This window comes from Oceanobacillus sp. FSL K6-0251 (assembly GCF_038004725.1).
Lineage (GTDB): Bacteria > Bacillota > Bacilli > Bacillales > Amphibacillaceae > Oceanobacillus > Oceanobacillus oncorhynchi.
The window spans coordinates 3,251,386-3,309,056 of sequence record NZ_JBBORS010000001.1 but is presented as its reverse complement, the minus strand read 5'-3'; the positions used below and the strand labels follow the sequence as shown (position 1 = coordinate 3,309,056).

Sequence of the window (57,671 nt, the reverse complement as noted above, 5' to 3'; positions counted from 1 at the left end):
TTCTATGGCTGATAAGAGACAGTACTGGTTTGAAAAAGAAGAAATCTAACCTCCATTACAATCAAATAATCGCAGTATACTTAAGCATATCTTCTAACAGTAATTTGTTTTTCTCTGTGATTTCAGCCCTTCTAGGAATTACCGGATAAGAATCGGCTGCATCCTGCCAATTTGCCGGAAGGGCTACGGGAGCTTCCTTTTGCCATTTTTTCAGCCACTTTTCAGGAAGGGGACCTTTACAGCAGCTTCCTGTTTTCATCACATTCCACACCTGTCCCCACGCACGTGGCACAACACGCCACATGTCGTATCCGCCGCCGCTGACAGCAAGCCATCTTCCATCACAATACGTATCTGCAATTTCAGCGGCAAGCAAAGGGATTCTCTCATATATCTTCATGGTGCCGCACAAATGTGTTAAAGGATCAAGAAAATGGCTGTCCGCTCCATTTTGTGTCACAATAATATCTGGTTTGAAGAACGCAGCAATTTTCCGTAAAGCTGTTTCATATAATTCTAAGAAAGAATCATCCTCTGTAAAAGCATCAATAGGTAAATTAAAACTATAGCCGTGTCCGCCTTTGATTCCTCTTTCATTTACGTTTCCCGTACCTGGAAAAAGGTAACGGCCTGTTTCATGTATAGAAAAGGTGCATACATTCGGATCATCATAAAAACCAGCCTGCACGCCGTCCCCGTGATGTGCGTCTGTATCTACATAAAGCACTTTCAAATCCTCCTGTTCCCGCAAGTATTTAATAGCAATCGCGCAATCATTATAAATACAGAACCCGGAGGCTTTACGTGGAAATCCATGATGAAGTCCGCCGCCAATATTGGTTATTTTTTTATAATCTCCGTTTAATATTTTATCAATAGCAGTGAGACTGCCTCCAACTAATGCAGAAGAAGCTTGATGCATATTTGGAAAAATAGGTGTATCTTCTGTTCCTATGCCATACTCCTGTGCCCGATCTGCTATTAAATCTCCGCTGCCGGCTCTTTTAACCGCTTCAATATAGGTTGTATCATGAAAAAGAGCAATCTCTTCATCTGATGCAACCCGAGGTACAATGAAATCCTCTGCTGTTAAGGTAGCCTGCTCTTCCAGCAGTTCCTTCGTCAGTAAGGTCCTCTTGTGATTAAAAGGGTGATCTTCTGAGAATTGATAGTTTAAAAAATTAGAAGTATAAATAAAACCTGCCTGCTTCGTCATTTCTTTGGCTCCATAATATTATTTGGCCAGAGCAGGGTATAGCCGGCATCTCGAAGGTCATTGATAATAGGCATCGGATTTAACGTTTTAACACGGAAGACAAGTATTTTATAGTCAGGATCCTTATAAGGATAAAGCAATACGGAAACAATATTTACATTATGGTTGCCGAATACACTTGCCACCTTTGGCAGCTGTCCAGGCAGATCAGGTACTTTTACTTCAATAAGGGAGCTTTGTTCATGTGTTCCGGTCAATTGAATCAATTTATAGAGCATATCTTTTTCGGTTACGACACCAACCAGTTTGTTTTGGCTGACAACCGGTAAACAGGCAATCTCTTTGTCATAAAAAATATAAGCAATTTCTTCGACAAAATCCATGGGATGAATCGTTATCACCGGACTCGTCATAATGGTCTGAATCTCTTTGTTAAGAATATGAAAATCACTTGTATCCAAAAAAGTGGATGGGCTTGCATCTCTTACGTCGCGGTCAGAAACAATACCGAGCACCTGCATCGCTTCATCTACAATCGTGATATGTCTGATTTTATGCTTTTCTAACAGCTGCAATGCTTCATTAATTGTTGCTTTCGGTGGAAGCGTTATCATATTCCTGTTCATTAATTCTTCAACTAGCATAGTAGAATCCCCCTTCAGTTATATCTCTGTTAATAATGATTCGGACCTAAAAAACGCAATTTATCAAATCGTTCAATGGATTTTTGCGGCACATTACTTCCTATACGGACCATCAAACAGTTAGCCGGATGAGAGTTTATCTCCGGTTCATCTGTAGGAGCTGGAAGAAGCCCTCCCGCTGCCATCATCTTTTCCATCACTTTCCGATAATCCCAGATACTTAATTGACTGTAATCAAGATCCCAATGCCAATAATATTCTGTAGAAATGACAATATAATTTTCCATGTAAGGGTCCTTCATGGATTGCCGGAGCAGTGTAGACCCGACGCCTCCGCCCCGATATTTCCGGATAATCTCAATTGCGCCTAATTCAATTAAATCCTCCATATTGAACTTGGACCATCTTTCCAATGGATCAGGATGCAGGTAAGTCACATAGCCGATAATGGTATCTGTTGTACGTGCAATGATAATTCTAGACTCTTCCAGCTCTGCGATGTCTAAAAGTGCTTCAAATTGTTTGTCAGCTGGCCGGAATGCAGTTAATTCTTCATGAAAATGATATTGTTCTAACTGGGAGCGTGAAACAGGACCTTCGATTGTCAGCAGACCTGCCTCTGTTTCTAAAAGGATTGAATCAAATTCCTTTATGTGTTTCATCCATCCACCACCTTTATGAGATACAAAATGCTCTTACCATCCATTATACAGAAAATCGCAGCATTTTTTTAGTATTTTTTGATAATTGTTAGGAAGCTTATGGTATGTAATAAAAAACTTCACTCTATAAGCGGATATCCCTTGCTTGATAGAGTGAAGTTTTATTAAAAATATATATCATTTGTTAATCGTCATCATCACCGTCATCGTCTGAGCTGGATGAGGACATACTGACTGGTATGCCAATTCTCAGCCATTTATCTGTTTCTGTTCGAGGATAGAGCATGGAAAAGTCATCCATATCATCATAACCATTTTCTCTCAGCCAGTCAGGGTTGAACATAATCCCGTTGCTTCTGCTGAATGACCTGCCGTCGTCATCTGATTCTAAAACGCGTCTGCTGCCTCTGGTTAAGCTATTGTCCTCTTCTGTCGGCACATGACGGGAATCAAATAAGTCTGTTTTAACCAGACCTACATCTTCACATAAATCGGATGGAAGCATTCCTGAAACGGCGCAGTAGCTTCTTTCTACAATGCCGTCCGGACGTTCAAACGTTGATTCCGGTGTTACCAGGACAGGGTCTACCTGCGCGGCGGCATTAATAACCTCCGCCCACAACTTCATATTCCGCTGACTGTATGTCAGATGATACTCATGATTGATGGGAGCAGGCGTTTCATAGCCAATCCAAGTTCCAAAGGTAATATTTGGATTAGTTGCTACAAACCAGGCGTCATGATAATCCTGAGATGTTCCTGTTTTTCCAGCCCAGTCGACATTTGTGTTTTGAAGCTGGGAATTCACGAAATTACCTGTCCCGTTATCAATCACATCCCGCATCATATCGACTGTCAGGTAAGCTGTTTCAGGTGAAAATACTTCTACTGGATCCGTTTCATGCTCATAAATCACATCGCCTTCAGCGTTTGTGATTCTATCAATCATATAAGCATCTGCAAACTTCCCGTTATTGCCAAAGGTGGAGAAAGCATTGACGTTTTCTTCTACTGATATACCATGGTCCATTCCGCCAATAGAAAGAGATGGCTGAACATGATCACCAGGCGTTAATGAAGTGATGCCCATCTTTTCCAAATATTCAGCAGCAGGGTCATTATTGATTATTTCCATATACACGGCGGCAGCAGGAATATTATAGGAATTGGCCAGCGCTGTACGGGCAGAGACAAGGCCATAATTTCCTCCTCCATAGTTACGCGGAGGCCATCCACCAGCAAATGTCCTAGGATAGTCTGCAATCGGTGTTCCCGGCTGAATAACGCCTTCTTCCATCGCCGGCGCATAATCAAGCAAAGGCTTGATGGTACTGCCGATAGAGCGTCTTGTATCCGTAGCGAAATTTACCTGGTGATCTTCATCAAAACCGCGTCCGCCGATAAATGAAATTATTTTGCCGGTGTTATTTTCAACCATTATCGCACCAGTCTGGATTTCCTGTGTTACTTCATATTCTTCCCCATCACTGTTTGTAGCGGTAAACGTTCTGGCATATCCATAGTCTGAATAATTGTCTGCTGCTTCTTCCATGGCGTCGTACATTTCTTTATTAATCGTCGTATGGATTTGATAGCCGCCGTCACGTAATTCTCTTTCTGTACGCTCCGCATATTCAGCTCGTAAATCGTCATCTTCTGCCAAATCTTTCTCAGTCACGCCGTCTTCTTCCATTAATAAACCTTGAATAATATCCTTGGTTCTTTTCTCTACTTCATAAGTGACATATGGATATTCGTCTGTAGAAGAAGGGATCGCATCAATAAAATCGCTGGCAATATCATAATTGGCAGCTTCTTCGAGTTCTTCATCTGAAATAAAATTCATATCATGCATGCGATTTAAAACTGTTCTCATCCGGCTGATTCCAGCTTGCAATTCTTCTTCAGACTTTCGCGCACCTTCCGCTGTAAATGGTGTGTAGGAAGAAGGACCTTGCGGAAGGCCGGCCAGATATGCAGCCTGCGGAAGTGTTAATTCAGATGCCTCTACACCGAAAATACCTTTAGATGCTGTCTGTATACCTGCAATATTACGGCCGGATGAATTTCTGCCATAAGGAATAATATTTAAATAAGCTTCGATGATTTCATCTTTTGTAAAATAATTTTCCAGCCGCATTGCTAATAATATTTCTTTGGCTTTCCGGTCAAAGGACACTTCGTCTGTTAGAATTTGATTCTTAATCAGCTGCTGTGTCAGTGTGCTTCCTCCTGTTTGGACAGAGGAATTTAGAAATTCCTGTGCCGTCGCTCTTAAGATCGCTTTTGGCACCACACCGTTATGCTCGTGAAAATACTCGTCCTCTGTTGCGATAACCGCATCAATCAATGTAGGTGAGATATCGTCAAGTGCTACTTCTTCCCGATATAAATCACTTCGGATATCTCCCAGGTAGACATCGTTAGCGAAATAAATACTGGATGTCTCAGAATAATTGTAAATATCATCTGCCATAGATGCTTCACTTCGTAATGGTTCGTCATAAACCAGGGAGGCAAAGTACCCAAGTCCGATTCCGCCGGCAAAAATCCCGCCGATGCCGATAATCACAATGACAAATAATACAATATTCCAAACAACGTCGTATGTAACTCGTGATGTCTGCTGGAGAATACCTTTTTTCCACCAGTCTTTAACAGTATTAAAAAAACGTTGCAGTTTTTCTTTCATAATAGACATTAGACCTCCTATTTCAACATTTATTATAACATAGTGAAAATACAGTTTGGTAGTAAGACGGAAAAAGGCTTGCATAGAAGAACTATTTATGCTATGAATAGTATCATATGAATTTAATTTTTTATGAAAGAAACATGGAAGGATCGAAGTAGCAACGTGAATCCCTGTCTTAGAGAACTGACGGATGGTGCGAGTCAGTATATATTCACTTGCGAATTACAATCTGGAGTTTTTCTTTTTATTATTCGCGTCATGGAGGCTGATAATAAGAAGAACGGTGACAACCATCGTTAACAAACCTTAAGCGGCTATTTTATAATAGCAACAAGGGTGGTACCGCGAATCCAACTCGTCCCTTTCTTACCAGAGAGGAGGCGGGTTTTTTTATTTACCTTAAAAAGGATGTCCCAAAAGCGGGGAGCAGCTGGCATTGTCAGTAAAAAGAAAATACAAATAAGCAGGAGGAAATAATATGAATATTTTACAGGATTTAGAAAACAGAGGGTTAGTAAATCAAGTAACAGATCGGGATGGATTAGAAAAGCATCTTGAAAATAATCAGGTAACCTTATACTGCGGCTTTGACCCGACAGCGGACAGCTTGCATATCGGACATTTAGTCCCTTTAACGATGCTGCGCCGGTTTCAGCGGGCTGGTCATAAACCGATTGCCTTAGTCGGAGGGGGAACCGGGATGATTGGTGATCCAAGCGGCCGTTCAAGTGAACGCAGCTTGAATACCGAAGAGGTTGTTTTTGGTTTTACGGAAAGCATTCAAAAGCAAATTGCCAAAATTGTAGATATGGATGATACCTCCAGCGATAATCAAGTTGTCTCCCGCAACAACCACGATTGGCTGGGAAATATGACAATCATTGATTTCCTTCGCGGAGCAGGAAAGCATTTTGGGATTAATTACATGCTGTCTAAGGATTCGGTTGCTGCAAGACTTGCACAAGGAATTACCTTTACCGAATTCAGTTACATGATTCTGCAATCACTAGACTTTTTACGGTTATACGAAGAAGAAAATTGTACATTGCAAATTGGCGGAAGTGATCAGTGGGGGAATATCACAGCAGGGTTAGAGCTTATCCGCCGTTCCAGAGAGAACCAAGGGGAAACTGCTGAAGCATTTGGCTTAACTGTTCCTTTAATCACAACGGCAGATGGAACAAAATTCGGAAAAACCGCCGGGAACGCCGTGTGGTTAGATGCTGAAAAAACATCTCCATATGAATTTTACCAGTTTTGGATCAATGCTGATGATCGTGATGTGATTCGTTTTATCAAATACTTTACTTTCCTGTCAGATGAGGAAATTGCAGAGCTGGAAAAAGAAGTAGAAACACAGCCGGAAAAACGGGTGGCACAGCGCCGTCTGGCAGAAGAAATGACACGCAGCATCCATGACCAGGCTGCTTTGGATCAGGCGCAGCGAATTTCTGCAGCATTATTCAGCGGAGATATCAAACAATTAAAAGCAGATGAAGTAGAACAAGCGTTTAAGGATGTTCCCAATCATGATACGGGGAAAGAACCTTCCAGCTTAATCGATTTATTAGTGGATGCTTCTATCTCTTCATCGAAGCGGCAGGCAAGAGAAGATGTGAAAAATGGAGCTATCTACATTAACGGAGAACGTGTTCAGGATTTGGATTACGTGGTAGATGAAGCGGACCGTTTAGGGGATGCTTTCACGGTTATCCGCAGAGGAAAGAAAAAATATTTCTTGATTCGTTTTCAATAAAAAGAAGAAAAAATAGATTTGACGCTGTGATAACGTCAAATCTATTTTTTCCTCCAATACAGTATATACAGCGAAGTATATATTTTATTTGTTGTAGAAGAATAAAGCCAACGTGGCGGGACCTGAATGCGCGCCAATCACGGAACCAACCATTTCAATAATAATATTTTCTTCTTTGACATGAAACGTATCCTGAATCATTCTGGAAAGCTCCTGTGCACGAGGTAAATCATCACCATGGCTGATTCCAATGGTTTGATTTTGGAAATTGCTGCCCCGCTTTTCCATGACCTCTATCATGCGCTTCAGCACTTTCTTCGTTCCGCGAATTTTTTCTAAAGGAATAAGCTTTCCTCCGTCGACATGCAGAAGAGGTTTGATATTCAATAAGCCGCCGACAAAGGCAGCGGTTTTACTGACACGGCCGCCGCGATATAAATACTCTAAATTGTCCACAGTAAATATATGCTCCATCTGTGCGGCGTTTTTGGCGGTTTGCTGAATGATTTCATCAAAAGAGATATCCTTTTGAGCCATTTTAGCTGCTTCCAGTACGACTAGACCGAGGCCCAGTGAAGCACATTTGGAATCAATAATGTGCAGCTTTGCTTCAGGATATTTCTCTTTAATTTCTTGTTCAACCATTTTTGCAGCTTGGCAGGTTCCGGATAATTCCGATGAAAAAGCGATATAGAGTAGAGGCTTGCCTGCTTCCGCATAAGAAGTGAAGATTTCTTTAAATTGGTTTGCTGATGCCTGCGATGTTTTTGGTGTCTGTCCTTCCCGCATCGCATCATAGATTGTCTTCGGTTTAATATCGACACTGTCCCGATAATCTTTTGATTCAAGATGAACAGTTAAAGGTATCATTTCAATACTATATTCGTTATAATAATGTTCGGATAAATCACATGCGCTGTCTGCCAGAATGGTGATTGCCATTTTAATCACATCCGTTTCTATTTAAATAAGATTTAATTATAAGTTTACGTTTAATTGAATATTTAGTCAAAAATTTAATAAAGGAGGCTGTTTTGTGTTTTATATTGAAGCTAAGAGGATAAGTATAGTAATACTTGGAGCATTATTAAATGCTGCATCTTTAAACTTCTTTCTTATCGGTGCAAATGTCTATGCCAGTGGATTTACGGGAGCGGCTCAGCTATTATCCAGTATTTTTAATGATTTCTTAGGAATCGGCCTATCCACAGGTATTTTATTAGCTCTTTTAAATATTCCAGTTTTGATTTTAGGATGGTTAAAGGTAGGAAAGGGATTTACTGTTTATAGTGTGATATCTGTATTTTTCTCTACGTTATTTTTAGAGATATTACCGCTTATTTCTATTTCGAATGATATTATTTTAAATGCGGTATTTGGCGGTGTTATCGCTGGAGTCGGTGTAGGTATTACATTAAAAGCAGGTGCCTCTACAGGCGGTATGGATATTGTGGCAATGATATTATCCCGTCTGAAAGATAAACCGATTGGCAACTATTTTTTAATTATGAATTCCTTGATTATTGTTATTGCAGGTATTTTATATGAACCTGAAAATGCGTTATACACCATGCTGACACTTTATGTAACGACCCGTGTGATCGACACCATTCATACACGCTATGAAAAGGTTACCGCGTTTATTGTTACTAAGAAAACGGACGAGCTGCAGAAAGCCATCCATGATACGATGGTTCGCGGGATTACGATTTTGCCTGCAAAGGGAGCGTATACGAAAACAGATAAAAGTCTCATGTATCTTGTTGTGACAAGATATGAATTATATGATTTAGAAAGAATTATCAATGAAGTAGATCCAGAAGCATTTACAAATATTGTAGAAACTGCTGGAGTATATGGGTTCTTTAGAAAAGATTAAAAAGGTGTGTATATGTATGAAACGTTGGTATGCTGTTATTGCTGTGCTCGTACTATTGGCAGGCTGTGGGAATAGAGATGGGGAAGTCATTGAGCCGAGTGCTCCGGAGGAAAATAATGAAACGACAGGCACCGTAATGTTCCAGGAAATTGACATTACAGCAGATGGAGAACAATTCCATATCGTTGGTCAGGTAAGAACAGAAGGAAATGCTTTTTTCTATCGAATTGAACAGGATGGAGAAACCATTCAAGAGGAAACAACGGTAGACTTGGAAGAAGCAGATGCAGGTTCTTTTCAAAGCTTTCAAATCATGGAGACATTCTCCGAAGATACGCTTAGTCATGAGGAGCCTCCATTCGTCGTGATGTATGGAAAAGATGAAGATGATAATGAGATTAACGCAAATTATGTACCGATAGATACAGAAGAATAAGCTGTTTTTTGCCAGTATTATTTAAAATCCCCGGATTCGCTAGACCATAAGCGGTTCCGGGGATTTATAAGATAACAAGAAAGAGGCCGGGGAGCTCCCGGCCTCTTTCTTAATAGCCGAATTTAACAAATATTTCTTCCACCTTGGGATTAATATTCTCCCAGTCAGCGTCAAAATGTTTGTTGACCGTAATAAAATTTTGATAGCCAAATACGTTATCAACATCTTCCAGTTTCATTAATTCATTTAAAATTTCATGCTCGCTAACATCACCGGGCATAACAGAAATACTGTTTGTCCCAGAAAAAATAACACTATCTGATGTGTATTTCATTGCATTTGGATTTGGTGTCGGGGAAATATGTACTGCCATATGAGTACCTCCTCATTTAATTGTTCGTAAGTTTATATTAACAGAAAATCGAAAAGAGATAAAGAAAAGGAAGGCTGCATATGTTTTATCTGCAGACTCCCTTCTTAATAACCATTACACAAGGCTGTTATTCTTATTAAGATTTAAATATTCTTCTAAAAATATGCTGATACCGTCTTCTTCATTCGTTAAGGTCTGATGTTTGGATACAGAGACAAGGTCGTCAATCGCATTTCCCATAGAAACACCGACACCGGCATAATCAATCATTTCTAAATCATTGTCCTCGTCGCCAAAAGCAATAATATTTTCACGGGCAATGTGATATTCGTCAGCAATAGCTTTTAGCCCGACTGCTTTATTCATTCCTTTTTTGATAATTTCAATGATATTCCATGGAGCGCCCCATTTACGATGTTCAATGACTTCCGCATGATAATCATTTAAATGATTTCGCAGCTCCTCTACCTGCGAAGCGTTAGGATGAATAAGAACAGAAGTCGGATCATATTTTAATTTAGATTTAATGTCGCCGATAATATATGGTGATTGCTCGGGGAAATCTTGAAAGATAGTCATAATATCTTCACTGTATTGATCTAAATAAACCTGGTCTTGCACTTCAGCTAATATATTTTTTACTTCGACTTCGTTGGAAACATCAATAATCCGATGTGCGGTAGTCAGGGGCATTGGCGTGTGAATACCTTTCCAGCTGGTATCCAGAGGATGGTGTACAAGTGCTCCATTGAAGTTTACCATCGGTGTTTTTAATTGGAGTTCCTGATAGTATTGAATACTGGCACGGCCGGGTCTTCCGGTGGCAATAACAACCACGTGGCCATCTTCTATTGCTTGAGATATCGCCTGTTTATTTCGAATACTGATTTTCTTATCATCTGTCAATAACGTACCATCTAAATCCAATGCGATTAAGTGCCTGTTTTTATTTTCCATTCTGTCACCTCTCATTTGATTTTTATGTTACCATGATTTGAAAATATGTAAAGTAAAGAAAAATTAAACAAAAGTTGCATTGTTTGCGAAAGATATTACAAAAACTTTACAATAGAGATAGTACGTTGATAAGTGAAAGGAAGCGTGTCAGAAATGATAGGAATATATCAGGAACCAATCGAGGGAATACCTTGCTTGCATGTTGTCGATCAAAAGTATGCTGGCGGGGAACGGCCGACGGTTATTTATTACCATGGTTTTACAAGCGCGAAGGAGCAAAATTTGCCGATAGCCTACATGCTTGCTGAGAAAGGATTTCGGGTGCTTCTACCGGAAGCGCTGCACCATGGGGAAAGAAACAGCGGTTTATCAGATGATAAACGGCAGCTCGCTTTTTTTGAAATCGTGTTAAAAAATATTCGTGAATTGGATATTATCCGGAAATACTTATTAGAAAATAAGCTTTTAAAAGAAAATGCATTAGGTGTAGCTGGAACCAGCATGGGAGGAATTACAACAAGTGCTGCGCTTGTCAAATATTCCTGGGTCAATGCAGCGGCTGTTATGATGGGTACCCCTAAACTGCAAGCATATGCGCACCAATTACTGCAGTATGCTGAAAAGAATGGGAAGACACCATTTACACAAGAAGATTTGGATGATTTGTTTGAACAGCTGGCTGAATTAGATTTGTCTGCCCACGTGGAATCACTTCACGAACGTCCGTTAATGTTCTGGCATGGGGAAAATGATAAAGTAGTTCCTTATGAACAATCGCACTCCTTTTACCAAACAGTCAAGCAGGCTTATAAAAAGAAAGACCATCTGCAATTTATTGGCGAAAAAGGCAGGGAGCATAAAGTTAGTGTGCCGGCAATGCACCACGCTGCAGAGTGGTTTGAGCGGCATCTGTTGTAAAATGATTTAATTACATGTTAAAGTATGATTTAATAGAAACAAGGGAAAGGAGGATGACACGTATGGATGAAGCGATGAAAGAGAATCTAATGGGTGCATTAGAAAACGTTATTGATCCGGAACTAGGTATTGATATTGTCAATCTTGGTTTAATATATGATGTAGATTTGGATGATGATGGCTTGTGTGTAGTTACGATGACATTGACTGCAATGGGATGTCCTTTATCTGCGCATATTGAGGCAGATATCAAGCATGCTTTATCAGATATTCCAGAAGTAAAAGAAACAAAAACAAATATTGTTTGGGATCCGCCTTGGGGTAAAGATAAGATGTCCCGCTATGCGAAGATTGCCTTAGGTATTCCAGATTGATAAAAGAGAGCAGAATATAAACAAAGGCATCCGTCTAAAAAGAATGGATGCCTTTGTTTATATTTGGAGATTATTATAAGAAAATCAATACAAGAATACCGACGATGACACAGTAGTATGCGAAATACTCCAGTTTTCCGTGCCGCATCACGTTCATAAACCATTTAAGTGCAAAATAGCTGGCAATGAAGGACGTAATGAATGCTACCAGATAAGGTGCCCATAGATAACTCATTGCCGGGTCACTGGCGATTTCAGGTATTTCAAGAATACCTGTACCAAGACTTACCGGAATATAGAGCAGGAAAGAAAATCGTAAAGCTGTTTCCTTTTTCATGCCGACAAGCATCGAAGCAACGATAGTTGCACCGGATCTGCTGATTCCCGGCGTGACAGCAATCGATTGAACCAGGCCGACAATGATAGCATCTTTTGTTGATAAATCTCCATCCTGTTTGCGTCCTCTGAGATTACGGATAATCCAAAGAGCAAGAGCGGTGATTAATAAAGTTATCCCGACTACATTCGTTCCGCTCAGCGTTTCGCCAAGTGCATCTCCGAATAACACGCCGATAATCCCGACAGGAATGGTTGCGATGACGAGATAAACAACAAACATAAAGTCACTTTTGACCGTTTTATCTCCTTTGAATAAGAACTTCCATGTACTGACGATTAAACGTATAATATCTTTGCGGTAAATCAGCATTACAGCCAGTAGAGAAGCGAAGTTAACAAAGATTTCAAAAGAAAGCCCTCTTGCTTCAATATTAAACAGCTCTCTGACAATGATTAAGTGTCCGCTGGAGGATACCGGTATTGGTTCGGTAACTCCTTGTACGATACCAAGAACAAAATACTGGATCAGTGTCCATAAATTACTTAAAGCGTCCATGTTTTTATACCTTCCTTTATTTTTTCTTCTCTGATTGTACAGTTATTTCTTAAAATGAACAAAGCAGAACTACAATCAATTTTGTCCATTCCAATTTATTAGCCTGTCCTTATATGTAAATATGCTAAAAATGATAAGCATAGAACGTTTTCTTTAATAAAAGGCATTTTAGAAATATAGAAACCCCTTGCCGCATAGAATAAGACAAGGGGTTTTACCTACTTAGTGTCTTCTTTCAAAACCAGACCAGCTAAAGCAAAAACGAATATAGAAAAAATACCCGCTACAATCAGTGCATCACGAACAATAAATGGTGCTGCGCCCATGCTTGTCAATACATAAGAGACTGCTAAAGAAATAGCTACAGCCCAAAAAATAGTTGCTATAAAACGCATAAGTCCACCTCACTTTACTACCTTATCTAAGCGTACCATAAATACTATTTTAACATGAAAAGCTTTTTGTTGCTGTAAAGAATTTAAAAAAATCATGAAAATTAATGGTTCTTTACCTGAATATGACTATAAAGGAGTGTTTTCCTTGCGAGTATTCGTTACTCCCCACAATCATTGGATTGGCTACCATATAGTAACAGAGTTATTAGATGCGGGCTGCCAAGTCGATGGAAAGCGGGATAATCAAATCGATTCTGGACTGGAAGATTTTTTTGGAAGGAACAGTCATTTTCAAGAAACGGGTCAAGTGATAAGTCCATATGATTTGGCAATTGTCATTAATCATCATTCCGATATAACGGATTTGCCGCAGTATACTAAAAAGATATTGCATATATATACCGATGCAAACGGACATAAGATATCAAATTATGCAGACACAACAGTGATTTCCGCTCCCTATCTTATTGGGGAAGGAATGGAAATGAACGAAAATGGATTGATTGCAGACGGCAGACTGCTTTCTTTTGCAGATAAAGAATGGCAAAACAAAGCGATTTATATCAAAGATTTTTTAAATGTATTGATGCAATGGATAAAAATGACCCATTTGCCAAAATTAATAGAGATTATCTCTGTTAACGATAACTTAACAAACACAAAAGTTGAAAAAAAGCAGGTTCTGCTGGAAAATAGAGATATAGATGAAGTAATAAAAACAATACAAACATTTAATAAGCGACTTCGGTAATGAAATGGGTGTGCTAAGTTGAAATATATCTACTATCCAACAATCCTTCTGTTTTTGATTTGTACATTGTCTGCTTGCTCTTATTTTGAGACGGGTCAAATACAAAATGTCGGGTTTATAACGGATTCAGAAATAGATAATAACCCTTGGACAGAGCAAGGATATCAGGCCATGGAGGAGATTGGTGAAAAATATGATGTAGATGTTTATTATAAAGAAAATATACAAACGATGCATGATATGCAGGAAGCTGTTGACCAATTTGTTCAAGATGGTGTGAATTTGATTTACGGGCACAGTAATATTTATGGAGAATATTTTATGTCATTGGCAGAAAGTTATCCAGATGTTCATTTTGTTTACGTGAATGGAGGAGAGTCCGAAGAAAATGTAACCTCTCTTAATTTTAATGGGCATGCCATGGGATTTTTTGCTGGTATGGTTGCTGGAAATATGACAGAAAGCCAGCAGATAGGGATTATTGCGGCAAATGCTTGGCAGCCGGAAATTGAAGGATTCTTTGAAGGGGTCAATTATGTAAACAATGAGGCAGAGATAAAATTCAATTATACAAATGATTGGAATAACGTGGAACTGGCGTTGAAAAATTATAATGCCATGCAGCAAGAAGGTGCAGATGTTGTGTATCCGATTGGAGATGCTTTCAGTGAAGCTGTCTTGAAAGAGGCAGAAGAGGATAATCTTTATGGAATCGGATATATGATGGATCAAATGGAAGTTGCGCCGGATGCCGTATTAACAAGCACGATTCAACATGTTGGAGAGTTATATCAAGCAGCAGCAGACGAATTTAACCAGCAGGAGCTGGAAGGAAAAATTTATACCTATGATTTTAAAGGTGGTTTTATATCACTTGGTGAATTTCAATCCGCTGTCCCCGATGAGGTAAGACTTCAAGTAGAGGAAGACATCGAAGCGTACATTGAAACAGGTTTATTGCCAAATGAATATTGAGCGGCGAAGCAGTAATCAAAAAATATAATAAATCAAAAAAGAAATTGGATAGCCTGGTTATGAAGAAGGGGTAAAATTGTAACTTGCTATCCAATTCATTTTATCTTAAAATTAGTACCAAGTCATAATGTTTGATATTAATGTTATTATAGAAGGGGAGCGCGGTTAAATGAGTATCGGTATTTTAGGGACCGGCCATTATTTGCCTACAAATGTAGTTACCAACCATGATTTGGAGAAAATCGTTGATACAAACGATGAATGGATTCGAACCAGGACCGGAATTCATGAAAGAAGGCTGGCTACAGACGATATTGATACTTCAGATATGGCATATCATGCATCCATAGAAGCGCTGAAAGATGCAAATGTGAAAGCGGAAGATATTGATTTAATTCTGGTAGCGACAGTAACACCGGATACAGCTTTTCCATCCATTGCCTGCCTGATCCAGGATAGATTAGGTGCTGTAAATGCCGCAGCAATGGATGTTGGAGCAGCCTGTGCCGGATTTATGTATGGTGTGATTACAGCAAATCAATTCATTGCAGCAGGTACGTATAAAAATGTACTCGTTGTCGGGAGTGAAAAATTGTCTAAAATTACAGACTGGACCGACCGTTCGACCTGTGTTTTATTTGGCGACGGTGCTGGAGCAGCGGTCATTGGTGAAGTATCTGAAGGGAAAGGTATCCTGTCCTTTGAACTCGGTGCAAATGGCGCTGGAGGGAAGGAACTCTATTTAAATAAAGAAGATCATATCATCATGAACGGTAGAGAGGTTTTTAAATTTGCTGTGAGGCAAATGCCGGAGTCTACCATCCATGTTGTTGAAAAAATTGGATTATCTCGTGAAGATGTGGACTATCTTGTTCCGCATCAGGCAAATATCCGGATTATGGAAGCGGCAAGAGAGCGATTAGGTATTTCCGAGGATAAAATGGCGAAATCGATTGAGCGTTTTGGAAATAATTCTTCTGCTTCGATTCCTATGGCTTTGTCTGAAGCAGTAAAAGAAGGTAAAATAAAAGATAATGATTTAATCGTATTAGTAGGATTCGGAGGAGGTTTAACCTGGGGAGCGGTTGCAATGCGCTGGGGCAGGTAAGCTTTATCTAATTAAAGGAGGATTACTATCGTGGAAAAAAGAGTTGTAATAACAGGACTAGGAGCTGTAACTCCCGTTGGTAATGATGTTTCTACGATGTGGGAAAGCATTATTAATGGGAAATCAGGTGTTGATTTTGTTACGAAAGTAGATAAAGAACAATTCACAGCGAAAGTAGCTGCCGAGATAAAAGATTTTGATCCGGCTGCTTATATGGAGAAAAAGGATGCCCGCAAAATGGATCCTTTTACACAATATGCTGTGGCAGCTGCGAAAATGGCTGTAGAGGATGCAAAATTAGAAATTACAGATGAGAATGCTGACCGTGTCGGTGTCTGGATTGGTTCTGGAATCGGGGGAATGAAAACATGGGAGGACCAGCATTCAAAGTTTTTAGAGAAAGGTGCGAAACGTGTCAGCCCGTTTTTTGTGCCAATGATGATTCCGGATATGGCTGCAGGACAAGTGTCTATTCAATTAGGAGCCAAAGGTATTAATGCTTGTACAGTAACAGCCTGCTCTTCTGGTGCAAACTCTATTGGAGATGCATTCAAAGCAATCCAACGCGGTGATGCAGATGCAATGATTACCGGCGGTACAGAAGCGCCAATCAGCAATATGGCATTTGCTGGATTTACGTCAGCAAAAGCATTAAGTACAACCGATGATCCGAAGAAAGCAAGCCGCCCATTTGATAAAGAAAGAAATGGTTTTGTTATGGGTGAAGGTTCGGGTATCCTGATTTTAGAATCACTGGAATCCGCAAAAGAACGCGGCGCACAAATTTATGCAGAAATTGTCGGTTATGGAGCAACAGGCGATGCATACCACATTACAGCACCTGCTGATAATGGGGAGGGCGCTGCCCGGGCGATGCAGCATGCAATTGCTGACGCAAAGCTGGATTCCAATGATATTGATTATGTGAATGCGCACGGGACAAGTACAGACTTGAATGATAAGTATGAGACAGAGGCGATTAAAACGGTCTTTGGTGAAAAAGCGTCCAGTTTAGCTATTTCCTCAACGAAATCAATGACTGGTCACTTATTAGGAGCTGCAGGGGCGATTGAAGCAATTATTTCCATTAAAGCAATCATTGATGGAATTGTCCCTCCAACTATTAATTATGAACATCCGGATCCGGAATGTGATTTAGATTATGTGCCAAATGAAGCCAGAAAGCAGGAAGTGAATGCAGTAGTAAGTAATTCATTAGGTTTTGGCGGGCATAATGTAGCGCTAGTGTTTAAAAAATATGAAGCATAGTTAAAAGAAGCTTATCCCTTTTTTAGGGATAGGCTTTTTTCTTAAATATCCGCTCCAGAAATACACTCCGCTTTCCGTGGGCTTGAGCTCAGCCTCCTCGAAAAAAAGAAGAACACTTTTTTTCTGCGGGGTCTTCCCACTGCGCATTCCCACAGGAGTCTCCGTGTATTTCTTCTGGGACTGGGACTGCGATTACTCGTCCCACCGAAAACCATTGCGATTACTCGCCCCATCAAAACCGTCGCTAGAATTTGCGTTATTTCCTTGTGAAAAAGCAAATAAAACATAATTCCACTTAGATGGGAGCGGATGTTGTCGACTCCTGCGGGAAAAGCAACAGGTAGACCTGAGCAGGAAGCGGTTTTCTTCCTACCCGCTGGGCATAAGTGCGACTATGCTTCTGTCTGCGCCTGACGGCTTGCCAATCAGCAAGTCTTCTTTAAAGGAGGCTAAGCCGTTGCCCGCGGAAAGCGACTTCCCGTAGCGGACATCTCTTCGGCAAGAACACCGATGTTTTAAAGACCAAGCGGTATTCTTGGTTTTTCTAACATCCTGTAAAAACCTTGTATTTTCCGTGGGACAAGCACATAGAATGATATAAACGGACAAGCAGGTGAGGCGATACGATGGGCTCTTTCTTTATATTTCTAGTCGGATTTGGAATGACAGTTACAGGAAGTGTTACTATCATAGCATATTTCAATTTTCTCCCCGCCGGGTTAAGCTGGGCTGACTATTTTACATTTATAGCAGGGCGGTTAGAATGTTATTTTCTTCCTTTAGGTTTATTGCTGATCCTTATTTCCCTCCGTCATTTTAGTGTAGAAAAATAAGTGATTTCGCATAAAAATATGAGAGATGGTCATAATGTATTTTAACCTTCAAGTTCAAAAGATATAGAACGTAACAAGAATATAACGCATCAAATTTTTCTTTTGAACTAAAAGATAATAAATGGCAGATAAGGTGGGGTTAGGAAATGTTATATTTACATGACGCTTGGGTAAATTGGTTTGAAGGGGAAGAGAACGGATATAATGTATGCCCCTTCCACGAATGGCGAAAATCTGATTCTGTTGAATTATTAGATCAAGTACCGCTGCTGTACATATCGAGCGAACTATTCGAATACATTGAAAATGATATTCGTGAGCTTCCAAAAGATTTACTCGATAGTATCTATAAAAGAGCAACGATACGAAAAGGACAAAAAAGAACGGTATTGGAATATGCAGCTGTAGTCACAGATGGCATGGAAATACTTGCTTTTGATACAGCGGGGTATTATATTCCAGTTAGAAAAAGCAGGCTGATACCCAGACAGGAACAATTAGTGTACAGCATGATTGAAAAAGCAGAACAAAAAACCTACGGCTTTAAAAAGGAAAGCTATCAAAAGGAATACCATATGCTATCTATGCCGCCATCTTTTATTCATGGACTGACAAGGAAAGAACGTCAGCTTAAACAGCTGTTAATGATTGGATTAGATCAGTTAAAAACAACAAATAATAAACAAGAATTAAGGTATTGGCTTACAGAATGGAATCCTAAAAAATATCCTTCTATTAAATATATGAATGAAGAGGAGGTTTGGGAGGCGCTTTATAACGGCTTAAAAGACGGCTGGAGTCGAGCGCATGAAGAACTTTGCAGGAAACTGATACGTGGGCAGGCTTTCCTGGAACGAATGTGGGAAGCTGAAATGGAGCCCGAAGAAAATACATCGAAACAAAATTAAAAAAACAAGGAAACGGTAAAAAATCGTTTCCTTGTTTTTTTAGCATTATTTTCTGACTCTGCCTAATCCCACCGCTTTTTTTGCTTTTTTTAATGTCTTTCCAGCAGTGATAGAAGCTTTTTCGGCTCCTTCATCCAGAATAAGATCCAGCTCTTCTGAGTCGATTAATTCTTTATATTTTTCTTGGATTGGTTCTAATACACTGATGACTGCATTAGCTACACCCTGTTTAAAATCTCCGTAGCCTTTATCAGCATATTTTTTCTCCAGAGCTTCAATAGATTCTCCAGTACAAACAGAATAGATGGTTAATAAATTGGAGACGCCAGGTTTATTTTCTTTATCAAATTTCACGATGCCTTCTGAATCGGTAACCGCACTTTTGATTTTCTTTTCTATTTGTTTTGGTTCATCCAGCATAGAAATGTATCCCTTTTGGTTCGTATCTGATTTGCTCATCTTTTTCGTCGGATCCTGTAAAGACATAATCCGTGCACCAACTTTTGGAATACGAATTTCTGGAATTGTAAAAATATCGTTGAAACGGTGATTAAAGCGTTGTGCTAAATTACGGGTCAGTTCCAGATGCTGCTTCTGATCATCCCCAACAGGAACGACATTTGTATTATACAGTAAAATATCGGCTGCCATAAGTGTAGGGTAAGTTAATAAAGCAGAAGAAACAGCTTCCTGTCCTTTTGATTTATCCTTATATTGTGTCATTCTTTCCAGTTCGCCAATATAGTTGATGGACTGCAAAATCCATGCCAGCTGCGTGTGGGCCGGAACTTCAGATTGGACAAACAGGGTTACCTTATTCGAGTCGATTCCTGATGCCAGATAAAGTGCAGCTAATGATTTGATATTTTTTCTTAACGCTAATCTATCTTGTGGAACAGTGATTGCATGCTCATCAACAATACAGAAATAACAATCGTATTCATCCTGTAATTCGACGAATTGTTGAAGTGCACCTAAATAATTTCCTAGGGTCAATGTGCCACTAGGCTGAATTCCTGAAAAAATAGTTTGCAATGTCTTCACCTCATTTATTTATTTCCAAGCAGAAAAGATATCCGCTGTGTGAGCTTGAGGAATCAGGATTAAATATTGAATTATTTCCCAGGCAATAAAAAAAGCCCACTCATTCCCAAAATAGGGACGAATGAACCGCGTTGCCACCCTGATTATTCTATAAATAGAATCACTTCATTAGTAAAATAAAGCTCCAAAGCCCAATTCCACCTTCCCATGATACTTGTTTTCAGCACCACAAGCTCTCTTAAATCAGGGGGAAAGATGTACTATATCTTCTTCAATGCTTTTGCTATTAAATTAAGTTTATTATAAGTTTATTTTTAACAAATTGCAAGTAACCTATACATAAGAAAATCGACAAAATAGCCAGCGATATTTTTTTGGATGTATATTTACCTACAAAATAAAACTTTTTTCCACTTTTTACGAGTTTTCCTTTTAAAAACTTCCTTCCTTCATTTATACTAGTAATAAAATATATTCAAATGGGAGATTGATTGGATGAAAAAATGGAGGAATCTGGTAACGGCTTTTGTTGTTGCTGGTGCAGCATTGGTCGGTCTGGGGCAAGCAAATGAAGTTCATGCAGAAGATGGCGCGGATGTAGTAGCAAAATCGCATAAAGAGCGGTCTACGAGCTTAGAAGAAATAGATACTTCCCAACGGTTTAGCCGCTTTGTTATTACGTCTGATTATAATTTTACATATCCGGATGCAGTACGGGGAATCTATGTTACTGGTAATTCAGCCGGCGGAGAAAAAATGGAAAGTTTAATAGATTTAGTATCTTCCACAGATTTAAATTCAATGGTAATCGATGTGAAAGAGGATTACGGACATATCACATTTGCCCCTGAGGAAGGATCAGTGTATGAAGAAATAGGCACAACATTTATTTCTGACCCCGATGCAATGATGGAACGATTAGAGCAAGAAGAAATTTATCCAATTGCGCGTATTGTTGTTTTTAAAGATAATATTTTAGCTGAAGCCCGTCCTGATCTATCTTTTAAAGAAAATGGAGAAGTTTGGACAAACGGCAGCGGTCATGCATTTGTGAATCCTTTTGAAAAAGAAGTATGGGAATACAATGTAGAAATAGCTAAAATGGCCGCAGAAATGGGCTTTAAAGAAATACAATTTGACTATGTTCGACATCCGGAGGGCTTTGAAAATAGAGATGAGGATTTAGAATATTCCATGGGGGATTATGCAGATTTAGATATGGATAATGTTCAAAAGCGTGTCGAAGCAGTGACTGATTTTGTTGCTTATGCCCGTGAAGAACTAAGCGATTATGATGTTGATGTATCCGTAGATATTTTCGGGTATGCAGCAACGATAGAGGAAACACCGGGAATTGGCCAAAACTTCTCAAAAATCTCTGAGAATGTAGATATTATTTCATCTATGATTTATCCAAGCCATTGGGGTTCTTATTTTGGACTTTCTAATCCAGATGAAGAACCATATGCTCTTGTCGATGAATATTCCCAAGTAGAAAATGAAGTTTTGGGTGCTTTGGATGAACCGCCTGTATCTCGTCCATGGTTGCAGGATTTTAGTGCGCCATGGTTATACAGCGGACCGACATTTGAATATGGCAAAGAAGAAGTAGAAGCACAAATACAAGCATTATATGAAAATGATATTAATGAATTCCTGTTGTGGAATGCAGGTAATACCTATACGGAAAATGTAGATTATTTAATTGGAAAAGAAGACTGATGGAAAAGCTCCAGGATGAATGAAAACTGCTCGACCGAGTAAATAAGAAAAAAATAAAAAATCAAAAATCAAATGATATTGGAACAGCCTGACACCGGAATTTTGAACAGTGTCGGGCTGTTTTTATTTCTTCGATGAATATTCTTGCTGACTCCATTCTTTTATCTAAATCTGTGCACTGCTTCGATCTCATCACACTTTAATCATGGAGAACCGTCCGTAAAACTCCTAATGAGTGAAATTCGTTTTATGTATCCGCCACACCTGCTTATTTTCTTATACACGAAACTTGAAACTTAATCTAACAAAAAATAGAAACTGTCGCAAAAACCAACATAATAATAGTGTTTGTTCTCTTGACAATAATATACACAAAGTATAGAATGTTTTTTGTTGCCAAAAACAACAATTAAAGTAATATCTAAACTATTTCAGGCAGTGAAAAAGAAAAGTGTTGTGAATTTATATCTTTGACATCAGAAGGGGAAGGTTTCTGATTCATTCTATATTCCGGCGGTATGTGATTTTCAAATGAGGAACATAGATTAAAATAAATGGACTTTCCATTTTAATCTATTTCGTTTGTAAGCACTCTCATTCAAGGAGAAAAAACAAATTTGTATTTTTGTTGAAAGCGTATACCGCAGAAGCTTATCATGATGTCATTTATAGAGAATTAAAAATTACAACATCTTTATCATAAACAAATAGAACTGCTAAAACTTACATCAGGGGGACAGACAGATGCCATTATTAATTGTTGCACTAGGGGTACTTTTATTACTTATTTTTATTATGAAATTTAAATTAAATACATTTGTTTCATTGGTTATTGTTTCATTTATAGTAGCTTTAGCACTTGGAATGCCTATGGGAGAAGTTGTTGAATCGATTGAGAACGGATTAGGAGGAACGCTTGGCCACATCGGGTTAATCTTTGGGATGGGCGCTATGCTTGGAAGACTTATTGCTGATTCCGGCGGGGCTAATCGAATTGCGATAACGTTGATTGACAAATTTGGTGAGAAAAGAATTCAATGGGCAGTTCTATTTGCTTCATTTATCGTTGGAATCGCCTTATTCCTGGAAGTAGCCATCGTATTACTTGTTCCAATTATATTCTCGATAGCAAAAGAGTTAAAAATTTCTATCGTGAAATTAGGATTGCCGATGGTTACAGCTGCGCTGGCAACACATGCTTTCTTGCCTCCGCATCCTGGTCCGACAGCGGTAGCTTCAGAATATGGCGCAAATATTGGGTTGGTTTTAATTTATGGAATTATTGTTGCTATTCCGACCGTAATTATTGCAGGAATTTTATATCCAAAGCTTGCGCAAAAAATTGTGCCTACTGCATTTACCAGAGAAGGCAGCGAATCGTTTGGTGTCCAGAAAACGTTCAAATTAGAGGAAACGCCTGGTTTTGGAATTAGCTTATTTACAGCATTGTTTCCTGTAATATTAATGGCTTTAGGTGCGATTGTTGATATGATTCAGCCAGCTTTGGGCATTTCTGATAATTTATTTATGAATGTGATTCGTTTCATTGGTAATTCTTCAACAGCTATGACACTTTCTTTATTACTGGCAATTTATACGATGGGAATAAGAAGAAATATTCCTGTTAAAAAATTAATGGATTCCTGCTCTTCAGCGATTAACGCATTAGGAATGCTGCTGCTGATCATCGGTGGCGGCGGAGCGTTAAAGCAGGTGCTTATTGATGGAGGTGTCGGAGATTACGTTGCTGATATCTTTGCAGGTTCCATGATGTCTCCCGTCTTTTTTGCGTGGATGATTGCAGCGATTTTACGTATTTGTTTAGGTTCCGGGACAGTTGCAACATTAACTACTGCAGGGTTAGTTATTCCATCACTTGCCGGAATCCCGGACGTTAACTTGGAACTCGTTACACTTGCAACCGGTGCAGGCAGTGCCATTGCCTCTCATGTAAACGATGCTGGCTTCTGGATGGTTAAAGAATCTCTGGGGATGTCCTTAAAAGAAGCATTTGGAACATATACGGTACTTTCAACCATTGTAGCTGTATCTGGTCTAGTATGTACTTTATTATTGGATATCATCATTTAAAGAGGCAGAACTAGTTCGATAAAAGTGATGCGGAGAAGTGTGGCAGTACTGTGAAAGGTGCAGGCAACGTATGCAGCTGAATTTGGTTCTTACATTCTTCTATTTAAATTTAACACAAAAAACCAACCATTTATTGATTCTATAAATGGTTGGTTTTTTGCACTTTACGATGCCAGCAGGCAGAAAAAAAATCGGGATAAGTTTGTTGAAGGGGGAGGGAAAAAATCACTTCTCCTTCCCTTCATTTTGTTATAGTTAAAGAATCATGTTGGCAATCAGAAGACAAATAAATCCTATAAACCACATGATTGTAGTTGGTACGGACCAAACCATGATTTGTTCTTTCACGTTCTTGATTCCTAACATACGGTTCACAACCCAGTAGAAACTGTCGTTAAAGTAAGAGAAAATTAAAGATCCGAGTGCTGCAGCAGACGCAGCTAGTGCCATATTAACATCCATCTGTGCCAAAATCGGTGCTGAAATGGATGCTGCTGTAATCATAGCAACTGTTCCGCTTCCTTGAACCAGACGGACCATTGTCGAAACGAAGAACGGAATCAGAATAGCTGGCAGCGGCAGTTCAGCAATTTGCTGTGCAATATAATCTCCTGTTCCACTTGTACGTAATACGTTTCCGAGCGCACCGCCGGCACCGGTAACAAGCAGAATTATACCCGCATCCTGAATTCCTCTTTCCATTTCCTCCAATGTATTTAGCCGGCCGCGGTTACCCGCCAGCGCATAGATTGCAACGATAAGACCTAATGCAACGGCTATAATCGGCTGACCTAAGAAGATGAAAATTCCATAAACACCTTCTGTTAGCTCTAAAGCATCCAGCGTTGTGTTCAAGAAAATCAGAATAATAGGAATTAAAATGGGCAAGAATGAACGTCCAAAAGATGGAAGATCCTTTGCTCTTTCGTTAATGACTTCAACCATTTCTGGATAACCCATATGCTGATCTGGTCTAGTGAAGCCTGCTTCGGAATCATCAGGCAGCTGGTAAATTCTTTTTCCTAGCCATTTTGCATAAAGAACACCTGCAATCATAAGCGGAATCGCCAGCGTAAGGCCTAATGCAATCATAATGCCGATATCTACTCCGAAAATGCCAGCTACTCCTAACGGTCCTGGCGTAGGAGGAACTAAGGTATGAGTGAGTACGAGACCAACGGCTAAGGCAACACCGATGGAGATAACAGATTTTCCTGTTTTTCTAGAAAGCGTTTTAACTAAAGGATTTAAAATAACGAAAGCAGAGTCAACAAATATTGGAATTGAAATGATATACCCTGCAATCGCCATTGCCCATTCTTCTTTTTTCTTTCCGACAAATTTAATTAATGAATAAGCGAGTGTTTCAGCAGCACCGGTAATTTCAAGGATGCGTCCCATCATGACGCCCAGGCCAATGACAATCCCGATAGATGCAAGCGTACTGCCAAAACCTTCTGAGATAGCAGCAGCAACATCGCCTGGGACCATCCCCCCAACAAGGCCTGCGATGGAAGCAGCAATGATTAGTGCTAGAAATGCGTGAATCTTTGTCTTTAAAACTAATAAAATTAGTACAATTACCCCAAGTATTAACCCGGAAACCATTTGGATACCTGATGGTTCCATAATATTTCTCCCCCTTTGTAAATGTTTACATTTGAAACAAAAATAAAAACGATGGATACCATTTCTCATAAAAGCACATTTGATTCTAGAATGTAGCAACTTTTATTCAGCATTTGTTATTTATGCAAAAAGAATGCGATTTCAATTTAAAAAAATATAATTAGAATGTGCATCACCCTTTTTGCGGACGATTGTAAGTGCTTAAATAAAACTTAAAAATAAAAGTTCATGCACCTCTCCGCGTATATAAGTGAACAGCAGGATTTCTAATATATATTGAATCACCAAAATTGCAACACTTTTTTCAATTAAATAATTAAATCTTTAAAAAATAATGAGAAATGTTATTTATCGCATCACATTGTGCTGTAATGAATTCTATATTCTTCAACAGAACTTGTCAAGTAGATATTTTATATTAATTTTGTTACTTTTTTCAACATGAATATGTATACCTTGTTTCCTGATGGGTCATTTATCACGGAGAATCGCTCGTAAAACTCCTCTGAATGAAATTTCGTTTTATGCAGGGGAAGGAATGTTTTACATAATGCATTTCAACGTCAATGACTGCTAAGGTGTGTGAAGAAAATTCGTGCTTTCGGTGAAAATGCAAATGAAACTGTTGAAATATGTTTTAATTGGTAGTAGCCAGAAACAATAGCTTGGCAGTGGAATCAAGAAGCTAAATCTCCGTTTAACTGGACATTTAGCGGGAGTTCGATGCAAAATAAACCAAAGGGGTTACATAAGGAACGATTGCGTGATAAAAAATTAAATAAGAAATGTGTATGAAAGGGCAGGTACGTCTATTCAAATGGATGAAAACAAGGAAATTATCTTGTCATTTATTTTTATCACGGAGAACCGCCCGTAAAACCCCCGCTGAATGAAGTTTTGTTTTATAGAGAACAAGAATTCAGATTACTTACCCGAATTTTTCTTGATACAATGGAACAAAATAAGCTCTTTTCTTAAAAAAATAAAGAAATCGATAACTTGATTTTTTCGACAGAAGGTGAAGTTGAATGATAAAAGTATTAGTAATTGTCCCGTATGAGGGACTGCTTGAAATGATGAAAGAAGTTAGCCAAGAAGTAGAGGATATTGAATTACAAGTGGAATTAGGTAACCTGTCAGAAGGTGTGGCTATTGCAAAGAATGCTGAAAATGAAGGGTACCATGTTATCGTCAGCCGCGGGGGTACAGCTTCCATGATCCAAGAGGCCGTATCGATACCGGTAATAGATATCCAAGTTTCCGGCTATGATGTGCTGCGAATTTTAACACTTGTGAAAGGATTTTCCGGTAAAGCTGCTATTGTGGGATTTTCAAATATTACCCAAGGTGCTGCTACCATATCTGAACTGCTGGATTTAGATATTAAAACATTAACAATTACGAGAGACAGCGAAGTAAAAGAAAAACTACTGGAATTAAGTAAGGATGGTTACGAGGTTGTAATTGGGGACGTTGTCACTGTGCAGACGGCTAAACAATTAGGAATGACCGGAGTATTGATTACATCGGGAAAAGAGGCAGTGATAGACGCTCTGGAAGAGACACGAAGATCCTACCGCTTATTTTCAAGATTGCAACAGAATATCGCATTTATGGAAACCATTCTTGACAGTGAAGAGCAGGCTATCGGTGTTTTTAATCAGGACAATGAAGTGATTTATGGGAATGAGCAATTTTACCATGAGTTTCATTGGTTAAAGTTAGACAATACTGATGTTAAGAAGCTTATACAGGAAACAACCTTAGCGAATGAGAAGCAAGTAAAAACGCTTTCCATCAATAATAAATTATGGGAAATAACGACATGCCCGATTCAAGACGCAACCATCTTATTTTTTAAAAATGCACATTCGCCCCAAACGATTACGAGAAGTGAACATATAGATTCCAATGTTATTGAATTACACACCTTTGTTGCCCGTACTCCAATTTTAGGGAAAAGTGATGTTATTCATCATGTAATGGATCAAATCGAGCATTTCGGAGAACTTGACGGCCCGGTCTGGGTTTCGGGAGAGCAGGGAAATGGCAAAGAACTGGTTGTCCACTCTATTTATTTGAAAAGGCAAACAGCAGATAAACCGCTGATTACCTTGCACTGTGATGTGATAACTGCAGAACAATGGAAAGACCTGATGAAGGAAAGCTTTTTTCAAAAATATGCTAACAGTATATTCTTCTTGAAAAATATTGATAAATTGAAACATTACATGCAGAAGGAGTTATTGCAATTTCTTCAGAATGAAAATAACCGGAATCCGCAATGGCTTATTTCTTCTGGGGATAATATGGAAAAAATAATTAAAAATGGCACCTTCCATCGCGAGTTGTTTCAATTGTTAGCTCAATCTCATATTCATATACCTCCGCTGCGGGAACGCAGAGAGGATATTGAGTATTTAGTTCATGTGTTTATTTCTGATCTGCATCCGAAATATGGCAATGAAGTTGTCGGAATCCGCAACGATGCACTGGAGCAGCTGATTGATTATGATTGGCCCGGAAATGTTGGGCAATTAAAATATGTCATTGAACAATTGTTTTTAGAATCTCAATCTTATTATATTGAGAAAACAGAAGTGGATACTGTGTTTAAGCGGGTAGAACAACAAGCAAAGCAGAATGATGTGTTATCGTATGTGGATATGAGCGGTACATTAGAAGAAATTGAGAAACAAGTCATCATAAAGGTTCTTGAAGAAGAAGGAATGAATCAATCCAGAGCAGCAAAACGCTTGGGAATCAATCGTTCTACCTTATGGCGCAAGCTGAAATAACAGCTTGCGTTTTATTTTTGACAATAAAATTACAATATGATGCTAAATACAACATGTTATTAAAAAGGAAATAAAAATAAATAAAATATATTGCAAAATACAACGGATTGGTTTATCATTATGAATGAAAACGTTATTAGTGTATAAACAACCTCCTTATAATTAAAGTAAGATAAATATCATACAAGAAAAGTTAAACAATAAAAGAAAAACGGAGATTGTTCAGAAGGGGGTAAATAGAGTTGGAACTGGCAGTGATTGCAGATGACTTAACTGGTGCAAATGATACAGGTGTTCAATTTGCAAACAGAGGGTTAAGTACGACCGTACTTTTTTCAGACACCGAATTACAATCATCGCATTTAAGTGAAGATGTCATCGTTTTAAATTCAGATAGCCGTGCACTCGATTTTCAAAAAGCATATGATATTGTTTTTAAGCTATCTACAGAATTGAACAGATTAGGGGTAACAAACGTTTTTAAGAAAATCGATTCTACAATGAGAGGGAACATCGGTCAGGAAATCGATGCAGTAATGGATGTCTTTCAATTCAAAACCTCTTTTGTAGTACCGGCCTTTCCGAAAAGCAAACGGACAACGGTGGAAGGAAAACACTATGTGAATGGGGTGCTGTTAGCAGACTCGGAAATGTCCAATGATCCCTCCTGTCCTGTAAAGCAGAGCTACCTTCCAGAATTATTGGAGGAACAGAGTAAACGGGATATCCAATTGATTTCCATTTCGGATGTGCAAAAAGGAAAAGATCATATACTGGAAAAAATGTTGAAGTTGACTGCTGCAAACTCATCTCAAATTATTGTCATTGACGCAACAACAGATGAAGAATTGAAGGCGATTGTTGAAGCGGCCGAAGCATTGAAAGAAAAATTTCTCTGGGTCGGATCGGCGGGGGTAGCCTCTCATCTTTCCAGTACAGGCGGTAACCGGAAAGAGGTATTGCAGAGCAACCAATCAGATAAACGTCCGCCAGTACTGGTTGTAGCAGGCAGTGTGAACATGATTACCGATCAGCAGATTCATGATTTGAAAAAAGGGAATAATATAGAAGAGATTGTTATTTCTCCTGAAGCGTTCTTTGACAACGACAAACGAAAGTATGAAATAGATCGTATCGTTCAGTCTGGCCAGGCGTTATTGGCAAAAGGGGATTTAGTAATAACAACGGATCGCGGACAAGAAGCGAGAAATCGAGTAAAGCAGCTGAAGCAGGAGCTTGATTTATCAAACTTTGATGTAGGTTATACAATTGCTGAATCCATGGGAATGATTGCTGGTCAGTTGATTGAAGCGAATGATATTAGTGGTGCAGTCTTAACCGGCGGCGACATTTCAGGTGCAACCTGTAAAGCATTAAAAGGAGAAGGAATTCGGGTGATTGGAGAAGTGGAGCCCGGTATCCCTTATGGGCAGCTTTTCGGCGGATTATTCGATGGGCTTCCTGTTGTAACCAAAGCAGGCGCATTTGGAACGGAACAAGCGCTATCCAAGGCCCTTGAAACAATTACAAAAGTGCAGGGACCTGTGATGAACAATAAAAAGTAACATATAACGCCAGGTGTATGGTTGGTAATTACAATATGCTTGGCAAAAAAGATTAGGATAATTAGGAGGAATTTATTATGGCTGCGAAACAACCAACGATTGCGATTACAATGGGTGACCCTTCAGGAGTGGGGCCGGAGATTATTGTCAAATCTTTAAATGATAAACATATTTATGAAACAAGCCATCCATTTGTAGTTGGTGATGCAAAAATATTAAAAAGAGCACTGGAAGTAACAAATGTAGAGCTTAAAGTAAACAGCATTACTAAACCAGAGGAAGCAGTATATGAATATGGCACAATTGATATTATTGATTTAGATTTGGTTTCTGAGGATTTACCATGGGGGCAGGTTTCCCCTGAAGCGGGAAATGCTGCATTCCGCTACTTGGAAAAGGCAATCAGCTATGCAAATGAAGGGGCAATTCAAGGAATTTGTACAGCTCCTTTAAACAAAGAAGCACTTCATAAAGCTGGTCATGTTTATCCTGGTCATACAGAAATTTTAGCAGAACTGACAAATACAAAAGATTTCGCAATGATGCTCTCTGCGCCAGGTTTAAGAGTGATTCACGCAACCACTCATGTTGGACTGATGGATGCAATCAAGAAAAATAATGCAGAGCGTCAATATACAGTGATTAGGCTTGCGCATGAAACATTACAAAAAGCAGGAATTGAATCTCCTCGCATCGCAGTTTGCGGCATCAATCCGCATGCTGGAGAAAATGGCCTGTTCGGTAACGGGGAAGAAGAAGAAAAAATCATTCCGGCCATTGAAAAAGCACAGGCTGAAGGAATCAATGTGCAAGGGCCGCTTCCGGCAGATACACTGTTCTTTAGAGCGAAACGCGGTGATTTTGATATCGTTGTGGCGCAGTATCATGACCAGGGACATGGCCCGATTAAAGTATTAGGTCTGGAAGCTGGCGTGAATATTACAGTTGGGCTTCCGACTATCCGTACGAGTGTTGACCATGGGACAGCATTTGATATTGCCGGCAAAAATATTGCTGACGAGCTGTCATTAAAAGAAGCGCTGCGTATGGCAGTTGAATTAGCCCCAGAAAATGAATCCTAAAAAATTGAGCAAGAGGTTGTGATCAGCCTCTTGCTTCTTGGCATGAAAAGCTGGCAAGTATGAGACTGGGGGTTACGGAAGAATAAATTCCTCATTAAAACAGAGAATATTTCATCGATTTTAGATAAACGTAATTTGAAAGGAGCTGTAAACAATGTCTTTACCGAAAATGGCAAAAATTAGACAAAAATTTGAAGTGGAAAGTCTGGACGATATTACAGGAACTGTTTCAGAGCAATTCAACCATGTGAATGCGGATAAGAAAATCAAACCCGGCATGGAAATTGCAATTACTGTCGGAAGCCGCGGGATTGCTAATATTCCGCTTATTGTCAAGGGTGTAGCGGATGAAATTAAAAAAAGAGGTGCAACACCATTTATTATCCCGGCGATGGGGAGTCATGGCGGAGCTACTGCGGAAGGTCAAATCGAGGTACTTGATGGACTTGGGGTAACAGAGGTGTCAACCGGCTGCGAAATTCGTTCATCCATGGAAGTTGTAGAAGTAGGCAAAACATCAGCTGGTATTCCTGTTTATGTTGACAGGCATGCATATGAAGCGGATGGTATTATCGTGATGGGGCGTGTGAAGCCGCATACCGATTTTAAAAAGGATATTGAAAGTGGTATCTTGAAAATGGCATCGATTGGTATGGGAAAACATAAGCAGGCGTTAGCGCTTCATACACATGGCATCAGAGGAATTCGTGATATGATGCCTGAGGTTGGCAAGGTTGCGATCAGTCATTCAAATACACTGTTTGGTATAGCGATTGTAGAAAATGCGCATGAAGAAACCGCGATTATTGAAGCGATTGATCCTAATCAAATTGAAGAACGTGAAAGAGAATTATTAAAACGTGCATTTGCTTTAATGCCTAGTCTTCCGGTTGATGAGATGGATATATTAGTTGTTGATGAAATAGGCAAAAATCATAGTGGAACAGGCATGGATACAAACATTATTGGCCGTATACGGGTGCTGGGAGTAGAGGAGCCTGAAAAGCCTAGTGTCAAATACGTGATTGCTTCTAAATTAAGTGAGGCCAGCCATGGGAATGCATTAGGGATTGGTCTGGCGGATTTGACAACAAAACGTTTATTTGAAGTAATTGATTTAAAAGCCATGAATGAAAACGTTGTAACAAGTACATTTTTAGACAGAGCTAAAATTCCAATCGTCCTTGATAGTGATCGGAAAGCATTAGAAGCAGCACTCCGCGCCAATTGGGGCGTCCCGTCGGATGAGGCAAGAATCGTGCGGATTCCAAACACGCTTCATATCGGAGAGTTATTTGTATCAGAAGTGATTTTCAATGAATTGAAAGAGAATGAAAACATTGAGGTATTAGAGGATTTGCATCAAATGGAATTTGATGCAGAGGGCTATTTTCCTCCAATGTAAATAGAAAGGCAAGTTAGGTTACTTCATTTATTTTAATCATTGTGAATGGACGAGTTGGCTATGTTAAAATGAAAGTGGAAAAGATAAAGAAATTATTTGTCGTCTATAATCAAAAGGAAGTTTATTTAAAACATTTTAATAGAAGTTTAAGATGCTGAGATGAAATCAGTAACAATAAATTGCTTGTTGGGGAGTGTATGTAAAAATGAATAATCTGCAAGAAAAAAATAAACACTTAGGCAATATTTTGAAGGATATGGGCCGCGTAATGGTTGCCTTTTCTGGCGGAGTAGATAGTGCAGTTGTATTGAAGCGGGCGCAGGAAGAGCTTGGGGACAATGTATTAGCCGTGGTTGTAAACTCTGAGCTTTTTCGCGACTCTGAATTTGAAGCCAGTGTACAATTAGCTGAAAATCTGGGGGTCCGTGTGCATCAAACAGAAATGAAAGAACTGGAAAATCCAGATATTATAGCAAATAATCCGGAGAGCTGGTATTTCAGTAAAAAACTGCTTTACACACATCTGAATAAACTGGCTGAAGAAATGGGTTATTCGTACGTTTTAGATGGCATGATTATGGATGATGAAGCGGATTTTCGTCCGGGATTAAAAGCAAGAACAGAGGAAGGTATCCGCAGTGTGCTGCAGGAAGCAGACTTTTATAAAACAGAAGTTCGCGCACTTGCGAAGGAATTGAAGCTTCCTGTTTGGGATAAAGTGGCATCCTGCAGCCTGGCTTCTCGTTTTCCTTATGGTACGAAGCTAAACAAACAAATCGTTCAGCAAGTCGATCAAGCTGAATTGTATTTAAAAGGGCTTGGTTTTGAAGAGGTGCGTGTGCGCTATCATGATAATGTAGCGCGTATCGAAGTAGCTGGAGACAAAATATTGGAATTACTTGATGAAAAGGAAGAAATCCAAAATAAGCTGGTCAGCTTTGGGTTTGATTATGTATCTGTCGATTTGCTTGGCTACCGTACAGGAAGCATGAATGAAGTTATCGAGCAGGGTCAATGGGAAACAAAACTGTCAGCGCACGCTTAAACCATCGAAATCAATCAGGAAGCAGTTTTCATCTGGAAGAGGGAACTTAAAAAAGCAGGTAAAAATCACGCAGTCCAAAAGAAAGTTATTGGACGGCTTGTTTTTACCGGGCTTTTTTCAGCGGCCTGTGAAAGATTGAAGGCTGCTCTTTTTTTATCGCGGAGAACCGCCTGTAAAACTCCTGCTGAATGAAGTTTCATTTTATAGCAATCTGAAATTATATGAAAAGAAGGAACCATAAACAGAGAAGTGCTTTATTTTGATTGCTTTTCTAAAATCAGCAAAACCTTGTCGTGTTCAGAAAGGAAATTATGGATTCCTGCTATCATTTCACAATTAAAATGAAATCGGTTATAATGGAACGATAATAATCGAAAAGGAGCAACCTGAATGAATTGGTATGAAAAGCTGAACGATTATTTTCCGGTAGAAGAGATGAAATCTAAAAAGCATATGGAGCTTTTACTGGCGGAAAAGGGCGATGTCTATTTTAAAGATGAGAGTCCAAAACATGTATTGATGTATGCGGAATTCGATACATTTCTTTTTATTGATTATCTCTGGGTATCATCGAATACTAGAGGGCAGGGGATTGGTCATCAGCTGATAGACAAGCTGAAAGAAAAAAATAAGGCGATTATTCTGGAAGTGGAACCGATTAATTATGATGATACCGACTCGGAAAAAAGATTAAAGTTTTATTCCCGTGAAGGTTTTCGTCATGCAAGAGCGATTGGATATAACCGCAAATCACTGGCAACGGATGAAGAAACACCGATGGAAATCTTATATTGGTCTCCTCAGGGTGATTCAGAGGAAGTTATTTATAGTCAGATGAAAAAAATGTATGAAGATATTCATACATACAAGGACAAAGAGATTTATGGAAAAAAATATCAGCCTTCAGATGAAGTATTGCGTTATAATGAAGATGAAAAATCGGATAACCTTTTAGAAGGTATGCAAAAACGGAAAGAATCGAATTAAAGGCGATTCTTTAATGAAAGCTTAAAAACACTGCAGGAGTGAAGTATTTCCTCTGCAGTGTTTTTAAGTTTAGAAAAGGATTATTAAGATTTTGTCGGGTTTTCAACAGGTGTTTTTTGGTTTAAACGTTCTGCCAGACCAATTGGTGCCTTCGGGCTTGAAGTTCCTTCTAAATAACTGTCTTTAAAATGATAGGCGCTGGAACCATGTTCTGAGAAGTCCAGTCCGGCTTTTTCTTCTGCAGCAGATACGCGAATGGGGGAGATTTTATTTAATACATAAGTGAATCCTCCAATTGTGGCAGAAACCCAAATGATTACTGCTGAAACGCCGATTGCTTGAATTCCTAACTGACTGAAACCATTTCCGTGAAATAATCCGGTATCAATCGAGAAGAATCCAATAGCTAATGTACCCCAAATTCCGCAGATGCCATGAACTGCAATTGCTCCTACAGGGTCGTCTAACCGCAGTTTTGTATCGATAAAGCGGATGGCTTCTACTAGTAAAATACCGGAAACCAGCCCGACGAGAATAGAGCCGCCTAAGGAAATTTCTGCTGCGCCGGCAGTTATACCTACTAAACCGCCTAAAACCCCATTCATGGATAAGGATGCATCCATTTTTTTAAATCGTAATTTTGTGTAGAAGGAGGAAGATACTAACGCAGCAGAGGTGGATAGCAAGGTTGTTCCGATAACATAGGGGACAAGCGATGGATCAGCCGCTAGTGTACTGCCGCCGTTGAAACCAAACCATCCTAACCATAAGATAAACACGCCGAGTGCTCCGAGAGGTAAATTATGTCCAGGGATAACATTAACTTTCTTGCCATTGTATTTTCCGATCCTTGGACCAAGAATGGAAATAACCATAAGTGCTCCAGAAGCTCCGGTTAAGTGAACAACTGTAGATCCGGCGAAATCACTAAAGCCAAGAGCTGTTAACCAGCCATCTCCCTGCCAGATCCAGTGTCCGACTACAGGGTAAATAAAAGTGGTCATGGCAATAACGATAAGGATATAGCTCCCTAATTTAATTCGTTCTGCTACTGCTCCTGACATAATTGTTGCGCATGTTGCGACAAACATAGCCTGAAATACGAAGAAACCAATATCTTCCACATCAGTTAGAAAGAAACCATTTGTTCCAATAATAGTTCCTGCGGAAGAACCGAACATAATCCCGTACCCGGCTGCGAAAAATAGAATAGCGGCAATACAGATGGTTAAAAAATTTTTCATTAAGATATTTAATGTATTTTTTGAACGGGTAAAGCCGGATTCCACCATAGCGAACCCTGCGTGCATAAAGAAAACTAAAAAGGCGCCAAGCATCACCCATACAAGATTGATGGAAAGCTCTAATGATTCTACAGTCGGTGTTTGAGCGTATGCGGGTGTTGTTATTAAAAATAATACGATAGCTAATGTAAATGATTTCTTTAACATATGATTTCCTCCTGTCTGTTAATAAATTGCTTTTGTCCCGCTTTCTCCTGTTCTTATGCGGATTACCTGCTCGATTGGGGAGATGAAAATCTTCCCGTCTCCAATTTGTCCGGTTTTACAAGCGTCGATAATATGGCCGACTATATCATCGACTCGTTCTTCGGAAACAACTAATTCCACCTTTAACTTAGATAGTAAGGTGACTTCGAACTCTGTAGAGCGATATACACCAATTTTGCCTTTTTGCTTGCCGGTCCCGGCTACTTCTGTCACGGTCAGGCCGTCAAAACCGATTGCTGACAGTTTTTCTCGTAAATCCTGAAACTTCTCTGGGCGTATAATTGCTTCCACCTTTTTCAATGAGGATTCCTCCTTTTAAAATTATGTTAGGAAACCTAACATATAAAGTTATGTTTAATATCATATTATGTATTTATTAAAATAGCAAGCTTTTTTTAGAACATTTTGATTAAAACGCTTTCAGGAAAAAAGACGTTTATCCCGTGATAATAAGTGGAATAATTTATAGTACAGGCAGAATTATAAATTTTATATCGGGTAAATAAAATTTATGTGGTTTAAAGGTTTATTATCAATTAGATGAGGGAATCTTAAAACTATGTGAGAAGCGGTAAGAGAATTTAAATAAATGATTTTATCGCACCCCCTACCTTTTATTAGATATTTGGTGTATAATAAGTACATATGAACAGATTATACTTATTATTATTTAATAAAGTTTAGGTGGATGTTGAAAATATAAATTAGATTGAGGAGTGAAGTTTTATGGTAACACTTTATACCTCACCAAGCTGTACTTCATGTAGAAAAGCAAAAGCATGGCTGGAAGAGCATAATATTCCTTTTACAGAACGTAATATCTTTTCTGAACCTTTATCTCTTGATGAGATTAAAGAAATATTGCGTATGACTGAGGATGGAACAGATGAGATTATTTCTACAAGATCGAAGGTTTTTCAAAAGCTGAATGTTAATATTGACCAGCTGCCGATGAAAGATTTATTTAATTTAATACAGGATAATCCTGGTTTATTGCGTCGCCCTATAATTTTAGATGAAAAACGACTGCAGGTTGGTTATAACGAAGATGAGATTCGCCGTTTCTTACCGCGGACCGTTAGAACCTTCCAATTACGTGAAGCACAACGAATGGTTAATTAATAATAAATAAGTCAGTTAAGGTGCAGATGATGTCTGCGCCTTTCTTTATGGGTAAAAATGGTGAAAATCAAATAAGCTCTGATAAATGACAAAACACGTGAAATACGTTAAAATAACTAACTAAATAAAATGTATAGCTATATTCGTATTTAATAGGGATGCTCATCTGTTTTTTCAGAAAAGTGACAGGAACTGGGCGTATTCATTTCTTGTGGATTGCATTTTTGCATACAATGTGATAAATAAGGATTATGATTAGGATTACATTGATTTGGGTACATCTATTATAGAGACGTTAATTATATGCTGTCGGCTCAGGTATCCGTTTAGAATAAAGGTGCAGGAGATGATTCTATCTTAATGAGAAGGGGGAGCTTACTGTGGAGATAGAAAGAATTAATGAAAATACGATTAAATTTTATATTTCTTATGTTGATATAGAGGAATTAGGTTTTGAAAAAGAAGAAATCTGGTACAATCGGGAAAGAAGTGAGCAATTGTTCTGGCAGATGATGGATGAAGTCAACTATCGTGAGGATTTCAATCCGGAAGGACCGCTTTGGATACAAGTTCAAGCGATGGAAAAAGGTCTTGAAATTGTTGTTACGAAAGCGAAGGTCTCTAAAAATGGTGAACATTTAGAGCTGGAAACCGAGGATGGGAATATTGATTTACCAGTAGATGATCAGCTGGACAATATTTTAGAAGAGAAGTTTGGAGACAATAAAAAAGAAGACGAAGATGAAAAGAATGACGAACTGATGGAAGAGAATTTGTGGATTATTGTTGAATTTGATGAGTTTGAGAATCTGATTCAGCTTAGTCACCAGCTGCAGGATGTAAGTGATTTTGGAGAAGAGACGTTATATTCCTATAAAGATAACTACTATTTATATATGGAATTTTCTTATGATGTATTAGATGAACATCGTCAGGAAGACGTCATCAGCCAAGTGCTGGAATACGCATCAGATTCATCCCTTTCTATTCATCTTTTGGAAGAATACGGTAAGAGGTTGATGGAAAACAATGCATTTGAGCAGGTTCGTACCTATTTTCCAAAGGATGTCTGATATAAAACCTACAAGAAATCATTTGCTGCGATTTGTTGTAGGTTTTTTTGATGTTTTTTTTGCCGTTACAATGGAGCGGTGTTCAAATTCAGTCATTTGTTTGAAAAAATGCAGCAGCAGAAAAAAGCAGGAAAAGCAGAAACGCTGTCGAAATAATATATGTATAGGAGGTGATAAAGCTTGCAGCGAGCAATGAGTAAAACGGGAGAGTCTATTCTGCTATTTCGTCATTCGCAAAGAGAGATTGCTGTTTGGAAAGAGAACAAAAATATCTTTTATTGTCCTGTCTGTGAAGAAAGAGTGATTATCCGGTCGGGAGAAAGGGTGGTGCCCCATTTTTCCCATTTACCTCAGACAGCATGTCTTTTTTCGGGAGGAGAAGGAGCTTATCATGCAAGAGGGAAGCTGCAATTATTTCAGTGGCTGACACGATTTAATATGCGAGCAGATTTAGAAGTATATTTTCCTGAAATTTCTCAAAGGGCTGATATTTTTATTTGTATTGGCCAAAAGAAAATAGCAGTTGAGTTTCAATGTTCAAGAATCCCGCGGAAAGAAATCTTAAGCAGGATTCAGGGTTACAAATCAATCGGAATCGAATCCATGTGGATTCTCGGAGCGAAATATTTAAAACGGAAAGGAGCCTGCACTTTTCAAACAAATCATTTTTTAGATACGTTTATTCATTCTTCTCCGCAAAAGGATTATCCGCAATTGTTTTTTTACGACCCGTTTCTATCAGAAATGGCTGTTCTTCATCATTTACATCCTCTACAAACCTCTAAGCTTTTTGCTAAACAGTTTATCTACCCGCTTCATAAGCTGCATTTTAAACATCTCTTTCACAAAGAAAAGAATCCCGGCAAGTTTCCGGAGGTCTGGTTAAAAGAAGTACAACGTCTCCGTATAAAAGTGGAGGGAGCTTATGGATCTGTCTATCAGCTGCGGAGGTGGCTATACAGTAAAGGATACCTGTTTCAGCATCTTCCAAGTATCTGTTTTATACCGATTCCTTATTACGCTGCTGTGCCTGTTCCGTTTTATAAGTGGCAAACAGAGCTGTATGTCACTTGGTTAGCTGATTTAAAAGCAGGGGAGCGGACAGATATCGGCCGGGTAAAGAAAATACTTTATTCCTTCTACGGCAAAGGCACCTTCGATTTTTCCAATGCATTGAGTTATTACCTTCAGTTAATCCAACGTGCCGGATATATAGACATACAATCCTCCTCCATTCTGCGGACTAAGAAAGAAATTATTTGTTATTCTTCGCTGGAGCAGGCAGCTCAGGGAGATCAGTCCTTTTTTTATCCATTTTTTACAGAAAAAAAAGCAAAATACGAGCATGATTCGCCCTTATTTCGTTATACTAAATAAGAAGAATAAAAACAGTATGGCTTTAATACATTTACATCGGAAGAGTTGTTGGAAACAGAAAGTACTGTTGAATTGTAAAAAGGGAGGCAATAATCGTATGGCAAAAGCAGCAAAACAATTACCAAAGCGTGATGAAATACCAGAAGAGTCTACGTGGCGTTTAGAAGATATTTTTGAGACGGATGAACAATGGAAAGAAGAATTTCAAAGCTTAAAAAATGATATTTCAAAATTGGCAGCGTATAAAGGGAAATTAGGGACTTCCGCAGATACGTTATTAGAAGCATTACAGGTTCAGGATGAACTGTCAGAGCGTCTAGGTAAGTTGTATGTTTATGGTCATTTACGCACGGACCAGGATACGACGAATTCCTTTTACCAAGGGTTAAATGCGCAGGCAGAAAATCTGCTGACGACTGCATCCAGCCAATTTAGCTTTCTTGTACCGGAGATTTTAGAAATACCGGAAGAAAAGCTCAAGCAGTTTATAGAAGAGAACAAAGAACTTCAGGTTTATAAAAAAGTATTAGATGATATAAATCACAGCCGTCCGCATATATTAAGCGAGAAGGAAGAGATATTGCTTGCAGAGGCAGATGAACCGATCGGAGCCATTTCACAAACATTCGGTATGCTGAATAATGCCGATTTAACCTTCCCGTCCATCACAAATGCGGATGGGGAAGAAGTTGAGCTGACGCACGGCAGATACTCTACATTTATGGAATCATCGGACCGGAATGTGCGCGAACAAGCTTTTAATGCGATGTATGACACGTACGGTTCATTTAAAAATACATTTGCCTCTACATTAAGCGGAGAGGTGAAATCACATAATTTTAATGCGAAAGTCCGGAATTATGAAAGTGCACGTCAGGCTGCTCTAGATAATAACCATATACCTGAGGAGGTATATGATAATTTAGTTGAGGCAGTGAATGAAAAATTACCTTTATTGCATCGCTATGCCAAATTAAGAAAGAAAATTCTCGGTGTCGATGAACTGCATATGTACGATTTATATACACCGCTCGTAAAAGATGTGAAAATGCCTGTTACGTATGAAGAAGCTAAAAAATACGTCCTGGAAGGCTTAAAGCCATTAGGGAAAGAATACGCCGGTATTCTAGAGGAAGCCTTTAGCGAGCGCTGGATCGATGTAGAAGAAAATAAAGGAAAAAGAAGCGGCGCCTACTCGTCAGGGACATATGGAACAAATCCATATATTCTTTTGAACTGGCAGGATGATGTGAATAATACTTTTACGCTGGCTCATGAATTGGGACATTCTGTGCACAGCTATTATTCGAGAAAATATCAGCCGTTCCGTTATGGAAACTATTCCATCTTTGTAGCAGAAGTGGCGTCGACTACAAATGAAGCACTATTAAACGATTATTTATTAGAGCATCTGGATGACGAAAAGGAAAAGCTATATATATTAAACCACTTTTTAGAAGGTTTCCGCGGAACCGTATTCCGCCAAACCATGTTTGCTGAATTCGAGCATGATATTCATGTGCTGGCTCAAAATGGAGAGGCGTTAACTGCTGATAAGCTGACAGAGGTGTATTATGATTTAAATAAAAAGTATTATGGAGAAGACGTTGTAAGTGATGAAAAAATTGGCTTAGAATGGGCGCGAATTCCTCACTTTTATATGAATTATTATGTATATCAATATGCTACAGGCTATTCTGCAGCAACGGCGCTGTCAAAGCAGATTTTAGATGGGGAAGAAGGCGCTGTGGACCGCTATTTAGGCTTCCTGCAATCCGGCAGCAGCGAGGACCCTATTGATGTATTGAAAAAAGCTGGCGTGGATATGACGCAGAAACAAGCTATTTTAGATGCGCTGGATGTTTTTGAAGAAAAATTGACAGAGATGGAAGCATTGCTGGAAAAATAAAATGAATCATAAAAACGGTCAGGAAGCTCGGTTTCCTGACCGTTTTAGATATAATAGATGCTATTTTCAGCGCCGGTATCCTCTTGTTTTCTGATAGGCAATGGAAGACAGCATACAATAAATGGATGCGAGTAATAAGGGGAGCGTTATATACATAGGTATCATGTTCATAAAGCCTAATAAATTAAAGAAAAAGGCGATAATCACTAAAAGTATGAATAAGAAAGGAAAATAATTACGCCGCATATGATTGGACTCCTCCTTTGATGGGGAATTGGTTTGTACTGCATTATATGTCCGAGTTATTTCTTCTAGAAGTAGAAGTTCAAAAAGTCCAACAAAAATGACACAATGACTGCCGGAAAAGAACAGAAGTGAATATTTTGTGAAAAGATGCACATAATTATTGAAAACTGAAAAGGAACTTGCTAGAATATAATTGTAAGTTGATTACAAACAAATACCCCTTTTGTTTGATCATGAAACTTTCTCCCATCCCCCCTTTGTAATTATACAAAGACGGAAAAAAAGATACACGCTGCCCCGTGTATCTTTTTTATTATCAAAAAAACCTGATCCGGTCTTTTTTTGATCGGATCAGGTTCAAAATAAAATAAATTGATAACCATGCTCAAAATAAGTGTATTTCCTAATTTGTATTAACGCATCGGTCGTTTGGCTGCCGGGAAGCCTTAACTTCTAGGAAGCTCAGACATTAATCATGATAGATTCAAAGCGTGCCGAGGTATTTCCAGCAGGATTCATTTTTTTCCGGCACTCTCTCAACGATTTGCTGAAACTGCAGCTTTTTAAGCTCTTTTTCTGTCTTATCAATGGACCAGTCATAAATAACAGATAGTTCCTTTGTGCATACTGTTTTCTGTAATTGCAGATAGTCGATTAATGATGGTTTTACAGACGGAATCGGTGTGCGCTGTAAAATTTCTTTTAACACAAATTCATAAATATCATACGGATGAAGTCCAGAAAGCTTTACACCTTCATCTTCAACTTCCTGGTTAAATAAAACAATGGTAGGTGTATAATCTACTTCCATCTCATAAGCAAGGTGTAAATCACATTGCAGTGCACGCTTAGAAGTATTTGAAAATAAATCCTTTTGAAATTCTTCGATATCTAAAGCTGCATCGGAGGCACATCTTAATAAGACATCCTCATTACAGATATTCTGTTTATCAAAAAACAGTGTCTCCTGTATTTTGCGAATAAATTGTTTAGAGGCCTTTTTGCCTTGCAGTTCCGCTGCTTTAATTGCGAGAGCTGGAACCCAAGGGTAATCAATCTCTTTATGATTGCTTGGGAAATGAGTGAAACTGGATTGTTTTGTTTGTTTGTTTTTATTTAAACCATTTGAATTTAATGCGGTCAGCTGTCCGCTGATTACATGCTTTATCGTAAAAAAACGGCCATATTCAACATATAACTTTTTTAGATAAGGCTCTAATGCCCAGCATTCAGAACATAATGGATCAATAAAAACATACATTTCAATCGGTTTTTGAACATATTTCATGTAGTTAAAAGCAGGGTCCATTTGATTAGAAGATGACAGTTCTTGTTGATTTCCATTCATTTTGAATGCTCCTTTCTAAGATTCAGGGGTATTCATCATATGATTTGCAGTCAAGGTCATTCGTTCCATCATTTCCGTATAATAAGGTTCTTCTACCTCGTTTTCTACTAGTGCAAGATTCATACAGGCCAGCCAAGCATCTCGGGCACTTGGTGTTATCGGAAACGGAAGATGCCTTCTTCTTAACATCGGATGTCCGCGTTCTTCTTCATACAATCTCGGACCGCCGAAAAACTGTGTGAGAAATAACTTCTGTTTATGAGCTGTTTCGGTTAAATCATCCGGAAAAAGCGGTATTAAGACAGGATTTTCTTTTACATATCCATAGAATGTTTCCACAATCTGCTCCATCTTTTCATAACCGCCAATTCCGCTATATACCGTTTTTATATTATTTTGTTTCATATCATTTGCTCCTTGTACTAGTATTGTAGCAATATAGATTCACTTCATCAAATAATCTGTACCGTAACAGAAGGCTAATCTCCTATTTGTTATTACAAATGGAGAATAACAATTTGTAATACAACTGCTTTTTACAGGGGGTTTCACTGTTTTTGATTAAAAAAACGTGCTATTTTAGCGGGCGTTTCCCGGAAAGGTATTTCATAGTTTCCAAGTAAGCTTTTAAATACTTTTTCTCCATGGTCCCTTGAAGCTGCTTCTAATTCCAGCTCAGCGTCCACCGCATCTAAATACATACTTTTATCTAAAACAATGAGTGTATCCTGATAAGGTCTCTCTTTTCGTAAGGTGGTCATTTTTCCTAAATAAGTCAGCGATGACACGTCGACAGACATTTCCTGCAGCTGTTTTAATACATTTGGAGCTTCTGTCGGCGAGCCGGAAGTCCATGATAGAAATGCTTCCTCTGACAGCTTGTCATGCGTCTCCAATAATCCATCCGGGTGCGGTTCTTTTAATGTTAAAGTATATGTTTCGTTCTTTTTCCGTATTCGTAATGCAGAATGGTTTCCTTTTAAATCAAAGGAGGGCGTTTCAAAGTAATAATTTGTCTGCTCTATTGTCTCTGCCTGTGAAAATAAAGCTTCTGCCAGTTGATTATATTCCTGTGTGGTCAGCAGGTTTTTAAATTCAATTTCTACTTCTTGGCTCATACATAAAACTCCAGTTCTAAAATTAGATTATCTCTATTATGGCTTGTATGAAGAAGCATTGCAAAAAATAACTATGCGGGCAGATGGCTTTCGAAAAAACCCGATACTTTGGCGTGGAGATTCCTGACAGCAGGTTGTTTAAGAGCATCCTATTTAAGGCCCGGTTTGCCGAGTTTTCCTTAAAAGTCCCTCTTTCCTTTGTACTAATGCTACTCTGTGATAAAATAAAAATAATAATATTAGTTTACATATAGGGTGATGTTCGATGGACTGGGGAAAAACGTTAGCGCCATATAAACAGGCAGTGGAAGAATTAAAAGTAAAGCTAAAAGGGATTCGTGCTGAGTATGAGAGAGAATCCAGCAATTCACCGATTGAGTTTGTCACAGGAAGAGTAAAACCAATACCAAGTATTATCGAAAAGGCGCGTGAACGGCAAATTCCTCTTGAGAATTTAGACACCTTACAGGATATCGCAGGGATAAGAGTTGTTTGTCAATTTGTTGATGATATTTATCCCATCGTCGAAATGCTCAGGAAACGCAATGATTTTCAAATTATTGAAGAAAAAGATTATGTTTTTCATAAAAAAGATAGCGGGTACAGATCTTATCATATGATTATTGAATACCCCGTGGAGACGGTGACGGGAAGAATAATTGTTATAGCTGAAGTTCAAATACGTACACTTGCGATGAATTTTTGGGCGACCAATGAACATTCTTTAAATTATAAATATGAAGGGAATTTACCTTCAGAGGTTAAACTGCGTCTGCAGAAGGCTGCCGAGGCTGCATTTAAACTGGATGAAGAAATGTCTAAAATCAGAAGTGAGATCCATGAAGCTCAGCGTGTTTTTCATCGTAAATCATAGGCAAAGGATGGGAAAATGTAATGAAGTTTAAAATTGTTTCTAGAGGAGACAAGCGGTCAAATAAAATAAAGAACATGATGCGGCAATATTTGGAGTCTTTTGGACTGGAATATCACAAGGAGGAGCCTGATTTGGCTATTTCAGTTGGCGGCGACGGTACCTTTTTAGAAGCTTTTCATCGCTATAATCACCGTCTGAAAGAAACAGCGTTTATCGGGATTCACACCGGTCATTTAGGTTTTTACACGGATTGGACGCAGGAGGAAGTGGATAAGCTCTTGACTGAAATTGCGAGAACGCCATTTCAAACGGTAGAATATCCATTAATGGAAGTAATCATCCGGGACGAATTAGGGAAAAAAGAAGACAGGCATCTTGCGTTAAATGAAGCGATGATCAAAACGGCAGATGGTTCATCTGTTGTCTTAGATGTGGAGTTGAAGGGGGAGCATTTTGAGACATTCCGCGGGGATGGGATATGTATATCGACCCCTTCCGGCAGTACAGCATATAATAAAGCGCTTGGAGGAGCAATTATTCACCCGTCTCTGGAAGCTATTCAGATAACGGAGAATGCATCGATTAATAACCGTGTTTTCCGGACGATTGGCTCGCCGTTAGTTTTACCGAAGCACCATACATGCTTTCTAAAGCCGATGGTGGATAATTCCTTCTTGATTCAGATTGATCATTTCACAAAGAATTATCATGAAGTAAAATCGATTCAATGCCGTGTGGCCAATGAAAAAATCCGTTTTGCGCGATTTAGACAATTTCCTTTCTGGCATCGTGTACGGGATTCCTTTGTTACTGAGGTGGATTAAGTGACTGCAGCGATACAAAAAAGCTGGATAATTCCGGAGGATAGTGCTCAGCTGACGATAAAGGAATTTTTACAGAAAAAGCAGGGCTTTTCAAGAAGACTGCTGACTGCTATGAAACAAGAGGGCGGAAAATTTTTAATCAACGAAAAGAAGAGCTATATAACCGAAGCACTCAGGAAAAATGATACGTTAACCGTCATTTTTCCTGATGAAGTGTCAGGCGGTATTGAAGCAACAGAAATGAATTTGGCAATTATTTATGAGGATGAAGATCATTTAGTATTAAATAAACCGGCTGGTCAGGCTTGTCTTCCAGCAATGAATGACCGCCGTGATTCATTAGCAAACGGGATTCAGGCCTATTATAATGCATCAGATCATCCGGCAACGGTGCATATCGTAACAAGATTAGACAGAGATACGTCTGGTCTTGTTTTAGTTGCGAAAAACCGGTATGCGCATGCGCTGTTATCCGAAGCGCAGAAAAAGAATCAAATCCATCGTACGTACGAAGCGATTATTACTGGAGAAATGACTCCTTCAGCCGGAACGGTACATGCGCCAATCGCCCGCAAGAAAACATCTATTATAGAACGTGAAGTGAACTGGGAGGATGGAAAGGAAGCAACGACACATTACCAGACTGTATCCAAACTTTCTGGAGCCTCTCTTTTGCGAATTCAATTGGAAACAGGGAGAACGCATCAAATTCGTGTTCATTTCAGCCATTTGGGGCATCCTCTTCTGGGTGATGACCTGTATGGAGGAAGCACAGATGCCCTCGAGCGTCAAGCGCTGCATTGTACAGCAATTGAATGGGAGAATCCTTTTGAACATAAGAAAATGCAATTCCACTGTATGCTTTCCTCAGATATGGCTGCATGTAAAAAAAGCTTGTCTATGGATTATCCGGGAAATCTGTAAACCGCTCAGGCTGAAAGGATTGGTTGGATGGCACGGAAATGATTGTCTGCTCGGGAAATTGAAAAGCAGTCAGTTTATTTCCGAACACACAACCTGTATCTATATTGATTGTCCGGTTGATTTGACGCGGTTCTATAACAGGTGTATGCCCGTAAACAATCCATGGCTCTCCCCGGTAATGCTTTGCCCAGTCCCGCCGGATTGGTTTTCCCTGATGGTCTGTTTGGCCAGTGACATCTCCATAAAGGACAAATGATTTTGTGTGCCCGTCTTTCTGTCCAATTAAATGTTCCTTTATTCCTGCGTGAGCAACAACTAATTTCATGTCTTCAAAATGTAAATACAAAGGAGCTTTCTCATAAAGCGTCATAAACTTTTCCTGAATGTCCATTTGTTGAGATTCATTTAAGCTTTTCCATTCAGCAACCGTCGTTTCTAAACCATGCTTTTCCTGTACCCGGTTTCCTAAAAAAAAACGGTATAATTTATTGCAATGATTTCCCGGGACATAATAAGCTATTTTTTGTTCCATAACTAACTGATAGACCAGCCGTATAACAGCGATGGAATCTGGTCCGCGGTCTGTGATGTCTCCTATAAATACGATTTTGTTGCCGTGAGGATGAGAATAGATGCCATTATTCTGATGATATTTCAGCTTGTCCAGCAAGTCTAAAAGCTCGTCCAAGCATCCATGTATGTCGCCGATAATATCTAATTTCATCGTCAAACCTCCTTGTACATATAAGTTCATTTCATTAAAATATAGGCTCATCTTACAGTATAACTTAATTTTCTTTGAAGTATGTGATGGTGAATGAAATCTTTTTTACCGGTCCATTATGTATTGGATTTTTTCCATTTTTGAAGCGTATTTTTTTCCGTGCTTTTTTGAACACGCATGTAAATTAAAATAATAGATATAGTAATCTTCCTGTACACGTGAACTTCAAATTGGAAAAAGTTAATGTTTCCCTAACACAAAATAATATATTGAAGGAAATTTACTTGACAACAAGAAAAAACACATATAAAGTGAGTGCTGGGTAAAAAAGTTGCCTTCAGGAAAATAAATAGCATCGTAACCTTTTTAAGTGTATAGCCAGCAAAGAAAAAGCTGATTATCTATATAAATTGAAATTAATAGCTACCGCTACAACGGGTTTCATGGGTGAGTAATCGCAACCCCAGAAAAACACTCCGCTTTCCGTGGGCCCCGAGCTCATCTCCTTTAAAGAAGACTTGCTGATTGGCAAGCCGTCAGGCGCAGACAGAAGCAAAGTCGCACTTATGCCCCGCGGGTAGAAAAAAAGAAGTTCGCTTTTTTTCTGCGGGGTCTTCCCTCCGCGCTTTCCCACGACGGACAGGACGTCCTAGTGTCGGTCGTTGGTCACAGGACGTGACCGTTCTTAGCCGACCAGGAGTCTCCGTGTTTTTCTTCCGGGACAGGGACTGCGGTTACTCGCCCCACCGAAAACCATTGCGATTACTCGCCCCATCAAAAACCGTCGCTAGTTACTGTTTTCAATCATTATTTCGTCATTTTTATAAGAAAAATAAAGTGTAATTTCTTACTTCAATTTATATAGTGAGATAAAGTTCTTGTTTGCTGCTATAAGACTTGCTATTTGTTTCGCATCTTGTAAAATAGGGAAGGATGTGTAAGAATAAGAAAATCAGTGAAAAGAAAGGGGGAATTGCTATGAAAAAGGATCAATATGATGTTCAATATAAAGAACAGTTTCAAGAACATATTGATAAAGTTCAAGAAGCATTGGAAATGGAAAAAATGGAGGAGTTTCGGACAGAGTTTCTGGAAAACCATCCATATGATCAGGCTGTATTTTTCCAGCAGCAGGATGAAGAAAGAAGGTCACAGATATACACGTATTTATCTCCTGAAGAAATGTCAGAGATATTAATCAATATTGATTTGGATGATGTCGTTGAGTTTTTTGAGGAGATGGATCCGAGATATGCTGCGATGATTTTTGCTGAAATGCCTGTCGATGATGCAGTCGATATTTTGAATGAGCTGGATAAAGAAAAAGTGGTCAGTTATTTAACAATCATGGATAAGGAATCTGCTAACGATATTAAACAGCTGCTTCATTATGAAGAAAAAACCGCTGGTAGTATTATGACAACAGAATATGTCGTCCTCTTTGAAAATCAAACGGTTGCGGAGACGATGAATCAGTTAAAAAAAGAAGCTCCAGACGCTGAGACGATTTATTACTTGTTTGTTCTCGATGATGATAAACATTTAGTCGGTGTCTTATCAATAAGAGATTTAATTATTGCGGACCATGATACATTGATTAAAGAAGTCATGAGTACCAAAGTTGTCGCTGTATCCGTTGCAAAGGATCAGGAAGATGTTGCACAGATGTTCAGGGATTATGATTTTCTTGCACTTCCGGTAGTTGACTTTCAAGATCATCTTCTAGGTATTATCACAGTCGATGATATTTTAGACGTTATGGAAGAAGAGGCCAGTGAGGACTACTCCAAATTAGCCGCAATGTCCAACACGGATATTAAGGACGATACAGCAATTCGTTCAGCAAGAAAAAGACTTCCTTGGCTGGTTATCCTGTTATTTTTAGGTATGTTAACTGCTACATTGATTGCCAGCTTTGAAGAAACCCTGGAGCAAGTAGCGATTTTAGCTGCTTTTATCCCTTTAATTGGAGGGACAGCAGGTAATTCTGGGACACAGGCTCTTGCTGTATCTGTACGAGGAATGGCAACAGGAGAATTTGAGAATACTGGAAAATGGAAGCTTTTGGGCAGAGAAGCATTAACAGGACTCATCAATGGGGTCTTCTGTGGAATAATCCTTGCAGCAATTATTTTTATATGGCAGGGAAGTATTTATTTAGGCATACTTTTAGGATTATCTATTATGGGTTCCCTTCTTGTAGCAACATTAGCAGGGGCTCTTATCCCGATGCTGATGAATCGCTTGAATATTGACCCGGCAGTAGCATCAGGACCATTTATTACAACGATTAATGACCTTATTTCTACATTGATTTATTTTGGAATGGCCACTGCATTTATGAGTTATTTAATTTGATTATATGACTGAAAAAGGATTGTCTCACAAATTAGAGGCAATCCTTTTTCATATGTAGAGACATGGCGCTTTTGACACAAAACAAAATCTAGGTTCATACACTATACAAGATAAGCCGAGAAGGGGTGTAATGACCAATGACAGAAAAAAATAAAGCGCAAGCTCCTTTACTTTACATCAGCCAGCCTCAACTGAAAGCATCTCAAGCTCCGATGCAGGAAAATTATGTTGGCGACTATAGAAGAAAGAAGAAACTCCATTCAAACGAAGTCCCGACTTTGAATAAAACACAGCCAAAAGATAAAAAAAGACCATCAGCCGAGAGCTCCCGGTCAGAAGAACAGCAATCGAGCAAGAAAAAGTTTATGGAAATGACGATTCCGGAAAAAATTAATTATTTAACCAATCGTTCTGAATTTGCTCCGTCGATAAGGTGTGAAATAATGACAGCTTCTAATAAAAAATACCGGGGCATTATTCGTGAAACAGAAAAAGATACTGTTTTTTTACAGTTAAATAACCGAAAAAACAGGGTGGAAATTGCAATTAAGGATATTGAAAGCATTCAGTTATTAGGGTTTTAAAAAACACCGTCCAGGAATATATTACCTGGATGGTGTCTTTTTGGTTCTTGCTGCTATTTTAGTGAAATGCTCTAATTGCTGGTAAGCAAGTAACATGGCAGAAACAATCTAAATCTACTGTGATACAAATACCTGTTGCTTCCAGGTCTTCGGTGTTTTGGTCAGTAGGATCCTTCATATGATCAAAACCGCAGCTTTCTCCATCACTGAGTAATAACTCAAGAATAGCACAATTGTTTTTATCTACTTTTTTCACCCTGAAAATAAAGCTTGATAAAATAGGATTCATCTTGTTGTGATGGTTTTTCGTGGTGCCAAACCCTTTAAAAGGTTTGCAATCCTTGCAGTATAGAATAACAGGTACGGTGTCTAAATCATTCGTTACTTCATTTGTACATAAAAGATCGTTGATTGATTGTTCACAGCTCGTATCACAGCAATTTTCTACAATGTCATTTTGAGCATCAACAATGTCTTTTAAAATATCTGCTACACAACTTCCGGTATCGTAATTTTTTCCACAACCCATGAGAAATTGCTCCTTTCACAATTTGAATTTTCTTTCCTTATAGGATATGTGTCTTCCTTGTGTTGGTGTGGGCGAGTGTGGTTATGATGAATGGCTATTGCAATAAAAATAAAATTCTGACTATACAAAAATTAAGAAACTGTATATAATATAGAAAAAAGCGGTTTCAAATTTTTGAGGAAGGGTATATAAAGGTGACTATACAAAGGAGGTGCGGGGGATGGGATATATTCTTCCGGTGCAGACTTCACAGTATGCTGATTATCATCAAAGAGTACAGCCGACCCAGAAAAAAGCGGACCAAGTAGAAAGTGCTTTTAAGGTTCAATTGGATAGAAAGCATCAGGAACTAAGCGCGACATATGAGCGCTATTACCGCAATCGGCCTGAACCTCAAAAACCAATCGACCTGCCGCTGGATTCTTCCCTCATCACGGGGAGAGGAAGGCATATCAATAAATATGTATAATAAAAGCATTCCTGTTTCCAACAGGAATGCTTCCTTATGATTAAGCAGAAGATCAGCCTCAATCATAATCTGTATATTTTTTATGATTACGATTAAAAAAGGGTACAATGTATAGAGGACTCCCTTTTATATACTCTGCATAAAAAATTTCTGAAACATCTTTATACCCCTGTTCATGGATAGACTCCTCCAGCCAGGATAATGGAAGATTTTTCTCCTCCATATTATCTTGAATGATTTCCCCGTCATTAATGAGCGTGATAGGCAAGGTAACATCCTGGGGAGATAATTTTAGATCCTTGCGTGTAGGCGTTTGATAATCCGTTTTTTTCAGAACAGAAACCGTTCCATTTGCTTCTAATACTGCAAATTCTACCTCACTGATAGAGAACACATCTTTTTCTCTTAAAAGGTGCTGCAGCTGATTAATATCCAGCTTGGTTTTTTTCATCATATCCCGGACAAGTTTGCCGCGATGGATTATAATGGTTGGACTTCCTTCAAGCAGATGTCTGGTCCGCTTATACTTTTGTGATACGATTTCGATAATATACATGAGAATAGCATATAGAGCTACGACGAATGCTATTTCCGGTATGCCGGCGTTTGGGTCAAATAAAGCATTCCCGACTAATTCTCCCAAGAGCAATGCGGAAATAAAATCAAATGGGGTAATCTGAGAAATCTGTGTTTTGCCTAATAATTTTGTGATTAAAAATAATGCGAAAAAACCAAAGATAACTTCTGTAAACATACTCATATAACTAGACATATCATACGCTCCTTTAATGTACACAGTATTTTATAGTGTGTACAAAAGCAGAGAAAAAATGTATTAAAAAAGACCCTTATCTGCCAGAGATAAGAGCCTCTATTTAAACCTTTATAATTTTTTTATCATGGTGACATGAGGAATGCCTGCATCCATAAATTCTCCAGATGTCACTTCATAGCCAAGCTTTTGGTAAAAATTTTGTGCATGTGTCTGTGCGTTTAATTTGGCTTTATGAAAATCCTGTTGTATTATTTCTTGTTCCATTTTTTGCATTATTTTTTTGCCGATAGACTTTCCGCGTTGTGATTTGAGCACGCAGATGCGCTCTAATTTACCATAACCGTCTTCCGTGAATCGAAGGCGGGCGGCAGCAACTGGAGTTTCTTCATCATAGGCGATAAAATGCGTTGCTGTTTTATCGAATTCATCTATCTCTTCTTCAGAAGGCACGTTTTGTTCATCTACAAATACCTCATTTCGAATGTGATACACATCTTGTAATTCTTCTGGTGTCCTTGCAGTTTTTACGAGCATGCGTGTTTATTCCTTTCCTAATAAAAATGTTTCATATACCGTCCAAGAACCGTTATCTAATTCGTATAACAGCTGGAATCGGTCAATATAATCCTTGATTGCAAAACCTTCCATTTTTAATCTTCCTACAATATCTGAGAATTCATCATGCTCCAAATCCTGGGCAATTGTAATATGCGGTACAAAAGAATGTTTTTGGTTATTCTCAAGAATTCCTTGCTGCAGGTGTTCATTGAGCGTTTGTAACTGTTCGATTGGTTCAACTTTTAAATAAATGGTATTTGTTATCGGTTCAAAGGTACTTACCTTATTGATATGAATATAAAAAGGGTCTACGCTGCCCGCAATTTTATGGAGCTCCTGAACCACGTCATCAATCTGCTCCGGATCTGTTTCAAACGGGTACTTTAATGTAATATGCGGAGGGATTAACGCGTACCTTGGGTCGTAACGCTTTCTTAATGCATTTGCTTGATCCTGTACGTTTTTTGAAGGGAAAATAGCGATTCCATATTTCATTCATACAACCTCCTAGTATATAAATTATTATCAGCTATAAATAATCTGTATTTACATAAGTATAGCAAAAGAAATGGAAAATAGAAATTTTAATCAAATAAAGTTGTGAGCTGGCGGCGCATATCATTTTGCCAATACTTCCATGTATGGATACCATCCTCTAATTCATGATAGGTATATGCTGCTCCAGCATTTTCCAATGTCTGATTTAATTTGCGGTTCGGTTCTACAAAGTCAGCTGTATTCCCGTCGCTCATTTTTACTTCTGTTTCCTCTGTACCGATGGTGTGATAAATATCCAGTGTGGACAGGGGCTTTGCCTGCTCCACATGAGCTAACACCTTATCATCCACGTAAGGGGACTGTATTCCTGCTTTATCAAATAGGTCCGGATATTTCATTGCGGTCATCAATGCCAATGTTCCTGCCAGAGAATCGCCAATAATAGAACGTGATTTTTCCTGGTGATTTGCCGGAATCAGTTCATCTAAATATGGCACGACTTCCTGGATGAGAAAATCTGTGTATGCTTCATTCTGCTCGCCGGACGGGTGATATTTTTCTCTGCGGTCATATTTATCTTTGTAATGAATTCCCACAAAAATCACATTATGCATTTCTTTTTCATCATGAAGCTTGTCGCTTAATGTAGCGATTCGTCCCATCTGAAAGTAATCCTTTCCATCCTGCATGATGCAGATTTCATATTTATACGCTGTAGAGAAGACTTCAGGATGATAAATCTGTAATGTCATCGTTTCTCCTAAAAAGGAGCTGTTTATTTCTTTTTCAATCATTTTTCCTTTCCTGCGCAAGCTTCCCACCTCCATTTTTTATAATGAATAATATGTTTTTATCGTATAGAAATAGTTTATCATTGTGTAATGGTGCTGTCACTTGAACGTCCTTTTGAAGCTTATTCTATCGCAGTGTAACACCCTGATTCATTCAACTGATATTTAGTAAGAAAAGCAAAAATCGGCTGAATAAAGTCTCATTTTATTGATAAAGATGATAATATTTCCCTTTCCGTTTCATAAGCTCCTCGTGGCTGCCCTGCTCCATGATATTTCCATCTTCCAGCATGATAATTTTATCTGCCTCCCGAATCGTATTGAGTCTATGGGCGACAACAAAACTTGTGCAATCCTTCATCAGGCGTTTTAATGCTTCTTGAATGTGCAGCTCTGTTACGGTGTCAATATTACTGGTCGCCTCATCAAGGATTAAAATTTTCGGATTTGCTAATAATGCGCGGGCGATGGTCAACAGCTGTTTTTGTCCCTGACTAATGCCGCTTCCGTCCTGATCCAACACGGTGTCGTATCTATCCTGCAAAGACATGATAAAGTCATGAGCATTCGCATTCTTCGCAGCCTGTTCTACTTCTTTATCCGTCGCATCTAAGTTGCCGTAACGGATGTTTTCCCGAATCGTTCCGTGAAATAAGAATGTATCCTGTAAAACAAAAGCCATATGCTTTCGCAGGCTGGTCCGTTTTATTTTTTTAATATCGATACCATCCAATGTAATCTGTCCGCTATCATAATTATAAAAACGGGAAATCAGATTAATAATGGTAGTTTTCCCGGCGCCGGTGTGGCCTACAAATGCAATTGTTTCTCCGGGCATTGCTTCCAAGCTGATATCATTTAGAATGTCTGCTGATTCGTAACCGAAGCCGACATGGCCAAAAACAAGATGTCCCTTTGTATCTGGAAGCTCTATTGCCCCGTCCTCGTCAACTTCCTCTTGGGTTTCATCCATTACCTGAAATACTCTTTCTGCACCCGCGATAGCGGATAGCAGCAAGTTGAATTGGTTTGATAATTCATTTAAAGGTCTGGTGAATTGTCGGGCATATTCAGTAAAGATAACAATCGTTCCGACAGTAACCAGTGCTCCGTTTGACGTGATAACTAGCACACCGCCGACAAAGGCGATCATCGCAAAGCTTAAAAAATTCAAGGTATTCATGATTTTTGGGATGAACCCTGAGATGGTCAAAGCCCAAAAACCAGTATTCTGCAAGGATTTATTTCTTCGCTCAAACTGGTCTTTTACATAATCCTCCTGTGAATACGTCTTCACAACATGCTGACCGGAAACGATTTCTTCTACATAGCCATTAACATCTCCCAAATCCCGCTGCTGTAATTTATAAAGAGGTCCGGTTCTTCTGGTAATCCAGCGCATCGCGAAAAACATGGCTGGAATAATCGACATCGTAACAACTGTCAGGATAGGACTCAGATAGAGCATAATACTGACTGTACCGATTAAAGTAAGCACACTGGCGAAAATTTGAATCACTGATTGGTTCAGGGTGTTATTGATATTATCGATATCATTGGTTAGCCGGCTCATCAACTCCCCATGCTGACGCTGGTCAAAGTAGGAGATAGGGAGGCGGTGAAATTGTTCAAATAAATTTTTCTCAGCGTATATACGGTTTGCTGTGCAATATCTATCATCCAATAGTTTTGAAGAAAGAGCGATAAGGAATGGATCATGTAGACGATAACCAATCCTAAAAGCAGCAGACCAAGTCCGTTTAGCTGCCCGACTGCAATAAAATGGTCAATAGACATTCCGACTAGAAAGGGACCCAATAGAGCAAATAATGAACTGATAACGACCATGAAAATAACAAGAAATAATTTCCCTTTTTCCATTTTTAAATAGTTCCAGATCCGTTTTAAGGCAGCTCCCATGTTTTCTGCTTTTTTTGAAGCACCTGTATCCACAGTTGATACATCAATTCGTTTATATTGAAAAGCAGCTTTTAAAGAATTATTTCGCATGGAGAACCTCCTTTTCCTGCTGTGATTCTGCGACAGCCCGGTATAATTCAGAGCGGTCGAGCAGCTCATTATGCGTACCGATATCCAGAATTTTTCCTTGGTCTAGCAGAAGTATCCGGTCGGACGTTTTAGCAGTAGCTATTTTTTGTGTGATTAGAAGAACTGTATACGGATAATAATTCAACGCTTGCAGAAAACGTGCTTCAGTAGCTAAATCAAGTGCACTTGTACTGTCATCGAGCATTAACATCTCCGGCTTGCGAATAAGGGCGCGGGCAATAGAGATGCGTTGTTTTTGTCCGCCAGAGAGATTTACTCCTTTCTGACCGACTCGGGTTTCATATTGATGTTCCAGCTGTTGAATCGTATCATGGATCTGTGCATCCTTCGCTGCTTGAATCACTTCATCCATTGTTGCGTCTTTTTTTCCAAAAGCGATATTATCAAAAATAGAGCCGGTAAATAAAAGCGGTGTCTGCGGAACGTAACCGATACCATCCCGTAAAGCCTTGAAGGAATAGTCCGTTAAAAGTATATCATCTACGTAAATATTTCCTTTAGAAGGCTCGTAAAGGCGGGGTATCAACTGGAATAAAGAAGTCTTCCCGGACCCTGTTGCTCCGATAATCGCCAGTCGTTCACCAGCATTTACGGAGAATGAAATATCTGATAGTGTTTCCTTAAATGCGTCCGGATAACGGAAAGAGACATTCTCAAATACGAGGCGGCCTTTCGACAAAGAAAAAACCGCCTGTTTTAACTCCTCTTGTTCTCCATCTTCCTCTGTGAGCACCTCGCTGATTCGCTCGGCAGACGCCTTTGTTCTGGAAAGTATCATGATAATAAAAGAAAACATAGAAATGGCCATCGCTACACGAAGCGCATAATTGATCATCGTAACAACTTCACCAATATTTGCCTGCCCGTTAACAGTTTGGATGCTTCCGAACCAGATAATAAAAATTAAACTTAAATTCATAACAAACAATAAAACGGGACCGGATGATTCCACAATTCGAAAGGTTTTTCGGGTCGTCACAGCAAGTGTCCGGTTGGCGTCATCAAATCGGTTTTCTTCTGTGCTGCGGCGGGTAAAGGCTTTGATGAGTCTCATACCGGCAAGGTTTTCCTGCATGACACGATTGACATCGTCTACATTGCTCTGTACCTGTTTAAATAATTTGCTTGAAATTTTTAATATCCATAAAAGAAATAAAATGAGAAGCGGCACAGTGACTAAAAAAATCAATGCCAGCTGCGCATTGACTACAAAAGCCATGATAACACCGCCAAGGACAGTCAATGGTGCTTTTGCCATAATACGAAGCACCATGAAAACGGTATTCTGAATCTGGCGGATATCATTTGTAAACCGCGTAACCAGAGAAGATGTAGGGTATTTATTTAATTTTGCATAGGTGAAGCTCTGAATTTTGGAAAATAGTTCCTCCCGCAAATCATAAGCATAGGAAAAGCTGACATGAGAGGACAGAAAAGAATTTAGAACGCCTGCAAGAAAGGATAAAAGAGCCAGGCCAATCATAATCGAACCCCAAAATGCAATATTTTGGATATCCTGATTTACTACCCCTTGATTAATCATCAGTCCCAAGAAGAGGGGAAGCAACAGCTCTACT

The 57,671-nt window shown here is 39.0% G+C and carries 52 protein-coding genes, 1 pseudogene and 2 other annotated features (1 of these 55 running past the window's edge); of the genes and pseudogenes, 28 read left to right on the top strand and 25 right to left on the bottom strand.

Features of this window, described 5'->3' with window-relative positions; all coding sequences use genetic code 11:
- Nucleotides 1-61 precede the first annotated feature (61 nt).
- From MKY45_RS16520 to MKY45_RS16505, 4 genes are all read right to left on the bottom strand, one after another.
- Nucleotides 62-1,216: an acetoin utilization protein AcuC gene (locus MKY45_RS16520; protein ID WP_042535496.1), complete on the bottom strand. Its 1,155-nt coding sequence runs from the start codon at nt 1,214-1,216 to the stop codon at nt 62-64.
- Entirely contained in the window at nt 1,213-1,860 is a 648-nt protein-coding gene (locus MKY45_RS16515) for an acetoin utilization AcuB family protein (protein ID WP_193064341.1), read from the bottom strand. Before MKY45_RS16515 ends, MKY45_RS16520 begins: the two co-directional genes overlap by 4 nt.
- Before the next feature lie 29 nt (nt 1,861-1,889).
- Nucleotides 1,890-2,522, bottom strand: coding sequence for a GNAT family N-acetyltransferase (locus MKY45_RS16510; RefSeq protein WP_042535494.1), 633 nt, complete (start codon nt 2,520-2,522; stop codon nt 1,890-1,892).
- A gap of 184 nt (nt 2,523-2,706) precedes the next feature.
- Nucleotides 2,707-5,223 carry a transglycosylase domain-containing protein gene (locus MKY45_RS16505; RefSeq protein ID WP_226895001.1) on the bottom strand — a complete coding sequence of 839 codons (2,517 nt, stop codon included), beginning with the start codon at nt 5,221-5,223 and terminating at the stop codon, nt 2,707-2,709.
- Nucleotides 5,224-5,349: 126 nt separating this feature from the next.
- Nucleotides 5,350-5,583 (top strand) — a binding site (T-box leader).
- A gap of 112 nt (nt 5,584-5,695) precedes the next feature.
- Between MKY45_RS16505 and tyrS the strand changes: the two genes are divergently transcribed.
- A complete protein-coding gene (gene tyrS, locus MKY45_RS16500; protein WP_042535493.1) occupies nt 5,696-6,973 on the top strand; it encodes a tyrosine--tRNA ligase in 1,278 nt (425 codons plus the stop codon).
- 84 nt (nt 6,974-7,057) lie between these two features.
- Here the strand turns inward: tyrS and MKY45_RS16495 are convergent, their stop codons facing one another.
- Nucleotides 7,058-7,915, bottom strand: a complete 858-nt coding sequence (locus tag MKY45_RS16495; RefSeq protein WP_341173126.1) for a DegV family protein — start codon at nt 7,913-7,915, stop codon at nt 7,058-7,060.
- A gap of 94 nt (nt 7,916-8,009) precedes the next feature.
- Here MKY45_RS16495 and MKY45_RS16490 point away from each other — a divergent pair, with 94 nt between their 5' ends.
- The gene (locus MKY45_RS16490; RefSeq protein WP_341173125.1) at nt 8,010-8,852 is read left to right on the top strand and encodes a YitT family protein; all 843 of its coding nucleotides are present in this window, start codon (nt 8,010-8,012) and stop codon (nt 8,850-8,852) included.
- Nucleotides 8,853-8,868: 16 nt separating this feature from the next.
- The gene (locus MKY45_RS16485; protein WP_052485098.1) at nt 8,869-9,288 is read left to right on the top strand and encodes a hypothetical protein; all 420 of its coding nucleotides are present in this window, start codon (nt 8,869-8,871) and stop codon (nt 9,286-9,288) included.
- A 109-nt stretch (nt 9,289-9,397) separates the two neighbouring features.
- On the opposite strand, the gene MKY45_RS16480 is transcribed toward MKY45_RS16485, so the two are convergent.
- Together MKY45_RS16480 and MKY45_RS16475 are read right to left on the bottom strand one after the other, a co-directional pair.
- Nucleotides 9,398-9,661 (bottom strand): NifU N-terminal domain-containing protein, encoded by a 264-nt coding sequence (locus MKY45_RS16480; protein ID WP_042535487.1) that lies wholly within the window; start codon nt 9,659-9,661, stop codon nt 9,398-9,400.
- A gap of 114 nt (nt 9,662-9,775) precedes the next feature.
- A complete protein-coding gene (locus MKY45_RS16475) occupies nt 9,776-10,618 on the bottom strand; it encodes a Cof-type HAD-IIB family hydrolase (protein ID WP_256704916.1) in 843 nt (280 codons plus the stop codon).
- A 153-nt stretch (nt 10,619-10,771) separates the two neighbouring features.
- Here MKY45_RS16475 and yjfP point away from each other — a divergent pair, with 153 nt between their 5' ends.
- Entirely contained in the window at nt 10,772-11,536 is a 765-nt protein-coding gene (gene yjfP, locus MKY45_RS16470) for an esterase (protein ID WP_042535483.1), read from the top strand.
- 62 nt (nt 11,537-11,598) lie between these two features.
- Complete coding sequence (locus MKY45_RS16465) at nt 11,599-11,910, top strand: metal-sulfur cluster assembly factor (RefSeq protein WP_040979684.1); 312 nt, start codon at nt 11,599-11,601, stop codon at nt 11,908-11,910.
- A 73-nt stretch (nt 11,911-11,983) separates the two neighbouring features.
- On the opposite strand, the gene MKY45_RS16460 is transcribed toward MKY45_RS16465, so the two are convergent.
- Both MKY45_RS16460 and MKY45_RS16455 read right to left on the bottom strand, forming a co-directional pair.
- Nucleotides 11,984-12,805 carry an undecaprenyl-diphosphate phosphatase gene (locus tag MKY45_RS16460; RefSeq protein ID WP_042535481.1) on the bottom strand — a complete coding sequence of 274 codons (822 nt, stop codon included), beginning with the start codon at nt 12,803-12,805 and terminating at the stop codon, nt 11,984-11,986.
- Between the two features lie 218 nt (nt 12,806-13,023).
- A complete protein-coding gene (locus tag MKY45_RS16455) occupies nt 13,024-13,200 on the bottom strand; it encodes a DUF2929 family protein (RefSeq protein WP_084613006.1) in 177 nt (58 codons plus the stop codon).
- 145 nt (nt 13,201-13,345) lie between these two features.
- Between MKY45_RS16455 and MKY45_RS16450 the strand changes: the two genes are divergently transcribed.
- From MKY45_RS16450 to MKY45_RS16430, 5 genes are all read left to right on the top strand, one after another.
- Nucleotides 13,346-13,951: a hypothetical protein gene (locus MKY45_RS16450; protein ID WP_042535479.1), complete on the top strand. Its 606-nt coding sequence runs from the start codon at nt 13,346-13,348 to the stop codon at nt 13,949-13,951.
- A gap of 18 nt (nt 13,952-13,969) precedes the next feature.
- Nucleotides 13,970-14,926 carry a BMP family ABC transporter substrate-binding protein gene (locus tag MKY45_RS16445; protein WP_341173124.1) on the top strand — a complete coding sequence of 319 codons (957 nt, stop codon included), beginning with the start codon at nt 13,970-13,972 and terminating at the stop codon, nt 14,924-14,926.
- A 169-nt stretch (nt 14,927-15,095) separates the two neighbouring features.
- Nucleotides 15,096-16,034: a beta-ketoacyl-ACP synthase III gene (locus MKY45_RS16440; protein ID WP_042535475.1), complete on the top strand. Its 939-nt coding sequence runs from the start codon at nt 15,096-15,098 to the stop codon at nt 16,032-16,034.
- 27 nt (nt 16,035-16,061) lie between these two features.
- Nucleotides 16,062-17,303 (top strand): beta-ketoacyl-ACP synthase II, encoded by a 1,242-nt coding sequence (fabF, locus tag MKY45_RS16435; RefSeq protein WP_042535473.1) that lies wholly within the window; start codon nt 16,062-16,064, stop codon nt 17,301-17,303.
- Between the two features lie 979 nt (nt 17,304-18,282).
- Entirely contained in the window at nt 18,283-19,044 is a 762-nt protein-coding gene (locus MKY45_RS16430; protein WP_332093795.1) for a YjbA family protein, read from the top strand.
- Between the two features lie 45 nt (nt 19,045-19,089).
- Here MKY45_RS16430 and trpS read toward each other — a convergent pair whose 3' ends face one another.
- On the bottom strand, nt 19,090-20,079 hold the full coding sequence (trpS, locus tag MKY45_RS16425) for a tryptophan--tRNA ligase (protein ID WP_341173123.1): 990 nt from the start codon (nt 20,077-20,079) through the stop codon (nt 19,090-19,092).
- A gap of 119 nt (nt 20,080-20,198) precedes the next feature.
- Nucleotides 20,199-20,372, bottom strand: a binding site (T-box leader).
- Between the two features lie 211 nt (nt 20,373-20,583).
- Between trpS and MKY45_RS16420 the strand changes: the two genes are divergently transcribed.
- Nucleotides 20,584-21,810 (top strand): putative glycoside hydrolase, encoded by a 1,227-nt coding sequence (locus tag MKY45_RS16420; RefSeq protein WP_341173122.1) that lies wholly within the window; start codon nt 20,584-20,586, stop codon nt 21,808-21,810.
- A gap of 744 nt (nt 21,811-22,554) precedes the next feature.
- On the top strand, nt 22,555-23,901 hold the full coding sequence (locus tag MKY45_RS16415; protein ID WP_042535461.1) for a gluconate:H+ symporter: 1,347 nt from the start codon (nt 22,555-22,557) through the stop codon (nt 23,899-23,901).
- Nucleotides 23,902-24,156: 255 nt separating this feature from the next.
- Here MKY45_RS16415 and MKY45_RS16410 read toward each other — a convergent pair whose 3' ends face one another.
- A complete protein-coding gene (locus tag MKY45_RS16410; RefSeq protein ID WP_042535459.1) occupies nt 24,157-25,530 on the bottom strand; it encodes a GntP family permease in 1,374 nt (457 codons plus the stop codon).
- Between the two features lie 1,028 nt (nt 25,531-26,558).
- On the opposite strand from MKY45_RS16410, the gene MKY45_RS16405 reads away from it, so the two are divergent.
- The 6 genes from MKY45_RS16405 to MKY45_RS16380 all read left to right on the top strand — a co-directional run bounded on the left by MKY45_RS16405 (nt 26,559) and on the right by MKY45_RS16380 (nt 34,412).
- Nucleotides 26,559-28,328 carry a sigma-54-dependent Fis family transcriptional regulator gene (locus tag MKY45_RS16405; protein WP_341173121.1) on the top strand — a complete coding sequence of 590 codons (1,770 nt, stop codon included), beginning with the start codon at nt 26,559-26,561 and terminating at the stop codon, nt 28,326-28,328.
- Nucleotides 28,329-28,570: 242 nt separating this feature from the next.
- The gene (locus MKY45_RS16400) at nt 28,571-29,893 is read left to right on the top strand and encodes a four-carbon acid sugar kinase family protein (RefSeq protein WP_341173120.1); all 1,323 of its coding nucleotides are present in this window, start codon (nt 28,571-28,573) and stop codon (nt 29,891-29,893) included.
- Nucleotides 29,894-29,970: 77 nt separating this feature from the next.
- Complete coding sequence (pdxA, locus tag MKY45_RS16395; RefSeq protein WP_341173119.1) at nt 29,971-30,975, top strand: 4-hydroxythreonine-4-phosphate dehydrogenase PdxA; 1,005 nt, start codon at nt 29,971-29,973, stop codon at nt 30,973-30,975.
- A gap of 154 nt (nt 30,976-31,129) precedes the next feature.
- Nucleotides 31,130-32,380: a lactate racemase domain-containing protein gene (locus tag MKY45_RS16390; RefSeq protein WP_256704908.1), complete on the top strand. Its 1,251-nt coding sequence runs from the start codon at nt 31,130-31,132 to the stop codon at nt 32,378-32,380.
- A gap of 205 nt (nt 32,381-32,585) precedes the next feature.
- Nucleotides 32,586-33,425 (top strand): ATP-dependent sacrificial sulfur transferase LarE, encoded by an 840-nt coding sequence (gene larE, locus MKY45_RS16385; RefSeq protein WP_341173118.1) that lies wholly within the window; start codon nt 32,586-32,588, stop codon nt 33,423-33,425.
- 390 nt (nt 33,426-33,815) lie between these two features.
- A complete protein-coding gene (locus MKY45_RS16380) occupies nt 33,816-34,412 on the top strand; it encodes a GNAT family N-acetyltransferase (RefSeq protein WP_042535447.1) in 597 nt (198 codons plus the stop codon).
- 83 nt (nt 34,413-34,495) lie between these two features.
- Here MKY45_RS16380 and MKY45_RS16375 read toward each other — a convergent pair whose 3' ends face one another.
- Both MKY45_RS16375 and MKY45_RS16370 read right to left on the bottom strand, forming a co-directional pair.
- On the bottom strand, nt 34,496-35,863 hold the full coding sequence (locus MKY45_RS16375) for an ammonium transporter (RefSeq protein WP_341173117.1): 1,368 nt from the start codon (nt 35,861-35,863) through the stop codon (nt 34,496-34,498).
- Nucleotides 35,864-35,881: 18 nt separating this feature from the next.
- The gene (locus MKY45_RS16370; RefSeq protein ID WP_042535443.1) at nt 35,882-36,223 is read right to left on the bottom strand and encodes a P-II family nitrogen regulator; all 342 of its coding nucleotides are present in this window, start codon (nt 36,221-36,223) and stop codon (nt 35,882-35,884) included.
- A gap of 426 nt (nt 36,224-36,649) precedes the next feature.
- Between MKY45_RS16370 and spxA the strand changes: the two genes are divergently transcribed.
- The 4 genes from spxA to pepF all read left to right on the top strand — a co-directional run bounded on the left by spxA (nt 36,650) and on the right by pepF (nt 41,404).
- Entirely contained in the window at nt 36,650-37,045 is a 396-nt protein-coding gene (gene spxA, locus MKY45_RS16365) for a transcriptional regulator SpxA (protein WP_040979700.1), read from the top strand.
- 380 nt (nt 37,046-37,425) lie between these two features.
- Entirely contained in the window at nt 37,426-38,118 is a 693-nt protein-coding gene (mecA, locus tag MKY45_RS16360; RefSeq protein WP_042535441.1) for an adaptor protein MecA, read from the top strand.
- Between the two features lie 180 nt (nt 38,119-38,298).
- Nucleotides 38,299-39,495, top strand: coding sequence for a competence protein CoiA family protein (locus MKY45_RS16355; RefSeq protein ID WP_212929431.1), 1,197 nt, complete (start codon nt 38,299-38,301; stop codon nt 39,493-39,495).
- 97 nt (nt 39,496-39,592) lie between these two features.
- The gene (gene pepF, locus MKY45_RS16350; RefSeq protein WP_042535439.1) at nt 39,593-41,404 is read left to right on the top strand and encodes an oligoendopeptidase F; all 1,812 of its coding nucleotides are present in this window, start codon (nt 39,593-39,595) and stop codon (nt 41,402-41,404) included.
- 66 nt (nt 41,405-41,470) lie between these two features.
- On the opposite strand, the gene MKY45_RS16345 is transcribed toward pepF, so the two are convergent.
- From MKY45_RS16345 to MKY45_RS16330, 4 genes are all read right to left on the bottom strand, one after another.
- On the bottom strand, nt 41,471-41,650 hold the full coding sequence (locus tag MKY45_RS16345; protein WP_139089162.1) for a hypothetical protein: 180 nt from the start codon (nt 41,648-41,650) through the stop codon (nt 41,471-41,473).
- Nucleotides 41,651-42,134: 484 nt separating this feature from the next.
- A complete protein-coding gene (locus MKY45_RS16340) occupies nt 42,135-42,998 on the bottom strand; it encodes a ClpXP adapter SpxH family protein (RefSeq protein WP_042535437.1) in 864 nt (287 codons plus the stop codon).
- A 15-nt stretch (nt 42,999-43,013) separates the two neighbouring features.
- The gene (locus tag MKY45_RS16335) at nt 43,014-43,403 is read right to left on the bottom strand and encodes a globin domain-containing protein (protein ID WP_341173116.1); all 390 of its coding nucleotides are present in this window, start codon (nt 43,401-43,403) and stop codon (nt 43,014-43,016) included.
- 143 nt (nt 43,404-43,546) lie between these two features.
- Nucleotides 43,547-44,116, bottom strand: a complete 570-nt coding sequence (locus MKY45_RS16330; protein WP_042535433.1) for a CYTH domain-containing protein — start codon at nt 44,114-44,116, stop codon at nt 43,547-43,549.
- 265 nt (nt 44,117-44,381) lie between these two features.
- On the opposite strand from MKY45_RS16330, the gene MKY45_RS16325 reads away from it, so the two are divergent.
- From MKY45_RS16325 to MKY45_RS16315, 3 genes are read left to right on the top strand one after another with little or no spacing between them, the layout of a single operon-like run.
- Nucleotides 44,382-44,990 carry a GTP pyrophosphokinase gene (locus MKY45_RS16325; RefSeq protein WP_042535431.1) on the top strand — a complete coding sequence of 203 codons (609 nt, stop codon included), beginning with the start codon at nt 44,382-44,384 and terminating at the stop codon, nt 44,988-44,990.
- A gap of 20 nt (nt 44,991-45,010) precedes the next feature.
- On the top strand, nt 45,011-45,814 hold the full coding sequence (locus MKY45_RS16320) for an NAD kinase (RefSeq protein WP_042535429.1): 804 nt from the start codon (nt 45,011-45,013) through the stop codon (nt 45,812-45,814).
- Complete coding sequence (locus tag MKY45_RS16315; RefSeq protein ID WP_341173115.1) at nt 45,815-46,738, top strand: RluA family pseudouridine synthase; 924 nt, start codon at nt 45,815-45,817, stop codon at nt 46,736-46,738.
- On the opposite strand, the gene prpE is transcribed toward MKY45_RS16315, so the two are convergent.
- Complete coding sequence (prpE, locus tag MKY45_RS16310) at nt 46,713-47,462, bottom strand: bis(5'-nucleosyl)-tetraphosphatase PrpE (RefSeq protein WP_193064328.1); 750 nt, start codon at nt 47,460-47,462, stop codon at nt 46,713-46,715. The genes MKY45_RS16315 and prpE overlap by 26 nt on opposite strands.
- A 978-nt stretch (nt 47,463-48,440) precedes the next feature.
- Here prpE and mgtE point away from each other — a divergent pair.
- Entirely contained in the window at nt 48,441-49,820 is a 1,380-nt protein-coding gene (gene mgtE / locus MKY45_RS16305) for a magnesium transporter (protein WP_341173114.1), read from the top strand.
- A 137-nt stretch (nt 49,821-49,957) separates the two neighbouring features.
- On the top strand, nt 49,958-50,404 hold the full coding sequence (locus MKY45_RS16300; RefSeq protein ID WP_341173113.1) for a CotO family spore coat protein: 447 nt from the start codon (nt 49,958-49,960) through the stop codon (nt 50,402-50,404).
- A 58-nt stretch (nt 50,405-50,462) separates the two neighbouring features.
- Here the strand turns inward: MKY45_RS16300 and MKY45_RS16295 are convergent, their stop codons facing one another.
- On the bottom strand, nt 50,463-50,933 hold the full coding sequence (locus MKY45_RS16295; protein WP_042535419.1) for a CotY/CotZ family spore coat protein: 471 nt from the start codon (nt 50,931-50,933) through the stop codon (nt 50,463-50,465).
- A gap of 220 nt (nt 50,934-51,153) precedes the next feature.
- Here MKY45_RS16295 and MKY45_RS16290 point away from each other — a divergent pair, with 220 nt between their 5' ends.
- Complete coding sequence (locus MKY45_RS16290) at nt 51,154-51,402, top strand: hypothetical protein (RefSeq protein ID WP_042535417.1); 249 nt, start codon at nt 51,154-51,156, stop codon at nt 51,400-51,402.
- A 58-nt stretch (nt 51,403-51,460) separates the two neighbouring features.
- Here the strand turns inward: MKY45_RS16290 and MKY45_RS16285 are convergent, their stop codons facing one another.
- From MKY45_RS16285 to MKY45_RS16260, 6 genes and pseudogenes are all read right to left on the bottom strand, one after another.
- Nucleotides 51,461-52,174 (bottom strand): YetF domain-containing protein, encoded by a 714-nt coding sequence (locus MKY45_RS16285; protein WP_042535414.1) that lies wholly within the window; start codon nt 52,172-52,174, stop codon nt 51,461-51,463.
- A gap of 111 nt (nt 52,175-52,285) precedes the next feature.
- Nucleotides 52,286-52,711, bottom strand: coding sequence for a GNAT family N-acetyltransferase (locus MKY45_RS16280; protein ID WP_042535412.1), 426 nt, complete (start codon nt 52,709-52,711; stop codon nt 52,286-52,288).
- 6 nt (nt 52,712-52,717) lie between these two features.
- Nucleotides 52,718-53,230 carry a YjcG family protein gene (locus MKY45_RS16275; RefSeq protein WP_042535410.1) on the bottom strand — a complete coding sequence of 171 codons (513 nt, stop codon included), beginning with the start codon at nt 53,228-53,230 and terminating at the stop codon, nt 52,718-52,720.
- Between the two features lie 89 nt (nt 53,231-53,319).
- Nucleotides 53,320-54,045 (bottom strand): alpha/beta hydrolase, encoded by a 726-nt coding sequence (locus tag MKY45_RS16270; protein ID WP_341173112.1) that lies wholly within the window; start codon nt 54,043-54,045, stop codon nt 53,320-53,322.
- A gap of 184 nt (nt 54,046-54,229) precedes the next feature.
- A pseudogene (locus tag MKY45_RS16265) lies at nt 54,230-56,034 on the bottom strand (ABC transporter ATP-binding protein).
- Nucleotides 56,024-57,671: the 3' portion of an ABC transporter ATP-binding protein gene (locus MKY45_RS16260; protein ID WP_042535404.1), read on the bottom strand. It continues 80 nt past the right edge of the window; 1,648 of the gene's 1,728 nt are visible here — the last part of the coding sequence; the start codon falls outside the window, past its right edge; the stop codon is at nt 56,024-56,026. The pseudogene MKY45_RS16265 and the gene MKY45_RS16260 overlap by 11 nt, the downstream one beginning before the upstream one ends.

Excerpts from the sequence above, each read along its gene's own strand:
- MKY45_RS16520 (WP_042535496.1), bottom strand. The coding sequence starts at position 1,216 with ATGACGAAGCAGGCAGGTTTTATTTATACTTCTAATTTTTTAAACTAT.
- MKY45_RS16515 (WP_193064341.1), bottom strand. The coding sequence starts at position 1,860 with ATGCTAGTTGAAGAATTAATGAACAGGAATATGATAACGCTTCCACCG.
- MKY45_RS16510 (WP_042535494.1), bottom strand. The coding sequence starts at position 2,522 with ATGAAACACATAAAGGAATTTGATTCAATCCTTTTAGAAACAGAGGCA.
- MKY45_RS16505 (WP_226895001.1), bottom strand. The coding sequence starts at position 5,223 with ATGTCTATTATGAAAGAAAAACTGCAACGTTTTTTTAATACTGTTAAA.
- tyrS (WP_042535493.1), top strand. The coding sequence starts at position 5,696 with ATGAATATTTTACAGGATTTAGAAAACAGAGGGTTAGTAAATCAAGTA.
- MKY45_RS16495 (WP_341173126.1), bottom strand. The coding sequence starts at position 7,915 with ATGGCAATCACCATTCTGGCAGACAGCGCATGTGATTTATCCGAACAT.
- MKY45_RS16485 (WP_052485098.1), top strand. The coding sequence starts at position 8,869 with ATGAAACGTTGGTATGCTGTTATTGCTGTGCTCGTACTATTGGCAGGC.
- MKY45_RS16480 (WP_042535487.1), bottom strand. The coding sequence starts at position 9,661 with ATGGCAGTACATATTTCCCCGACACCAAATCCAAATGCAATGAAATAC.
- MKY45_RS16475 (WP_256704916.1), bottom strand. The coding sequence starts at position 10,618 with ATGGAAAATAAAAACAGGCACTTAATCGCATTGGATTTAGATGGTACG.
- yjfP (WP_042535483.1), top strand. The coding sequence starts at position 10,772 with ATGATAGGAATATATCAGGAACCAATCGAGGGAATACCTTGCTTGCAT.
- MKY45_RS16465 (WP_040979684.1), top strand. The coding sequence starts at position 11,599 with ATGGATGAAGCGATGAAAGAGAATCTAATGGGTGCATTAGAAAACGTT.
- MKY45_RS16460 (WP_042535481.1), bottom strand. The coding sequence starts at position 12,805 with ATGGACGCTTTAAGTAATTTATGGACACTGATCCAGTATTTTGTTCTT.
- MKY45_RS16455 (WP_084613006.1), bottom strand. The coding sequence starts at position 13,200 with ATGCGTTTTATAGCAACTATTTTTTGGGCTGTAGCTATTTCTTTAGCA.
- MKY45_RS16440 (WP_042535475.1), top strand. The coding sequence starts at position 15,096 with ATGAGTATCGGTATTTTAGGGACCGGCCATTATTTGCCTACAAATGTA.
- MKY45_RS16430 (WP_332093795.1), top strand. The coding sequence starts at position 18,283 with ATGTTATATTTACATGACGCTTGGGTAAATTGGTTTGAAGGGGAAGAG.
- MKY45_RS16420 (WP_341173122.1), top strand. The coding sequence starts at position 20,584 with ATGAAAAAATGGAGGAATCTGGTAACGGCTTTTGTTGTTGCTGGTGCA.
- MKY45_RS16415 (WP_042535461.1), top strand. The coding sequence starts at position 22,555 with ATGCCATTATTAATTGTTGCACTAGGGGTACTTTTATTACTTATTTTT.
- MKY45_RS16410 (WP_042535459.1), bottom strand. The coding sequence starts at position 25,530 with ATGGAACCATCAGGTATCCAAATGGTTTCCGGGTTAATACTTGGGGTA.
- MKY45_RS16405 (WP_341173121.1), top strand. The coding sequence starts at position 26,559 with ATGATAAAAGTATTAGTAATTGTCCCGTATGAGGGACTGCTTGAAATG.
- pdxA (WP_341173119.1), top strand. The coding sequence starts at position 29,971 with ATGGCTGCGAAACAACCAACGATTGCGATTACAATGGGTGACCCTTCA.
- MKY45_RS16390 (WP_256704908.1), top strand. The coding sequence starts at position 31,130 with ATGTCTTTACCGAAAATGGCAAAAATTAGACAAAAATTTGAAGTGGAA.
- larE (WP_341173118.1), top strand. The coding sequence starts at position 32,586 with ATGAATAATCTGCAAGAAAAAAATAAACACTTAGGCAATATTTTGAAG.
- MKY45_RS16380 (WP_042535447.1), top strand. The coding sequence starts at position 33,816 with ATGAATTGGTATGAAAAGCTGAACGATTATTTTCCGGTAGAAGAGATG.
- MKY45_RS16375 (WP_341173117.1), bottom strand. The coding sequence starts at position 35,863 with ATGTTAAAGAAATCATTTACATTAGCTATCGTATTATTTTTAATAACA.
- spxA (WP_040979700.1), top strand. The coding sequence starts at position 36,650 with ATGGTAACACTTTATACCTCACCAAGCTGTACTTCATGTAGAAAAGCA.
- pepF (WP_042535439.1), top strand. The coding sequence starts at position 39,593 with ATGGCAAAAGCAGCAAAACAATTACCAAAGCGTGATGAAATACCAGAA.
- MKY45_RS16345 (WP_139089162.1), bottom strand. The coding sequence starts at position 41,650 with ATGCGGCGTAATTATTTTCCTTTCTTATTCATACTTTTAGTGATTATC.
- MKY45_RS16340 (WP_042535437.1), bottom strand. The coding sequence starts at position 42,998 with ATGAATGGAAATCAACAAGAACTGTCATCTTCTAATCAAATGGACCCT.
- MKY45_RS16335 (WP_341173116.1), bottom strand. The coding sequence starts at position 43,403 with ATGAAACAAAATAATATAAAAACGGTATATAGCGGAATTGGCGGTTAT.
- MKY45_RS16330 (WP_042535433.1), bottom strand. The coding sequence starts at position 44,116 with ATGAGCCAAGAAGTAGAAATTGAATTTAAAAACCTGCTGACCACACAG.
- MKY45_RS16325 (WP_042535431.1), top strand. The coding sequence starts at position 44,382 with ATGGACTGGGGAAAAACGTTAGCGCCATATAAACAGGCAGTGGAAGAA.
- MKY45_RS16320 (WP_042535429.1), top strand. The coding sequence starts at position 45,011 with ATGAAGTTTAAAATTGTTTCTAGAGGAGACAAGCGGTCAAATAAAATA.
- prpE (WP_193064328.1), bottom strand. The coding sequence starts at position 47,462 with ATGAAATTAGATATTATCGGCGACATACATGGATGCTTGGACGAGCTT.
- mgtE (WP_341173114.1), top strand. The coding sequence starts at position 48,441 with ATGAAAAAGGATCAATATGATGTTCAATATAAAGAACAGTTTCAAGAA.
- MKY45_RS16300 (WP_341173113.1), top strand. The coding sequence starts at position 49,958 with ATGACAGAAAAAAATAAAGCGCAAGCTCCTTTACTTTACATCAGCCAG.
- MKY45_RS16295 (WP_042535419.1), bottom strand. The coding sequence starts at position 50,933 with ATGGGTTGTGGAAAAAATTACGATACCGGAAGTTGTGTAGCAGATATT.
- MKY45_RS16290 (WP_042535417.1), top strand. The coding sequence starts at position 51,154 with ATGGGATATATTCTTCCGGTGCAGACTTCACAGTATGCTGATTATCAT.
- MKY45_RS16285 (WP_042535414.1), bottom strand. The coding sequence starts at position 52,174 with ATGTCTAGTTATATGAGTATGTTTACAGAAGTTATCTTTGGTTTTTTC.
- MKY45_RS16280 (WP_042535412.1), bottom strand. The coding sequence starts at position 52,711 with ATGCTCGTAAAAACTGCAAGGACACCAGAAGAATTACAAGATGTGTAT.
- MKY45_RS16275 (WP_042535410.1), bottom strand. The coding sequence starts at position 53,230 with ATGAAATATGGAATCGCTATTTTCCCTTCAAAAAACGTACAGGATCAA.